Origin of the sequence: Methanosphaera sp. WGK6, assembly GCF_001729965.1 — an archaeon.
Lineage (GTDB): Archaea > Methanobacteriota > Methanobacteria > Methanobacteriales > Methanobacteriaceae > Methanosphaera.
In genome coordinates this window covers 1-50234 of sequence record NZ_JRWK01000012.1, presented here as the reverse complement: position 1 = coordinate 50234, position 50234 = coordinate 1, and the positions used below count along the sequence as shown (strand labels likewise).

Annotated in this window: 54 protein-coding genes and 1 tRNA gene; 45 read left to right on the top strand and 10 right to left on the bottom strand. The window is 27.5% G+C overall.

Annotated features, from left to right (window positions below; genetic code table 11):
* The first annotated feature begins 496 nt into the window (after window positions 1–496).
* Window positions 497–3766 (top strand): Ig-like domain repeat protein, encoded by a 3270-nt coding sequence (locus NL43_RS06765; RefSeq protein ID WP_069593294.1) that lies wholly within the window; start codon window positions 497–499, stop codon window positions 3764–3766.
* 372 nt (window positions 3767–4138) lie between these two features.
* Here NL43_RS06765 and NL43_RS06760 read toward each other — a convergent pair whose 3' ends face one another.
* Together NL43_RS06760 and NL43_RS06755 are read right to left on the bottom strand one after the other, a co-directional pair.
* Window positions 4139–4468, bottom strand: coding sequence for a branched-chain amino acid transporter permease (locus NL43_RS06760; RefSeq protein WP_069593293.1), 330 nt, complete (start codon window positions 4466–4468; stop codon window positions 4139–4141).
* A gap of 9 nt (window positions 4469–4477) precedes the next feature.
* Entirely contained in the window at window positions 4478–5200 is a 723-nt protein-coding gene (locus NL43_RS06755; protein ID WP_198923194.1) for an AzlC family ABC transporter permease, read from the bottom strand.
* 136 nt (window positions 5201–5336) lie between these two features.
* Here NL43_RS06755 and NL43_RS06750 point away from each other — a divergent pair, with 136 nt between their 5' ends.
* The 17 genes from NL43_RS06750 to rpsB all read left to right on the top strand — a co-directional run bounded on the left by NL43_RS06750 (window position 5337) and on the right by rpsB (window position 15195).
* Window positions 5337–5675 carry a TIGR04076 family protein gene (locus NL43_RS06750; RefSeq protein ID WP_069593296.1) on the top strand — a complete coding sequence of 113 codons (339 nt, stop codon included), beginning with the start codon at window positions 5337–5339 and terminating at the stop codon, window positions 5673–5675.
* A 310-nt stretch (window positions 5676–5985) separates the two neighbouring features.
* Window positions 5986–6183 (top strand): histone family protein, encoded by a 198-nt coding sequence (locus tag NL43_RS06745; protein ID WP_069593292.1) that lies wholly within the window; start codon window positions 5986–5988, stop codon window positions 6181–6183.
* Between the two features lie 118 nt (window positions 6184–6301).
* Window positions 6302–7108, top strand: a complete 807-nt coding sequence (gene nudC / locus NL43_RS06740; protein ID WP_069593291.1) for an NAD(+) diphosphatase — start codon at window positions 6302–6304, stop codon at window positions 7106–7108.
* A 96-nt stretch (window positions 7109–7204) separates the two neighbouring features.
* Window positions 7205–8170 carry an RNA-guided pseudouridylation complex pseudouridine synthase subunit Cbf5 gene (locus tag NL43_RS06735; protein WP_069593290.1) on the top strand — a complete coding sequence of 322 codons (966 nt, stop codon included), beginning with the start codon at window positions 7205–7207 and terminating at the stop codon, window positions 8168–8170.
* A gap of 358 nt (window positions 8171–8528) precedes the next feature.
* Window positions 8529–8612: transfer RNA gene (locus tag NL43_RS06730), tRNA-Ser, on the top strand.
* A 289-nt stretch (window positions 8613–8901) separates the two neighbouring features.
* Window positions 8902–9360 carry a 30S ribosomal protein S13 gene (locus tag NL43_RS06725; RefSeq protein WP_069593289.1) on the top strand — a complete coding sequence of 153 codons (459 nt, stop codon included), beginning with the start codon at window positions 8902–8904 and terminating at the stop codon, window positions 9358–9360.
* Window positions 9361–9405: 45 nt separating this feature from the next.
* Window positions 9406–9957, top strand: a complete 552-nt coding sequence (locus NL43_RS06720) for a 30S ribosomal protein S4 (RefSeq protein WP_069593288.1) — start codon at window positions 9406–9408, stop codon at window positions 9955–9957.
* 46 nt (window positions 9958–10003) lie between these two features.
* Window positions 10004–10396, top strand: coding sequence for a 30S ribosomal protein S11 (locus tag NL43_RS06715; protein ID WP_011406457.1), 393 nt, complete (start codon window positions 10004–10006; stop codon window positions 10394–10396).
* 23 nt (window positions 10397–10419) lie between these two features.
* Entirely contained in the window at window positions 10420–11217 is a 798-nt protein-coding gene (locus NL43_RS06710) for a DNA-directed RNA polymerase subunit D (protein ID WP_069593287.1), read from the top strand.
* Window positions 11218–11222: 5 nt separating this feature from the next.
* A complete protein-coding gene (locus tag NL43_RS06705; protein ID WP_069593286.1) occupies window positions 11223–11582 on the top strand; it encodes a 50S ribosomal protein L18e in 360 nt (119 codons plus the stop codon).
* Window positions 11583–11597: 15 nt separating this feature from the next.
* Complete coding sequence (locus NL43_RS06700; protein WP_084790450.1) at window positions 11598–12020, top strand: 50S ribosomal protein L13; 423 nt, start codon at window positions 11598–11600, stop codon at window positions 12018–12020.
* Between the two features lie 23 nt (window positions 12021–12043).
* Window positions 12044–12448, top strand: a complete 405-nt coding sequence (locus tag NL43_RS06695) for a 30S ribosomal protein S9 (protein ID WP_069593284.1) — start codon at window positions 12044–12046, stop codon at window positions 12446–12448.
* A gap of 6 nt (window positions 12449–12454) precedes the next feature.
* Entirely contained in the window at window positions 12455–12622 is a 168-nt protein-coding gene (locus tag NL43_RS06690; protein WP_069593283.1) for a DNA-directed RNA polymerase subunit N, read from the top strand.
* Window positions 12623–12773: 151 nt separating this feature from the next.
* The gene (locus NL43_RS06685; RefSeq protein ID WP_069593282.1) at window positions 12774–12965 is read left to right on the top strand and encodes a DNA-directed RNA polymerase subunit K; all 192 of its coding nucleotides are present in this window, start codon (window positions 12774–12776) and stop codon (window positions 12963–12965) included.
* A gap of 124 nt (window positions 12966–13089) precedes the next feature.
* Complete coding sequence (gene eno / locus NL43_RS06680) at window positions 13090–14334, top strand: phosphopyruvate hydratase (RefSeq protein ID WP_069593281.1); 1245 nt, start codon at window positions 13090–13092, stop codon at window positions 14332–14334.
* A gap of 12 nt (window positions 14335–14346) precedes the next feature.
* The gene (locus tag NL43_RS06675; protein ID WP_069593280.1) at window positions 14347–14532 is read left to right on the top strand and encodes a 4Fe-4S binding protein; all 186 of its coding nucleotides are present in this window, start codon (window positions 14347–14349) and stop codon (window positions 14530–14532) included.
* Window positions 14533–14598: 66 nt separating this feature from the next.
* Window positions 14599–15195, top strand: a complete 597-nt coding sequence (gene rpsB, locus NL43_RS06670) for a 30S ribosomal protein S2 (protein WP_069593279.1) — start codon at window positions 14599–14601, stop codon at window positions 15193–15195.
* Between the two features lie 96 nt (window positions 15196–15291).
* Here rpsB and NL43_RS06665 read toward each other — a convergent pair whose 3' ends face one another.
* Window positions 15292–16143: an MEMO1 family protein gene (locus tag NL43_RS06665; protein WP_069593278.1), complete on the bottom strand. Its 852-nt coding sequence runs from the start codon at window positions 16141–16143 to the stop codon at window positions 15292–15294.
* Window positions 16144–16635: 492 nt separating this feature from the next.
* Between NL43_RS06665 and mvk the strand changes: the two genes are divergently transcribed.
* From mvk to NL43_RS06540, 26 genes are all read left to right on the top strand, one after another.
* Window positions 16636–17604 (top strand): mevalonate kinase, encoded by a 969-nt coding sequence (gene mvk, locus NL43_RS06660; protein WP_069593277.1) that lies wholly within the window; start codon window positions 16636–16638, stop codon window positions 17602–17604.
* Between the two features lie 22 nt (window positions 17605–17626).
* The gene (locus NL43_RS06655; RefSeq protein ID WP_069593276.1) at window positions 17627–18415 is read left to right on the top strand and encodes an isopentenyl phosphate kinase; all 789 of its coding nucleotides are present in this window, start codon (window positions 17627–17629) and stop codon (window positions 18413–18415) included.
* A gap of 43 nt (window positions 18416–18458) precedes the next feature.
* Window positions 18459–19508, top strand: coding sequence for a type 2 isopentenyl-diphosphate Delta-isomerase (gene fni / locus NL43_RS06650; RefSeq protein WP_069593275.1), 1050 nt, complete (start codon window positions 18459–18461; stop codon window positions 19506–19508).
* A gap of 1 nt (window position 19509) precedes the next feature.
* A complete protein-coding gene (locus NL43_RS06645; protein ID WP_069593274.1) occupies window positions 19510–20853 on the top strand; it encodes an RNase J family beta-CASP ribonuclease in 1344 nt (447 codons plus the stop codon).
* Window positions 20854–20858: 5 nt separating this feature from the next.
* The gene (gene idsA, locus NL43_RS06640; RefSeq protein WP_069593273.1) at window positions 20859–21842 is read left to right on the top strand and encodes a short chain isoprenyl diphosphate synthase IdsA; all 984 of its coding nucleotides are present in this window, start codon (window positions 20859–20861) and stop codon (window positions 21840–21842) included.
* Window positions 21843–22106: 264 nt separating this feature from the next.
* Window positions 22107–25700 carry an Ig-like domain-containing protein gene (locus NL43_RS06635; protein ID WP_158005562.1) on the top strand — a complete coding sequence of 1198 codons (3594 nt, stop codon included), beginning with the start codon at window positions 22107–22109 and terminating at the stop codon, window positions 25698–25700.
* A 137-nt stretch (window positions 25701–25837) separates the two neighbouring features.
* Window positions 25838–26617 (top strand): carboxymuconolactone decarboxylase family protein, encoded by a 780-nt coding sequence (locus NL43_RS06630; RefSeq protein ID WP_069593271.1) that lies wholly within the window; start codon window positions 25838–25840, stop codon window positions 26615–26617.
* Window positions 26602–27111: a flavodoxin gene (locus tag NL43_RS06625; RefSeq protein WP_069593270.1), complete on the top strand. Its 510-nt coding sequence runs from the start codon at window positions 26602–26604 to the stop codon at window positions 27109–27111. Before NL43_RS06630 ends, NL43_RS06625 begins: the two co-directional genes overlap by 16 nt.
* 108 nt (window positions 27112–27219) lie before the next feature.
* Window positions 27220–27984, top strand: a complete 765-nt coding sequence (locus NL43_RS06620; protein ID WP_069593269.1) for a S9 family peptidase — start codon at window positions 27220–27222, stop codon at window positions 27982–27984.
* Window positions 27956–28690 (top strand): S9 family peptidase, encoded by a 735-nt coding sequence (locus NL43_RS06615; RefSeq protein WP_069593268.1) that lies wholly within the window; start codon window positions 27956–27958, stop codon window positions 28688–28690. The genes NL43_RS06620 and NL43_RS06615 overlap by 29 nt, the downstream gene beginning before the upstream one ends.
* A gap of 156 nt (window positions 28691–28846) precedes the next feature.
* Complete coding sequence (locus tag NL43_RS06610; protein WP_069593267.1) at window positions 28847–29668, top strand: GNAT family N-acetyltransferase; 822 nt, start codon at window positions 28847–28849, stop codon at window positions 29666–29668.
* Window positions 29669–29950: 282 nt separating this feature from the next.
* The gene (locus tag NL43_RS08450) at window positions 29951–30073 is read left to right on the top strand and encodes a 4Fe-4S binding protein (protein ID WP_371325645.1); all 123 of its coding nucleotides are present in this window, start codon (window positions 29951–29953) and stop codon (window positions 30071–30073) included.
* Window positions 30074–30345: 272 nt separating this feature from the next.
* Window positions 30346–31143: a protein-ADP-ribose hydrolase gene (locus NL43_RS06600; protein WP_069593266.1), complete on the top strand. Its 798-nt coding sequence runs from the start codon at window positions 30346–30348 to the stop codon at window positions 31141–31143.
* Complete coding sequence (locus tag NL43_RS06595) at window positions 31127–32032, top strand: Sir2 family NAD-dependent protein deacetylase (protein ID WP_069593265.1); 906 nt, start codon at window positions 31127–31129, stop codon at window positions 32030–32032. Before NL43_RS06600 ends, NL43_RS06595 begins: the two co-directional genes overlap by 17 nt.
* A gap of 103 nt (window positions 32033–32135) precedes the next feature.
* Window positions 32136–32963, top strand: coding sequence for a cation diffusion facilitator family transporter (locus NL43_RS06590; RefSeq protein WP_198923193.1), 828 nt, complete (start codon window positions 32136–32138; stop codon window positions 32961–32963).
* 104 nt (window positions 32964–33067) lie between these two features.
* Window positions 33068–33235 (top strand): hypothetical protein, encoded by a 168-nt coding sequence (locus NL43_RS08365; protein ID WP_198923192.1) that lies wholly within the window; start codon window positions 33068–33070, stop codon window positions 33233–33235.
* A 119-nt stretch (window positions 33236–33354) separates the two neighbouring features.
* The gene (locus tag NL43_RS06585; protein WP_069593264.1) at window positions 33355–33765 is read left to right on the top strand and encodes a flavodoxin family protein; all 411 of its coding nucleotides are present in this window, start codon (window positions 33355–33357) and stop codon (window positions 33763–33765) included.
* Window positions 33766–33795: 30 nt separating this feature from the next.
* Window positions 33796–34341: a glutathione peroxidase gene (locus NL43_RS06580; RefSeq protein ID WP_069593263.1), complete on the top strand. Its 546-nt coding sequence runs from the start codon at window positions 33796–33798 to the stop codon at window positions 34339–34341.
* The gene (locus NL43_RS06575; RefSeq protein WP_241776232.1) at window positions 34338–34748 is read left to right on the top strand and encodes a flavodoxin; all 411 of its coding nucleotides are present in this window, start codon (window positions 34338–34340) and stop codon (window positions 34746–34748) included. Before NL43_RS06580 ends, NL43_RS06575 begins: the two co-directional genes overlap by 4 nt.
* 302 nt (window positions 34749–35050) lie before the next feature.
* Complete coding sequence (locus tag NL43_RS06570) at window positions 35051–35890, top strand: class II glutamine amidotransferase (RefSeq protein WP_069593261.1); 840 nt, start codon at window positions 35051–35053, stop codon at window positions 35888–35890.
* Window positions 35859–37274 (top strand): glutamylcysteine synthetase, encoded by a 1416-nt coding sequence (locus tag NL43_RS06565; protein WP_143741335.1) that lies wholly within the window; start codon window positions 35859–35861, stop codon window positions 37272–37274. Before NL43_RS06570 ends, NL43_RS06565 begins: the two co-directional genes overlap by 32 nt.
* A 97-nt stretch (window positions 37275–37371) precedes the next feature.
* The gene (locus tag NL43_RS06560) at window positions 37372–37902 is read left to right on the top strand and encodes a flavodoxin family protein (protein ID WP_069593260.1); all 531 of its coding nucleotides are present in this window, start codon (window positions 37372–37374) and stop codon (window positions 37900–37902) included.
* Window positions 37903–37988: 86 nt separating this feature from the next.
* Entirely contained in the window at window positions 37989–38819 is an 831-nt protein-coding gene (locus NL43_RS06555; RefSeq protein ID WP_069593259.1) for a potassium channel family protein, read from the top strand.
* 81 nt (window positions 38820–38900) lie between these two features.
* Window positions 38901–39809, top strand: a complete 909-nt coding sequence (locus tag NL43_RS06550) for a potassium channel family protein (RefSeq protein ID WP_069593258.1) — start codon at window positions 38901–38903, stop codon at window positions 39807–39809.
* A complete protein-coding gene (locus NL43_RS06545) occupies window positions 39763–40275 on the top strand; it encodes a hypothetical protein (RefSeq protein WP_143741334.1) in 513 nt (170 codons plus the stop codon). The genes NL43_RS06550 and NL43_RS06545 overlap by 47 nt, the downstream gene beginning before the upstream one ends.
* 11 nt (window positions 40276–40286) lie before the next feature.
* Window positions 40287–40685 (top strand): TM1802 family CRISPR-associated protein, encoded by a 399-nt coding sequence (locus NL43_RS06540; protein WP_069593256.1) that lies wholly within the window; start codon window positions 40287–40289, stop codon window positions 40683–40685.
* 59 nt (window positions 40686–40744) lie between these two features.
* On the opposite strand, the gene NL43_RS06535 is transcribed toward NL43_RS06540, so the two are convergent.
* The 6 genes from NL43_RS06535 to NL43_RS06510 all read right to left on the bottom strand — a co-directional run bounded on the left by NL43_RS06535 (window position 40745) and on the right by NL43_RS06510 (window position 46760).
* Window positions 40745–42220, bottom strand: a complete 1476-nt coding sequence (locus NL43_RS06535; protein WP_069593255.1) for a TrkH family potassium uptake protein — start codon at window positions 42218–42220, stop codon at window positions 40745–40747.
* A gap of 108 nt (window positions 42221–42328) precedes the next feature.
* Window positions 42329–42754 carry a DUF5518 domain-containing protein gene (locus NL43_RS06530; protein ID WP_069593254.1) on the bottom strand — a complete coding sequence of 142 codons (426 nt, stop codon included), beginning with the start codon at window positions 42752–42754 and terminating at the stop codon, window positions 42329–42331.
* 66 nt (window positions 42755–42820) lie between these two features.
* Complete coding sequence (locus tag NL43_RS06525; protein WP_069593253.1) at window positions 42821–43261, bottom strand: hypothetical protein; 441 nt, start codon at window positions 43259–43261, stop codon at window positions 42821–42823.
* Between the two features lie 561 nt (window positions 43262–43822).
* On the bottom strand, window positions 43823–44092 hold the full coding sequence (locus tag NL43_RS06520) for a hypothetical protein (RefSeq protein ID WP_069593252.1): 270 nt from the start codon (window positions 44090–44092) through the stop codon (window positions 43823–43825).
* Between the two features lie 147 nt (window positions 44093–44239).
* Complete coding sequence (locus tag NL43_RS06515; protein WP_069593251.1) at window positions 44240–46360, bottom strand: heavy metal translocating P-type ATPase; 2121 nt, start codon at window positions 46358–46360, stop codon at window positions 44240–44242.
* A gap of 85 nt (window positions 46361–46445) precedes the next feature.
* On the bottom strand, window positions 46446–46760 hold the full coding sequence (locus NL43_RS06510; RefSeq protein ID WP_069593250.1) for a DUF6110 family protein: 315 nt from the start codon (window positions 46758–46760) through the stop codon (window positions 46446–46448).
* Between the two features lie 959 nt (window positions 46761–47719).
* On the opposite strand from NL43_RS06510, the gene NL43_RS06505 reads away from it, so the two are divergent.
* Complete coding sequence (locus NL43_RS06505) at window positions 47720–48103, top strand: hypothetical protein (protein ID WP_069593249.1); 384 nt, start codon at window positions 47720–47722, stop codon at window positions 48101–48103.
* A 431-nt stretch (window positions 48104–48534) separates the two neighbouring features.
* Here the strand turns inward: NL43_RS06505 and NL43_RS06500 are convergent, their stop codons facing one another.
* Window positions 48535–49458, bottom strand: a complete 924-nt coding sequence (locus tag NL43_RS06500; RefSeq protein WP_069593248.1) for a hypothetical protein — start codon at window positions 49456–49458, stop codon at window positions 48535–48537.
* Between the last annotated feature and the right edge of the window lie 776 nt (window positions 49459–50234).

The window sequence follows — 50234 nt, the reverse complement described above, 5'->3', positions numbered from 1 at the left end:
CACAATACATACAATTGGCTCAAAAACTCATAAATTCACATGATAAAAAATAAGAAAAATTCTTAGGAGAATATTTCCGAAGAAAAATAATCTTTCACCATCACCATTTTTTTTATAGATGTAACTTATGATTAAAAAACTAGTTTTCTCTGAAGTTATATAGTAATATATTTTCAACAAAATAATATTATCATTGGTTATTTTAAATATTATTTTATAAATTAAAATTTTAAATACAAAAAAATCAGTACTTTGTTCAATGATTTAGAGATTTTTTGGCTTAAATTCTACTTTTATTTTATAAATTACTCCTTAATTCAAATTTCATCTTCTAAAATTAGTGATATATATATATATATATGTTTTTCATAAATAAGTATGACTAAAAATTTTACATTTTAGTCAGTTATAATAATAGGGGGTGTATTTTATCAAAATTCACTCAAAAACTATCTATTTCATAATATTATTATTTATAATGATTCTAGGAATTTCAATGGTATCTGCAGAAGATATTTCAAGTAATGATACTAGTGATATAACAACAGATACAATAAATATAGATAGTTCTGTTACTTCTAATGATGTAACAGTTTCAACAAATGAAGAAAATGATAAAATCAATGTTTTAAGTAAAAGTTTAAAAACGGATGAAGATGCTGGTGAAGTAACATACTATGTATCAACCAATGGATTAGCAACAAACGATGGTTTAACTCCAGAAACAGCATATGACTATAAGAGTGTATTCAATAATTTTGAACAAAAAATGAGTAAGTTTAATAACACACGAATTATTGTTCAAGAAGGAACATATAATGTAACAAGCTTTATATATTCATACTATGAATACTGTCCAAATTTCAAAGTAAATATAATGGGAAATGGAACTGTTATATTTAATGGACAAACTAACTCATCAATATTTTTTGCTGTTGGTGGTCCAGGTTATGGTTCAAACACCCATAATATAACAATACAAAACATAGTATTTACTAATGGAACAGGTTATTATACATCTAGGTTATTCTTTGGATCATACTGTTATGGTGGAGCAGTATATAATAGAAATGGAAACATGACTCTTATAAACTGTACATTCATAAATAATAATGCTAAAACAGCTAATTATGTACTTGGTGGAGCAGTATGTGTAAATGGTGGAAATTTAACTATCATAAATTCTTCCTTCATAAACAATACAGTTACAGGTAGAGCAAGTTATGGTGGAGCAGTTGCAACATACGGTAGTTCCTCTACAACTAGAATTTTTAACAGTTCTTTTTCTGGTAACAAAGCTAATGCTACCGGTAAAACAGATGATCCTTACAGTAATGTTCAGTTAGAATCCGCTTTTGGTGGTGCTGTCGGTACATATTCTGGTGGTTTATCTATTGTGGATAACTCCTATTTTGCTAATAACACTGCTGGAAGTGGAGGTGCTATTGGTAACGTAGATTCTAATACGATAGTTACTAACACTACCTTTATTAACAACAATGCTACTAATGGTGGAGCAGTTGGAGGTACTAAAATAAGTTCATGGTATACTACAACAACCAATGTAACTGATAATACCATGATTAACAACACTGCATATAATGGTGCTGGTGTTGCAATTATGGCTGGTTCTGGTAACATCATAAACAACACCATGACTTGTAATAATGCTACTAATGGTGGTGCTATTGCTAATGAAAATGGTGTAACCGTAATTGAGGGTAATCAACTAGTAAACAACACTGGTATTTATGGTGGTGCTATTGCTAGTCAATTCGGAAGTACTAACATAACTGGTAACAATATAACATGTAATAATGCAACACGTGGTGGAGCAGTTGCAAATGATAACAGTACTGTTATAATAACTAACAATAGTGTATCAGGTAACACTGCAGATGCTGGTGCTGCAATATACACCTTAACTGGTAACACTACAATTAATGCAAACAACATAACATCATCTAATGGAATTACATCAGTAATATACAACAATGGATCAACAATACTTGACAACAACTACCTATTTAACAACACAGTAAGCGATGAAAACAGTTACGTAGTATACAGTGAAACAAGTACAAATATAAATGTAACTGGAAACAGCTTCTATAATAACACTGACTTTAAACGAGACATGTTATTTAATGACTTCTCATCACAAAACACTACAAATAACATCTACATAAGTAACTACCTTGAAACAAGCAGTCCTGATGATGTGACAATCACATTAAATGATAACATATACACATTAAACTACACAATAAACATAAGAAACGTATACAATGACACAGTAAGAACCGGGTATGTGAAAGTAAACATAAACGGTGAATACTACACAGAACAATTCCCAGTAAACAATGGAAACGTAACCGTAACCATACCAAAAAGTAGCTTAACATTCGAAAACAACATAATACTCGAATATATCTCAGAAGATAAAAGCTACCAGCCAATAAACAAAACAGCATACATAGAAATAGTAAAAGACACAACAATAACTGTGATAACAAACAACACCGTGAAAATAGGTTCAAACGTTGAAATACAAGGAGAATTACGTGACGAAGATAATGACATCGTACCAAATGCTGAAATAACCATTTCAGTAAACGATGATGAAACAATAAAAGTAATAACAGATGCAAATGGAAAATACAGTGTAAACTACACTACAAAAGTTCTAGGAACAAACAATGTAACTGTAAATTACAATGGAAACAAATCATACAATCCAAGCACAAATAAAACCACATTCAACGTAGAAAAAAGAGCTACAATTATCATAATAAATCCAGTTAAAAGTGTTATTGGTGAACAATTCACCCTAACTGCATATGTAACAGATATTTATGGTGATAAAGTAAATGGTGGTAACCTAGTATTTAAATTAAATGGTAAAACACTAAGAAATGATGGATCATTTAACAGTACAGAAGCACCACTTAAATTCAAAGTAGTAGATGGAGTAGTAACCTACACATTAACAGCAGACTTATACTTAAGAAATGCTAAAAACTTATCTGCATCATACAGTGGATCCTACAATTATGAAGCAAACATATCTGATGTTACAACCGCAGAAATCGCAAAAAGAACCGCACAAATCACAGTAACAACAATAAACACAACAAAACAAGATGTAGACATAGAATTCACCGTACACCTCAAAGACATAACACCACATGGAACAAACATGACAGCAATAAATGAAGACGGATATGTAATCTTCAAACTAAATGGAGTAACACTTAAAGATGCAAGTGGAAAAGTAGTTAAAGTAAAAGTAGAAAATAACACAGCAAAATACACCTACCATGTACCAATAGGCATGGCAAGTGACGATGGAAAAAACAATACCAGAAACTATACAGTAGAAGCAGTCTACCAAAATGATATCTTCTACCCAGATACAAGAAACACCACAGTATTCCATGTAGAAAAATCACCAATAAACATACAATTTACAAAAGTAATCATAGACAACACAACAAAAACCATGAACATAACAGGAAACATAACCGATTACAAAGGAAACCTACTAGTAGGAGTAAATAAAGTTTGTGTAAAAGTAAATAATGCAACAATAAGAGATGCAGAAAATAACACAATCTTCTACACAGTAAGAAATGGAATCATAGACATCAAAGATGTAAATGTAACAAAAGTAAAAACATTTAAAGATGTAATGGTAGTATCAGGAGATAGACAAGCATACCTAGAAGGTAGAAATACCACAACAGAACTAACAATAAAAAACTAGGAAAGAAGTTAGTTAGATTAGGGGAGTTTTCATATAGGAAAACTTCTTTTCTAATTTCTTTTAATATGATTTTCTATTTTTTTCTAAAAGAAATTTTTCAGTTATTTTTTGTCTAATTTTTCTAAGTTATTATAAAAATTCATATTTTTTCCTGATTTTCATTTGAAAATAGTTTGAATTAGTATTTTTTTTTTGGGTGGAGAATTTGAATTTTCTTGTTTTTTTTGAATTTAGTTTTAAATTATTATATTATACTTTTTTTTATTGGATTTTTAGGGTAGTTTTATGTAGGGAATTTAATAAATAATTTGTATTTATTTTATATTTTATTTAAATAGAAATTTTAATGAAGTATAATTTTTGTTAATTAAATTATACGAAAATGAATTGGATTAATATCATGTAACTGATAGTTCCACCTACTATGGGTATAATCATGTCATGTTTCCAGTAGTATAGTATTATTGTGATGATAATTCCTATTGCTTCGGGAATTCCATGACTTCCTGTTAGGATAGTGGTATTTCGTAGGGCATATATTACAATTAATCCAAATACTGATGAGGGTAAAACATTTCCCATATATTTAATATATGCTGGTGTTTTATCATCACTTCTAAAGAAGATAAATGGTAGAAATCTTGTGATGAGTGTTGCTAGTGATGCTACTAATATTATTATAATTTCTTGATATAGTTGCATATTTTATTTTTAACTCCTGTTTTTTGTATCGTATTTTTTTCTGAAAATTGTGAAGAATATGATAAAGGAAATCATTGAGGGTATTATGAAGTTTTCATTACCAAATATGATTATTGAAATTATGGGAAATAATAGTCCTATATATGATCCTGTATGATTATCTTCTTTATTGTATTGGTTCATAAATATAACAACAAATAATGCGGTAAGTACAAAATCTACTCCTTTAAGATTAAATGTTATGTATGGACCAATAAGTCCTCCGAGGGTTGCACCACTAACCCAGTAGATTTGGTTAAGTAGGGTTGTCCAAAAGTAAAACCATCCTTTATCTATGTTTGATGGTATTTGTACTGTGTGATTTATGGCAAATGTTTCATCACATAATCCATATATTAGATAAATACTTTTCCAGTTATATCCTCGGTACTTGTCAAGCATGGTTATTGAGTAAAATATGTGTCTTGCATTTATGATGAATGTTACTATGAATGTGAGAAGTGGGTTAAATGTACCTGTGAGGAATGTAATTACCATGAATTCTGCAGACCCTGCAAATATGGTTAAACTTAGTATTAATGGATATATGAATGTAAATCCTTGTGTATTTGAATATAATCCATATGATAATCCTAGAAATAGAAATCCTGTTAGTATGGGTATTGTTTGTGGAAATGCACTTTTTAAGGCAGTTATTTGTTTGTTGTATTTTTTTATAATTTTGTGTTTCAATGTTATTATATTTCCTGTTTTGTTGGTATTGTATGTTTTATATTTCTCTAAATCATTATATAACTATTGTTATTTTTTATTATTTATAATATAATATTAATAAATACTACTATTAGTAGGTGATAATATGAACATGATGAAAAAAGTTAAAATAACAGTACTAAAAACAACATTAGATGAAGATTTAGCTAATGAATATGGTGTGGAAGGATTAAGTACATGTCCATTTCATGAAGAAGGTCAGGTGTACTATGCAGACTATGCAAAACCTGAAGGATTTTGTGATGAAGCATGGAAGGCAATATATCAATACGTATTTGCATTAGCACATGGTGCTGAAAATGTAGTATTCTATAACCATGATTGGACAGATAAACCTGGATGTGCAATAGTATGTTGTAATGATGGATTAAGACCAGTGATATTTAAATTAGAAGCAACGGATATAATATCATCAAAGGTAGATAATGAATAATATTGTTTAAATGATATAATTTATTTTTCAACTTTTTTTTTAATAAATTTTATCAACATATAATTTTATACTTCATTAGCTAACTACATTTTATTGAAATACTATAATGTTTATGGTTTAAACTATGAATAATAAAGTTTATTATAATATCAATTTATTTTCTATTTACATTATCAAAATTATATGTATTGGATATTAAATTAAAATTTATTCGAGGTTATAACTATAATTTATCCTTAAGTTTTCAATTAACTATAAATAGAATGACAGTTAGAATATTAATTAATAAAAAATTTAGGAGGAAAAAAATATGGCAGAATTACCATTAGCACCAATTGCAAGAATTATTAAAAACGCAGGTGCAGCTAGAGTAAGCGACGATGCTAAAGTAGAATTAGCAAAAGTATTAGAAGAATATGGTGACGAAATCAGTAAACAAGCAGTAGCTCTTGCAAAACACGCAGGAAGAAAAACTGTTAAAGCTGAAGATATTGAATTAGCAATATAAGTTTAATTTCTTCACTTTTATTCTTTTTTTAATTTCCAATGATTTATTAACTTTTTCTTTTAGAACAATAATTTTATTGTAGTTACTTTTATTTTATCCGAATATTATATTTAGTATTATGTATGAGGAGTCTATTTATAAGAATTATGAACTTGATTTTAATAAAGATTATGATGTAAATACTGAAGCATATTATATACTAGTAAATAATAAACGTCAAGTATACTTAACAAAAGATAATACTATTCCTCTAGTTATACAAAATAAATTAAATAAATTTACCATTAATTTCAAATTTTACATAGGTAAATATAAAAATAAGCCTTGTTTTACATGTAATGTAGATGAAGATACTAATTTTCATGATTTAACTGAAGTTTATATGATAAATCCAGAAACATATCAAATAAGTACAAGAGCAGTACTAATAAATGAATGGTATATTAATAATAAATACTGTGGAAGATGTGGAACAAAAACAAAATTAAAAGATACACATATGAACTTAAAATGTCCAAATTGTGGTAAATCACACCACGCAACAATAGAACCTGCAGTAATAATAGGAATACAAAAAGATAATAAGTTACTAATGGCAAGACATAGTTATGATACCAAGGTAGAATATGCATTAATAGCAGGATTTGTAGAACCTGGAGAATCTATAGAAGATGCAGTACACAGAGAAGTTAAAGAAGAAGTAGGAATAAATATCAAAAACCTAAAATATATTGGAAGTCAATCATGGCCATTTCCAAACTCATTAATGTGTGCATATAAAGCAGAATATGATAGTGGTGAAATAAAAGTAGATGGCAATGAAATACTTAAAGCAAAATTGTTTAAAAAAGAAGAAATTGAAAAAACAGAAAGTAGTATTAGTATATATTCTAAGATAATAGACGACTTCTGTAATTCTAACTAAACTTTTAATTAAACTCATAATTTTAATCTAAAAAACTATAAGCTATTAAAACTATAAATATAAAACAATACTAATAAAATAGGATTTTGATTTACCATGACAGAATATGAATATAAATGTGAAGCAGAAACAGATTATAACTATGGTTGTTCTCCAAGTGAAAGAAGTATAGAAGAACATATTAATAAAGGAATAATAAATCTAGATAAACCATCAGGACCAACTTCACATGAAATAGATATATGGGTAAGAGATATAATGAATATATCTAAAACAGGTCATGGTGGAACATTAGATCCAAAAGTAACAGGAGTACTACCTGTAGCATTAAATACTGCAACAAAATCACTACAATTACTATTATTATCACCAAAAGAATATGTATGTCTAATGAGATTACATAAACCAGTACCTGAAGAAGATATAATTAATATACTTGATGAATTTACAGGTAAAATATACCAACTTCCTCCAATTAAATCAGCAGTAAAAAGAGATTTAAGAGTACGTACAATATATGAATTAAAACTACTTGAAATACAAGATAATCAAGATGTACTATTTAGAGTTAAATGTGAAGCAGGAACATATATAAGAAAATATTGTCATGATATAGGAGAAGCATTAGGTTGTGGAGCACACATGGCAGAACTAAGACGAACAATGGCTGGATCATTTAAAGAAGATGAAACATTAACAACACTACAAGATATAACTGATGCATACTATTTCTACAAACAAGAGGAGGATGAAAGATTACTTAGACAATTAATTCAACCAATGGAACATACAACAAAATATGTGAAAAAAATATATGTAAAAGATTCTGCTGTAGATGCAATATGTCATGGAGCAGACCTTGCAAATAGTGGTATTGTTAAAATAAACAGTCAAATACATGAAAATAATGTTATAGCAGTCATGACATTAAAGGATGAGTTATTAGCTGTTGGTAGAAGCCTTTATTCTGTTGATGAAATATTGACTTCAAAAACAAAAACAGTAGTTAATATCCAAAAAGTATTTATACAACCTCAAACATATCCTATGATGTGGAAGTAATAACATAGGAAAAAAATAATAAAAAATATTATTTTTAATATGATTATTCTTCAAATAGAAATTATAAACAATTTTTTTATTAACTGTAGAACCTTTAATATACGTATTAAGGGCGAGGTCAATATTTAAATATTATTCAAAGAATAATATTATAAGATTTTTTACATAGAATAGCTTTGGCTATGTAAGAATAAAAACATAATGAAATATAAGAGAGTATACTCTCTCATTGGTAAATATTAATCTTTAATCTATAGTAGTAAAAAATTAGTACTATTTGAGAAGATTTATATTGAGAATGTAGATATTTTTATTTTAAAGATGAAAAAATCTTGTAAAATAATTATAATATAGAGATGCCGAGATAGTCTAGCTTGGTAAGGCGCAAGACTGGAAATCTTGTGGAGTGATCTCCTCCTGGGTTCAAATCCCAGTCTCGGCGTTTATAATTATTTTAGAACAAAAAATGATATCTGGAAGTTTCATTAAAAAAAATGACTTTTTTTAAACTATTTATTTATTATTTATAATCAATAACAAAAAACAGAAAAAACCCTGTTTTAACTAGATTAATTCTGAAAAAGATTACAACAATAAATAAATATTCTAGATATTTCTTCTTTTAATAATTATAATTAATCCAAAGCTTATTTTTTCTTATATAATAGAAATTACTTCAAACACACATTAGATTAATCTAGTATTTTTATAAAAATTCAAGGAGAATTATAATGGCTGAACAAGAATTTAGACATATGGTCCGTATTACACGTAAAGACGTAGACGGAAACAAAACAACAGTTTCAGCTTTAACCGAAATTACAGGAATCGGAAAAGCATTTGCTGTTGCAATATGTAAAGTAGCAGACTTAGACCAAGATAAACAAATAGGTTATCTTGAAGATGAATCTGTTAAAAAAATAGAAGACGTTCTTGAAAATCCTCAAGAATTTGGAATTCCAGAATGGTTCTTAAATAGAAGAAATGATTATGAAACTGGAGAAACCAAACACTTAATCGAATCTGACTTAGACATGACAATACGTGATGACTTAAACAGAATGAAAATGATTAGAAGTTACAAAGGTAAAAGACACGAAGTTGGACTTCCAGTACGTGGTCAAAGAACAAAATCAACATTTAGACATGGATCTTCTGTTGGTGTAAGTAGAACAAGACCAGGTAAATAAATGGAAATGAAAATTTTTAATTAAAATCATGAAGGAGATTTGATTATGGGACATCCAAAAAAACCACGAAAACAATATGACACTCCATCACATCCATGGAATGCAGATCGTATAAAAGAAGAAAACAGATTAGCAACTAAATACGGATTAAAAAACAAAAAAGAAATCTGGAAAGCTGAATCTAGAGTAAAAAGATACCGAAGAGATGCTCGTATTATCTTAGGTATGGATGTAGATGAAAGAGCAAAACAAGAAAAAGAATTATTAGATCATCTTGTAAGAGCAGGTTTCATATCACCTAATGCTAAACTTGAAGAAGTATTAGATCTTAATGTAGAAGATGTATTAAGAAGAAGATTACAAAGTTTAGTATACAAAAGAGGTTTAAGTCACACTGCTAAAGAAGCAAGACTCTTTGTTGTACATGGTCACATTACCTTAAATGGTAGAAAAATCAATGCACCAGGACACTTAGTAGAAAAAGCTGATGAAGAAAATATAGACTTCTATCCAGGTTCCACAGTTGCAAAACAATTCGATAATCAAGAAAAAACCGAAGAAGTAGCAGCAGTAGAAGAAGAACCTAATGATGACTAATAAAAAGGGAAATATAATTAAAAATAATTAAAATTTAGGTGATATAATGGCAGAAAAAGATAAATGGGGTGTAGCTCACGTTTACTCATCTTTCAACAACACTATTATAACTGTTACTGACATAACCGGTGCTGAAACTATAACCCAATGGTCTGGTGGAAAAGTAGTAAGATCAGACAGACAAGAATCATCACCATTTGCAGCTATGGAAGCAGCTAACCGTGTTGCAGATGATATTAAAGAAAAAGGAATTGCTGGACTTCATATTAAAGTACGAGCTTCTGGAGGAAACGGACCAAGAACACCAGGACCTGGTGCTCAAGCAACAATAAGAGCATTAGCAAGAGCTGGTATTAAAATTGGTAAAATCGAAGATGTAACTCCTATACCTCACGATGGTACTGGTAGACCTGGCGGTAAAAGAGGTAGAAGAGTATAATTACTTTTTAGAAGGGTCAAAATATGAATATAGAAATTAGAGAACAGGATGATGAAAGAGCTGTATTTGTAGTTGAAGGTGTAGATGACACATTTATAAATACAATCCGAAGGATATGCCTTGTAGAAATTCCTACACTTGCAATTGAAGATGTAAACATTTATAAAAATGATGCAAAAATGTTTGATGAAGTATTAGCTCATAGATTAGGATTAATTCCAATAGTAACAGACTTAGAATCATATATAATGCCATCAGATTGTGACTGTGAATCTCATTGCTCAAACTGTAGTGTTTCATTTCTTTTAAAAGAAAAAGGTCCTAAAATAGTATATTCAAAAGATCTAAAATCAGACGACCCAGCTATAAAACCAGTTTATGATACAATACCAATAGTAAGACTTCAAGAAGGCGAAGAAGTAGAATTAGAAGCTATCGCAGAACTAGGATTAGGATCAGAACATGCAAAATGGCAGGCAACAACCACTTGTGGATATAAATATTATCCAAAAATATCAATAGATAATGAAAAAATCACTGATATTGAAGAATATGTTGAAGAATGTCCAAGAAATGTATTACAAATGGAAAATGATTCATTAGTAGTAGATAATGTAGAAAAATGTTCAACATGTAGAACTTGCCAAAGATTATCTGAAAAAGATGATAATGCAATAGTAGTTGATTTTGAAACAGGAAAATACATATTCAAAATTGAAACAGACGGATCATTAAAACCACTAGAAGTACTTACAATGGCTTGTGATATACTATCAGAAAAAGCAGATAATATCATAAATTTTGTGAATGAGGAGGAATAGTAAAAATGAAATTATCAAAAACTAACCCAAACACTGTAAATTTAATAAAATCCCTCACCAAACAATCATCTGCAGAAAATGCTCCTATATGGAAAGCTGTTGCTAACGATATTTCAAGAGCTAATAGAAAAAACAAAGAAGTAAATGTTTACCATATAGACAAATATGCTAATGATGATGAAACTATACTTGTACCAGGAAAAGTTTTAGGTGAAGGTAGTATAACAACAAAAGTAACTGTAGCTGCATTTAAATTTTCACAAGAAGCAGAACGTAAAATTACAGCTGCAGGCGGAAAATGCCTAAAAATTGATGAACTTATGGCTGAAAATCCAAAAGGATCTAATGTTAAAATCATAAAGTAGGTGAATGGAATGGCAATAATTATCGATGGAGAAGGACTAGTACTAGGAAGACTTGCAAGTACAGTCAGTAAAAAACTCTTAAACGGGGAAGAAATCACTATCATCAATGCAGAAAAAATAATTATTTCTGGTAACAAAGATTACCTCTATGCTAGATACAAACAAAGAGTAGATAGAGCAAGTATCTCAAACCCAAGAGATTTAGGTCCAAAATACCCACGTAGACCAGATGATATATTTAGAAGAACTGTTAGAGGAATGATTCCTTACAGAAAAGCTCATGGAAGAACCGCTTACAAAAACTTAAAAGTTAATGTAGGAGTTCCTAAAGAATTAGTGGGACAAGAAGTAGTTGAAATAGAAGAAGCACAACCTAAAAACATAACAAAAAGTATGGAATTAGGAACAATATCAAAATTATTAGGTGCTAAATTTTAAATAAATTCAAGGTAGTGTAAAATATGAGTAAAACAGTACATACCAGTGGTAAAAGGAAAACCGCTATTGCTAGAGGTACCGTTAAAGAAGGTACTGGAAGAATAAGAGTAAACCGTAAACCAGTTGAATTATACGAACCTGAATTAGCAAGATTAAAATTATACGAACCATTAGAATTAGCTGGTGATGATTTAGTAAATTCCGTAGACATCGATGTAAGAGTAGTTGGTGGAGGAATAATGGGTCAAGCAGAAGCAGCACGTATGGTAATTGCTAAAGGATTAGTAGAATATACTGGAGATGTATCACTCAAAGATAAATATGTACAATATGACAGAACCATGTTAGTTGGAGATCCACGTCGTTCTGAATCCAAAAAATTCGGTGGACCAGGTGCAAGAGCTAGAAAACAAAAAAGTTACAGGTAAATTTTTATGTTACTCGTAAGATGTTTTACGTGTGGAAAAGTTATTTCAGCAAGTTTTGATGAATTCAAGGAAAGAACAGAAAATGGTGAAAATCCAAGTGATGTTCTCGATGATTTAGGAATTACAAAATATTGTTGTAGAAGAATGTTCATATCACACGTTGATGTATGGTAATGAATATTTTATTAAACTAAATAAGGGAGCTAATTTGGAGTATTAACTCCATTAAATAAGGACTCCTCTCCTTTTTACTTTAGAGTAATAGAGGAATACTTTAGTTAAGTTGTTGAATAGGATATATACTGTTAAAGGAGCATTTAAGTATATGCAATCTAGAAGTAATACAAGATTTGAACGAGCTAGATTAATTGGAGCTAGAGCTTTACAAATCTCAATGGGTGCAAAACCAATGGTTGAATTTACACCAGATCAAGATCCAATTAAAATAGCGATAAATGAATATGAGGAAGGTGTACTTCCATTAGATGCAGTAGTTAAAGATGAATATGTAGATTAAATTCTTTTATTTATTTTTAATCCATGAGTATAGAAAAAAACTTTCTTATTTATACACTTATAAGAAATAAAAACATAGCCCTTTAATTAAGCAACTATTTCTACATTTAAAAGAGGTGTTTTTTATGGATAGTGTAATAGAAGACGTACGATTAAGAAAAATTATAGATAGTAGAGGAAATCCAACTGTTGAAGCTGATGTTTTAACATGGAATGGATTTGGAAGAGCAGCAGCACCTAGTGGAGCTAGTACTGGAATCAACGAAGTAGCATCATTTCCTGATGGTGGAGTAGATCAAGTAATTGAAGATGTAGAAGATTTAATATCATCTGAAATTATAGGAATGGAAGCAGAAGATTTAAGAGAAATTGACAATGTATTACACGAAATCGATGGAACTGATAATTTCTCACTAATTGGTGGAAATACAGCAGTAGCTGTTTCTATGGCAACAGCTAAAGCAGCAGCATCAAGTTACAATCTCCCATTATATAAATTCCTAGGTGGAATTATGCCAACATCAATTCCTTTCCCATTAGGAAACATGATTAATGGTGGAGCACATGCTGGTACAAATGCACCAGATATTCAAGAATTTTTAGTAATTCCAGTAGGAGCTTCTAATATAACTGAAGCAATTACAACTAACATTAATGTTCACAGAAGAATCAAAGCTAAAATCCAAGAAAAAGATAAAACTTTCACTGGTGGAAAAGGAGATGAAGGTGGATGGGCTCCTAACTTAACAAATGAAGAAGCTCTTGAAATTCAAACATCTTCATGTGAAGAAATCACTGATGAAACTGGTGTTTTAGTAAGACCAGGATTAGATGTAGCATCAAGTGAATTCTGGAATGAAGAAGAACAAAAATATGTATATGAACGTGAAGGTACATCAAGAACTGTTGAAGAACAAATTGATTACATCGCAGACTTAATTGATACATATAAATTCTTCTATGTAGAAGATCCAATCCAAGAAAATGATTTCGAAGCATTTGCTGAATTAACAAGTAAATCTGGAAAAGATTGTTTAATTTGTGGAGATGACCTATTTGTAACCAATGCTGATATATTAGCTAAAGGTATTGAAGCTCATGCAGGAAATTCCTTAATCATTAAACCAAACCAAATAGGTACTTTAACAGATACATACAACACTATTAAATTAGCAAAAGCTAATAAATATGTACCAGTTGTATCACACAGATCTGGAGAAACAACCGATGAAACAATTGCACACTTAGCTGTAGCATTCAATGCACCTGTTATAAAAACAGGAGCAGCTGGTGGAGAAAGAATTGCTAAACTTAATGAATTAGTCAGAATTGAAGAAGAATTAGTAAATCCTAAAATGGCTGATTTATAATCGGAGTTATGTATGAATATTAATATTGATTACATGAAATGTAATGGAATTGATTGTTTAGATTGTCTGGATTTATGTCCAATGCAAGTATTTGATGTAGAAGACAATGTATTAATTATTAGACAATTAGACAATTGTTGTAGATGTAATGCATGTATGGATGTATGTCCAACAAATGCAATTTCATTATATTATTAATATTCATCTTAACTAAATGAGGAAATTTAAAAATTAATATAATTAAACTAAATGAGGAAATTAAAAATGTCAGAATTATTAATACCATTAGATAAGTACCTTGCAGCAGGTTTACACATAGGTACTCAACAAAAAACCAAAGATATGGAAAAATATATATACAGAGTAAGAGCAGATGGGCTTCATGTATTAGATGTTAAAAGCAGTAATGATAAAATAATGGTAGCTGCAAAATTATTATCAAAATACAACCCTGATGAAATTCTCGTAGTATCCACAAGACAATATGGTCAAGCACCAGTTAAAAAATTCGGTGAAGTAACAGGTACAAAAACTATTCCAGGTAGATTTATACCAGGTACATTAACAAACCCACAATACTCAAAATTCATCGAACCAAAAATCTTAGTTGTTACAGATCCAAGATCAGATTCTCAAGCTGTAATTGAAGCAAAACAAAATGGTATTCCTGTAGTAGCTTTATGTGATACAGAAAACTTATTATGTAATGTTGATGTAGTAATTCCTGTAAACAACAAAGGTAGAAAAGCAATTGCTCTTGTTTACTGGTTATTAGCTAGACAAATATTAAGAGAAAGAGGAATCTTATCTTCTGATGAAGAATTTGATTTAGAACCTACTGACTTTGAATTAAAAATATAATGTAGGTGGGATTAATAGAAGATTTATTTCTTCTATTGAATACTTTTTTTTATTAGATTATTTTAGTAATTTTTAACTTATTTTTATATTTTAATATTATTTTTCAATTATTGCTGAAGCATAGCCTACTACTTCTTCATAGTCACCATATGCATCGCCACTATTACTATAGTTGAGAATTCTACTTTTATTAGCATTTCTTAATTGGGAATATTTAATTGCAGTTATTGTTGGACCATATCCACACATTGTTATATCATACTCTTTTATCTCATTTATGAGTGAATTGATATCCATGTCTTCTATTGTTTTTAGTACTTTTTCATCTTTTATTTTTGCAGTTTCATTATCTTCATAATGTGTAAGATCAGTACTTGCTATAACTATACATTGTCGGTTTAATTTTTCACTCACTACTTTAATACTTTTTGCAAGTTTAGTACATATTTCTTTTTCTTGTCTTGTTATAATTATTGGCACAATTTTAAATGTCTTATTCTGTTTGTTTGCTATGTATTGTAGAAAGGGTATTTCTACTTCAATACTATGTTCTTTTATATGTGCTAATTCATTGATATTTGCATTATGATCTTCTTTTACTAGTTCTTCAATAAATTCAGTGTCTACTTCCACATTTCCAAGAGGTGTTTTCCAAAGTAGTGAATCACTAAGATCTACATTACTACCATATCCTGTGTGATTAGGTCCTATTATAATAATTGTTTCAGGTATTCCATCTTCTGCTATTTTTTGTGCTGTGTAACTTGCTGTTTTTCCTGAAAATACATAACCTGCATGAGGCATTATACCTGCTGTAATATTATATTTTTCCATTGATTTTGTTGGTATTTTATTTTCTGTTGTTTTAAATATTTCATCTAGTGTATTTTTAAGTATTTCATAATTTCCAGCATAGAATAGTCCTGATACACATGGTTTTCTAATCATTAATTATCACCTATTTTTATTTATTAAAAGTATATTATCTAATTTAAAAATTATTAGATTTATTGTTTTTTATTTTTTATTTTTCTTAGAATTTATTTTTTTTTATAGTAAGATATATTAATAAATTTTTAGATATATATAATTAACAGATTCTCATAAGAATAATTTAGAAGATAATTTAATGTTATCTGAGTAGTATAATGGTTTTTATACTTGAGAATCATATTAAGGGGATTTATCTTATTTTTATAAGATAAAAGTATTATAAAACAAGTTAAATAATTTAAGAACATGTATTTAGTAAAATATTTGAAGATATTTTATTATTTTTCTTAAACTTAATTTGTAATGTCATAATTTAAAATTCTAAATGTAGATAATAGGTTTATTAGTAATCAGAGTAACTAATGATATTCTGTTATAATTACTTTTTTTATTTAAATAAATATTTATAATACTTTTTTTCCTTTTGATTATATTGGAGAATAATTTATGAAAATCAAGGCATTTGCACCAGGAAAAATAATTTTATTTGGAGAACATTCAGTTGTACATAAAAAACCTGCAATTGCTGTTGCAATTAACAGGGGAGTGCATGTAGAACTAACATCAAGAAATGATAATATTGTTCAAGTGACAGTACCTATTATAGATTATTCTGCAGAACTTGAATTAGTTGATAAAAAACTTAACTTCAAGTTAGATAGTCAAAAAAAGATAATTACTGATTATATATATGAAGTTATTAACTTATTTGAATTTGATAAAGGTTTTAACTTAACTGTAAATATTGAAATGTATTTAGGTGCAGGTTTAGGTTCATCAGCAGCTGTATCAGTAGCAACATTGAAGGCCGTGTCAATATATGCAGGATTTGATTTAGATAAAAAAACAATAGCACACAAGGCTCGTGAAATTGAAATTAAAATCCAAGGAGCTGCAAGTCCCATTGACACATCTATGAGTACATATGGTGGAATAATATTTATTGATGAAAACTTTGAACTTAGCCGAATTAATTTTGATATGCAGTTACCACTTATTGTTTCAAACTGTGAAATCAGTGGTAATACAGGAAAATTAGTTGAATCCGTGAGAATAAAATATGAAAAATATCCTAAGATAATTGGAAATATTTTCACAGCAATGGAACAAATAGCAACCGATGCAAAAAAAGCTCTTGAAAAGGGTGATTCTAAAAAGATTGGACATCTTATGAATATAAATCAAGGATTACTTGATGCAATAGGAGTAAATACTGTTGAATTATCAGACATGGTTTATGAAGCACGAAAATACGGATCTCTAGGATCAAAACTAACAGGTAGTGGTGGAGGAGGCTGTATTATAGCATATTGTCCAGAAAATAGTGATGAAGTCTATGAACAACTAAGTAAGAAATATGCAACATTTAAATGTGAACAGTCTGATTATGGTGTTCAAGCAAAACTTATTGACTAAAAAAAATTAAAAGGGTATTTATATGATTATATTAAAGATTGGGGGCAGTGCTTTAACAATAAAAGATGCTGATAAGCCCACTATAGATGAAGTTAACTTAGATAGAATAGCTCAAGAAGTATCTGCATATAATGAAGATATGGTGATAGTGCACGGAGCAGGTTCATATGGACATATTTATGCAAAAAAATTTGGAATAGGTGATGTTATAGGTAATGTAAATGATCATCTATACAAGTTAGAAGGTCTCTGTAGAACACAAGCTTCAGTACAACTACTAAATTATATAGTAGTAGAAAAATTACATGAAAAAGGAGTTCCAGCAATAGGAATAAAACCTTCCTCATTCATTGTAACAGATAATAAAAGAATTGCAGTATGTGATACAAAAATCATAAAACAATACATAGATAATGGATTTGTACCAGTACTCTATGGTGATGCAGTACTAGATTATAATGATTATATTAAATTTGCAATAATATCTGGAGACCAATTAATAACATATCTTGCAAAAGAATTAAAAGCTGACCGTGTAATATTATCATCTGATGTAGATGGAATATACACAGATAATCCAAAAATAAATCCTGAAGCTAAGTTAATAGATATAGTAACAAAAGACACTAAATTAACCTTAACTGAAAATGAAGATCAAGCTGATGTAACTGGTGGAATGGGTGGAAAAATAAAAGAATTACTTCAACTAGCAGAAGAAGGAATAGAATCTCAAATAATAAATGCTGAAACACCAGGAAACATAAAACTAGCAGTATCCGGACAAGAAGTTAAAGGTACAATTATAAAATAATTATTTTCATCTATAATAAAAACTAATAGGAGGTTGATGAATAGTGATATCGGATAGAAAACTACAACATCTTGAAATATGTAAAAACTATGATGTAGAACATCATATAACAACAGGATTTGAAGATATAAATCTAGTTCATAGATCACTACCCGAAGTAGATTTTGAAGAAATTGACACATCCATAGAATTACTAGGTAAAAAACTAGATTCACCACTAATCATATCAGCAATAACCGGTGGACACACAGAAAGTAAAAGAATAAATGAAAACCTAGCAATAGCTACAGAAAATACAAATATAGCAATGGGTGTGGGAAGTCAAAGAGCAGGAATATCTAATCCTGAACTTAAAGATACATTTACAATAGTACGAGAAAGTGCACCACATGCAGTAATTATAGGAAATATAGGAGCACCTCAAGTAGAATATGCACCAAAAGCAATAGAAATGCTAGAAACAGATATGTTAGCAATTCATCTTAACCCACTACAGGAAATCATACAACCTGAAGGAGATATAAATGCAAAAGGATATGTTGAACATATCAAAGAAATATGTGATTCAACAAATATTCCAATAATAGCAAAAGAAACAGGTGCTGGAATAAGTATGGATGATGCTAGAATACTTGAAAAAATAGGTGTAGATGCCATTGATATTCAAGGAGTAGGTGGAACCAGTTGGGCTGCAGTAGAAACATACCGTGCAGATAATCCACATCTAGGAAATCTCTTCTGGGATTGGGGAATTACAACAGCTGTAAGTACAATAGAAGTTCTTGAATCAACAAATCTACCAGTAATTTCTTCAGGTGGAATAAGAAATGGTCTTGAAGCAGCAAAAGCAATAGCACTTGGAGCTGACTGTGTAGGTATGGCACTACCATTCTTAAAACATGCATACATGGGACATACATACATTGAAGAAAAAATAAATCAATTTACAAGAGAACTTAAAACAGCAATGTTTCTTGTTGGAGCATCTAACATAGATGAACTTAAAGAGAAAAAATTAATAATTACAGGAAAAACAAGAGAAATACTAAATGAACTTGAAATAGATACAAAAAAATATACAAGGAGGATATAATTTGACAATAGAAGTTATCGCAGTTGGAGGATATGAAGAAATTGGAAAAAACATGACTGCAGTAAAAGTAAATGATGATGTAGTTATATTTGATATGGGAATACACCTTGATAGATTACATATCCATGAAGATACGGATATTGCAAGAATGCATAGTTTAGATCTCATTGAAAGAGGAGTAATACCTGATGATACATTAATGAGAGAAGTAGATGGGAAAGTAAGGGCAATAGTATGTACTCATGGTCACCTTGACCATATAGGAGCTATAGCAAAGCTGGCACATAGATATGAAGCACCAATTATTGCATCACCATATACACTAGCATTAATAGAAAAAACAATAAAAAGTGAACGTAAATTCAAAGTAAATAATCCATTAAAGACTTTAAATCCTGGAGAAAAACTACAAATCTCACCAAACTTAACTCTTGAATTTGTAAGAACAACTCATAGTATACCACAAACAATCACAGCAGCATTACACACTCCTGAAGGAGTAATTGTATATGCAAACGACTTTAAATTTGATAATCATCAAATGGTATCACCACCACCTGATTACAGACGTTTCAGAGAATTAGGTAAAAAAGGTGTTAAAGCAACAATTCTTGATACAACAAACATCAAAGAAAAAAATCAAGGAAAAACACACTCTGAAAAAATAGCAAGAGACTTATTAAAAGATGTTCTAAAAGGACCTTTAGAAGAAAGAAAAGGACTTATTGTAACAACTTTTTCAAGTCATATTGAAAGAATACAAGCAATAACAAAAATTGCAGAAAGAAGTAGAAGAAAAATAATGATTCTTGGACGTTCAATGGAAAGATACTGTTCACTAGCAGAATCAATGGGAATACTTAACTTACCTCGTAATGTAAGTTTATATGGTAATTCCAAAGCAATTAACAAAGCATTATCTCGTGCTAATGATAATAGATCAAAATACATGTTACTAGTAACAGGACATCAAGGAGAACCAGATGCATTACTTCCAAGAATAGCAAATAATAAAACAAATTATGAAATAAGACCGGGAGATAATGTGATATTCTCTGCTACAACAATTCCTAATCCGATAAATATTGCAAATCGTGATTTATTAGATAGAAGACTTAGAGAAAGAGGAGCAAGAGTTTATAATAATATACATGTTTCCGGACATGCAGGACCAGAAGATTTAAGAGACTTTGTAAGAATGTTAAACCCACAACATTTAATACCAGCACACGGGGACTTAAGTAACCTTGCAGCATTTGTAGAATTAGCTGAACAAGAAGGATATAAATTAGGAAATGATGTTCACATACTAAGAAATGGACAAGCACAAGTATTTAATAGGTGATTAAAATGGATGTAACTGATATATTAAAAGCATACTCTGAAGATGTAGATAAAGAAATAAGAGAAGCATTAAGCACATTAGAACCTGAAAGTTTACATGATTCTTCAGCACACTTAATTAAAGCTGGAGGAAAAAAATTCAGGCCAGCACTAACAGTTTTAAGTTGTCAAGCAGTAGGTGGAGATACTGATAAAGCATTAAAAACTGCTGCTTCTCTTGAATTAATTCATACTTTCAGTCTTATTCATGATGATTTAATGGATAATGATGATACTCGAAGAGGAATGCCTGCTGTACATAAAAAATGGGGTGATGCATTAGCAATTCTTGCTGGAGACACATTATTTGCAAAAGCATATGAAACTATTATTAAAACAGCAGATGAAAACATACCTTATGAACGTGTAATTGATGCATTAAGAGTTTTAGTAGATTCTTGTATTAAAATATGTGAAGGACAAGCTCTTGACATGGCATTTGAAGATACTTTTGAAGTAACTAAAGATGAATATATGAACATGATTTATAAGAAAACTGGTGCATTAATAACAGGAGCAACAACTGCTGGAGCTATTATTGGTGGAGCAAACTCTCTTCAAATTGAAGCATTAAGAATTTATGGTAGAAAAGTAGGTCTTGCTTTCCAAATACAAGATGATTATATAGATCTCACTGGTGATGAATCAATTGGTAAACCTGTAGGTAGTGACCTTGTAGAAGGTAAAAAAACACTCATGGTTATATATGCATTAGAAAAAGCAAATTCTGATGATCGTGCACGCTTAGTTGAATTACTTGAAGCAAATGATGAAAGTATTATACCAGAAGCTATGGACTTATTAAATAAATATGGTGCAATTACATATGCAAGAAATGTAGCATATGATTGTGTAATTGAGGCTAAATCAGCACTTGCTGTACTTCCAGATAGTGATGCTAAGGAAGCATTATTTAAATTAGCTGACTTTGTATTTAGTAGAAAAGCTTAATTATAAATAATATACTCCCCTTCTTTTTTTTATTTTTAATTTCATTATACTTGATTTAGTATTCTAATAACCTATCTTTCCTATTTATCACAACATGTTCCATTTTTTATAAAACTTTATAAAGTTTAATTTAAATAAATATATACTAGAATAATTTGTTTTTATTCATTATTTTAATAATATCTATTATGAATAATGTATTTATTTATAAAAATGGAGGAAAAGATTATTTTTAATAAAAAACATCTTATTTTAACTTCATTATTGATATTATTTATATTAACTTCAGTAGGAGCAATCTCAGCAACAAATTCTTCTAGTGATGATATGAATGATGTTCAAGACAGTTCAGTAAGTGTTCAAACACAAAGTACTGTTAATGAAGTTCAAAATATGAAATCAATAACTAATGAAAATATAACAAATATCAAATCATCAAATAATCAAAAAACATTATCCAAAGATACAAGTGACATAATATATGTAACCAGTAATGGTACAGGTGATGGTAAAACAATAAATAATGCAACAACACTTGAACAAGCATTATCACATATAACAAACAATGGAACAATACAATTAGTAACAAACAATAATGCAAATAGTGATACATACAAGTTTAATAATCAACTAACAATTGACAATACCACAGTAAAAAGTGGAGCAACAATATTTTCAATAATTGGAATATATGGAAAAACAATAACCTTTGATGGACAAAACAAGACAAGAATACTACTTATAACTAATAAATATAACATAACAATAAAAAACATAGTATTTACAAATGCAAATTCAACAACAGGAGCAGCATTATACAACAAAGGAACAATAATACTTAAAAACAATACATTTATCAATAATAATGCAAACTTTGGTGCAGCATTATATTCAATGGGAAATTCAACAATAACAGATAATAATTACTTTATAGCAAACCATGTAACTAAAAATGGTGGAGCAATATATAACTATGGAGTAATGTATCTTAGAAACAATAACTTCACACAAAACACTGCAACTCAATGGAGTGGAGCAGTACATAATGCAAGAAACATAACAATAATGAACAATAGAATGGCATTAAACACAGCAGGACAACTTGGAGGAGCAATTACTAATAATGGTAATGCAACAATCACTGGAAACACTCTTAAACAAAATAGAGGTAAATATGGTGGAGCAATACATAATGGAGAATATGCACTCATTGAGAAAAATATAATCCGAGAAAATAATGCTTCCCAAACTGGTGGTGCAATTGCAAACAAAGGAATAGTAGTTGTAAAAGCAAATAATGCAACAACAAACAAAGCACAATATGGTGGATTCTTATATTCTAATAATACTACAAACATAACAGATAACAATATACTAACATATAACAGTGCAAGTAAGAATGGTGGAGCAATATATAATATTGGAACATTATATCTTAGAAATAATAATCTTACAGGAAATTCTGCAAGTAAAAATGGTGGAGCAGTAGATAATGAAAAAACTGCAATTATCATATATAATTCCATGATTAAAAATAGTGCAACATCTCTAGGTGGAGCAATATATAATAATGGTTTATGTGAAATGCCTGGAAATACATTTAGAAATAACACGGCTACATATGGTGGAGCAATATATAATAAAAACACCTCTGCATTATCAAGTTCTAAATTCAATGAAAATAGTGCAAAACAAGGTGGAGCAATATATAATGCTAATCTTTTAACAATGGCTAGTTGTACTGGAATAAATGCAACTAATATTTATAACAGTGCTAATGCTACATTAAATACTACAATGAAATATATTTCAACAAAAATATCTGTAAAATCAATCAATACAACAACAGGTAATGTTGTAATATTTAATGCTACAGTATTAGATGTGGTAGGTAATAAATTAAATATAGGTCGAGTACAATTCTATGTAAATGGAACAAGTATGGGATTTGCAAAGGTTTCAAATGGAATAGCTTCACTCAGCAATAGATTATCAGTTCTTAATGCAGGAACTTATACTATAACTGCTGTGTATACTGCAGATAACATATATAACTCAGTTAATGGTACTGCAAAATTAGTGTTAAATAAGATTATAACTAAAACCACTTCTTCAAAAATAAATATTACTATAGGTCAAACTGGTACATCAACAGTTAATGTAACTGATAATAATGGAAAAGCTGTTGGTACAGGAAGTGTAACTGTAAGTGTAAATAATGCAGTAATTGGTACATATAATTTAACAAATGGTTCTGTAAAATTCACATATAAACCAGCAAATACATTTGCTAATAGTAATATTACACTAAAAGTAGTATATAATGGAAATGGTGCATATAACAGATCCACATATACGGGAAGTATAACTGTAAAAGGATTAAATGAAGTTTACGTAAGTAAAAATGGTAATAATTCAAATATTGGTAGTAAATCAAGTCCATATAAAACAATTGGATATGCATTAAGTCATGTAGCTATTAATGGTACAGTATATGTAACTGCTGGAACATATTATGAAAATAATCTAACCACTACACGTTCTGTTAATATAACTGGTTTAAGTAATCCTAACTCAGTAATATTATCAGGTAGTAATAAAAAAGGGTACTTATTTGCAAATAATGGTAATGAATCCACAGTAAATATTAGAAATATAACATTTACAAATTCCACTACTGCTTCCTCATTAACAGGTACAGTTTCATCTATTGGTGTAATATATGTGGATAATTGTGTATTTGATAATCTTAAAGCAAATGAAAGTTTATCCGCATCTGCTATATATGCAACAGGATATCTTGTAATGTATAATACAACAATTAGAAATAATAAAATGTATAAAACAAGTGATTCTACTATAATTAATACTGGAAATAATATTGTATTAGTGGATATAAAATTCATTAACAATGCAGCATCAGGAAATAATGCTGGTGGAACTGCATTATACTTGATAAATTCAAATACAACAGTTTATAACTGTACATTTATAAATAATACAGCAACGGGAGTAAATGCAACAGGTGGAGCAATTAAGAAAGTATCTGGTAATTTATCATTAAATAATAATACATTTATAAATAATACTGTATCTGGAACAGGATATGTATTTGGTGGAGCAGTAGCTAACTTTAATGGTCAGTTATATGTATTAAATACTACATTTAATAGTAATTCTGCTAAATCAACTAACTCTGTAGCTGGTGCTGGAGCATTATATAATCAAAATACAATATTATTAGTATATAACTCTACTTTCCGTTCAAACACAGCAACTGGAAAAAATACCTATGGTGGAGCAACATATAATTATATAACTTATGCATCCTATGTAAACAGTGTATTTACAGCTAATAAGGCAACTTCAACAGGTATGTCTATTGGTGGAGCAGTGTACTTCTATAGTGGTACATTAACTTCTAGTTACACAAGATTTACAAATAACTTAGCTAAAGGTAAAACAGTATATGGTGGAGCATTCTACTTTGAAGGTTCATCATTAAATATAACTAAAGCAGTATTCACAAGCAATGTTGCAAACAGTACTAATTCATCTGCTGGTGGAGCTATGATGATAGATGCTAATGCTACAATTACAAATAGTAATTTCACATCAAACCATGCTATAGGTACATATAATGGTGGAGGAGCTATTGTAACTGTAGGTAATTTAACAGCAAATAAAAATAATTTCATAAGTAATGTTGCAAGTGCTGCTGGAAGTGCAATATCTAATGGTGGAACTATTAAGTCTATTAATGGTAACTATTGGGGATCTACTTCTCCAAGTTGGACTAGTTTATTATATAATATGAATAAACCTTCAAGTTACTCTAAGACTAAATTATCAAATTAGGGAGATAATTTTCTTCTTAATTTCTCATTTTTTTTATTCTTTTTTTCATGACTTCTTTAATATCTTTGAATCTATTTTTTCAACACAATGTATATATAACTCATAATAATATATAGTATATATATAGAGGTAATATTATGCAATTAACAAGTAAAGCAAAAGAAAACTATGAAAAATTTTTACAAAATTACAATTCAACACTAGAAGAAACAGACCCAGAATTAGCAGAAATACTAAGAAACTTCATATATGATGAAGTAGAAGAAAACAGCCTACTACCCGACCGAAGTAAAATGCTAATAATACTAGCAACGCTAATAACAAACCAATCCACAAAATTATATGAAATCATGCTACAATCAGCAGTAAATATAGGTATTAAAGCAATAGAAATAAAAGAAGTATTATACCAAACAATACCATATGCAGGACTATCCAAAGTATATGATTTTATAGATATAACAAACCAAGTATTTGACGAAATAGGAATAGATATACCACTACCAGGACAATCAACAACAAATCATGAAAACAGGAAACAAAAAGGACATAACATACAAGTAGACTACTTTGGAGAAGAAAATATCAACACAATGAATGAAAATACACCAAATGGACAAAAACACTTTAATGACTACTTAGAAGGCTTCTGTTTTGGAGATTTTTATACTAGAACAGGACTCACAGATCAAGATAGAGAACTAATAACATTCACAATACTATTATCTCTTAGAGGATGTGAAAATCAACTAAGAGGACATACTGCAGCAAATCTAACTGTAGGAAATGATAAACAAACACTTATATATGCGATAACAACTTTAATGCCATATATTGGTTTTCCAAGAACACTCAATGCATTAGCAATTGTAAATGAAATATGTAACGGGGAGGATAAATTATGTCAAAACCATTAATAATATACTATTCACGTAATGGAGAAAACTACTCAAATGGAGAAATAATTAATTTACCTATTGGAAATGCAGAAAGAATAACAAATTACATTCAAGAAAAAACAGGTGCAGATACATTCAAAGTAGAAACAATACAAGAATATCCAAAAGATTATATGAAAACCACAGAAATTGCAGAAGAAGAACTAAAAAACAATGCAAGACCTGAACTTAAAAAATACTTGGATAATATAAATGAGTATGATGAAATTTACATATGCTCACCAAATTGGTGGGAAACACTACCTATGGCAATGTTTTCTCAACTAGAAAAACTTGACTTTGAACAAAAAACAGTAAAAACAGTCATAACACATGAAGGATCAGAAATAGGTCGTGTAATGAGAGATATTCATAAATTATGTGAAGGTGCAGATATTAAAAAAGCAATTGCAATACATGGAAGCAATATTGATTCTGAAATAACTAAAGTTGATTGTTTAATTAATGAATAAATCATAAACCCCCACTCTTTTTTTTATAAATCTCATAAACTATTAACACTATTATTAACATAATTATATACAACAATTTATTAATCTAATTTTTAAAATAAGGATAATATGATAAAACAAGTAAGTTGCACATGTACTGGTGAAAAAATATATGGACTTGCATATATCCCATATGAAAACAAGAAATATCCAACAGTTATATTTGCACATGGGTTTTATGTTAATCATACATACTTCACAGATTATGCAGAAAAGTTATTAGAACATGGAATTGCTAGTTATATTTTTGATTTTCGTGGAGGAAAAGTAGAAAATAAAAGTGATGGTAATCTACTAACCACTTCAGTACTAACAGAAATAGATGATTTAACAGAAGTGGTACATAGAATCAAAAATGAAGAATTCGTAGATGAAAATAACCTATATCTTCTAGGACATAGTCAAGGAGGATATGTATCATCAGTAGTAGCCTCACGAAATCCTACATTATTCAAAACATTATTTCTATTAGCTCCTGGCTTTCTAATACCTGATGTAATGAAGAAAATGACATTACCTGATGATGGTGAACTTACAGCTAATATTGCAGGTTATGTTTCACAAAAATACATATTAGATGGACGTAAATTAGATATTTATAATGAAATCACAAATTATAAAGGACCTGTCCATATATTTCATGGCTCTAAGGATAGTGCAGTAGCACTTAACTATTCACAAAAAGCAGTTAACTTATATAAAAATGCAGATTTAACAATAATCGATGGTGAACATCATAACTTCAGAGAAAAAGGAAAAACAATAGTCTTTAATAAAATACTAGAAGTAATCAAGGGGAATAAACATGATAAAAGAGGCAAATTGTACAATTAATAATGAAAATATATATGGCTTATTATATCTTCCAGATAATATTGATGATAAAATACCATTAGTTGTATTATCTCATGGATTATCCTTAAATCATACATTTATGAAGGCATATGCTGAAAAATTATTAAAAAAGGGTATTGCAAGTTATATCTTTGACTTTAGAGGTGGTGGTTATGGGTGTATGAGTGATGGTAAAATAAGTGATATGTCATTATTAACAGAAATTGATGATTTAAATACAGTCATGGATTATATTAAATCACTAGATTATGTGGATGAGAATAAAATATATCTAGCAGGTCATAGTCAAGGTGGATTAATTAGTAGTCTAGTAGCACCACGAAGAAGTGATGTAAGAGCAATGTTTTTATTTGCACCAGCATATGTTATTGTAGATGATGTTTTAAATATGGAAGATATGCGTGAAAAAAGTGTTATGACACTCATGCCTGAACATACAGGAAAAACATATATTGAAGGGGCAAAATCAATTAACTTATATGATGATATTAAAGACTATTCAGGACGTGTATATCTGTTTCATGGAGGCAAAGATACAAGAGTACCACTTAATTATGTAGTTGAAGCTGATAAAATATATAGTAATTCTACATTGTTTGTGTTTGATGATGAAGAACATAGATTTACTGATTCAGTTAAAGATTTAGTAATAGAAACAATTAGTCAAGTAATATCACGTGATTAAAAAAAACCACTTCTCTTTGACTATACATTTTATATAATTAAATTAAAGTAAAGTCATAGCTATTTTTTTATGTAATTATAAAGAAATATAATAAATAGAATATTTGATTCTTTAATAAGAGTATAATTATTACAAATAATATGGAGATTATTTATAATGGCTAATCCAAATAAAAAAGTAAAAAGACCTGATGGCTTAGGAAAATTATTCAGATACAAAACAGATGAAGATAAAATACTAACATTACCAATTGAACAATTACTAATAGATAATTACATATACCTACACAGAGCAGTGAAAAAAGAAAACTTCTATATAATGCCTGAAGACTCATGCTACTTTTTCAAAGAAATAGTATATGATAATGAAGTAGTAGGATTTGCAACATATCGTGCAAGTAGAGTAAATGAAGATTCTCTTGTAATGCAATACATGTACATACTACCTGATTACAGAAATAAAGGATTACTAGTAGAAGAAATAGATGATGCATCACTACTATTTGAATCAAACATAATAATAGAATATCCAACAAAACAAGTAGTAGAAGAATTACTAAAACATAAACTAGCAAGAAGATTCAATGATAGATATGTAGTATCAAGAGTACCATTTATAGTACCAATGGTATCAATAGAAGATGCAACAAGTGGAGTAGTACGTGAGGAATTTAATTTAAAAGAAACTAAGGGATACAGTAAATTATCACTAGTATATGATTTAGAATTATGTGCAGTAGTAGGATTAGCATCAGAACATGCAGAAAACATGTTTGTAGAAGAAGAAATTTCTGATGATGCAGATATAAATGATTATAATACAATGAGTCTTCCACTAAGAAGTGATGATAAAGAATTTGACTGTATAAACAAGAGAAGAAATGATTCTCAAATAAATGATGGAACATACTTTAAAGCAGTTAGAAAAATTATGGATGATCAAAATGACATAATTCAAAACTGGCTAACTATACTATAATTAACCTCAACTCCTCCTTTTTTTTAAAAAAAATAATTCTATTTTTACATGGAGAAATATCTAAACAAAAAAAGGTTTCACAGTAACTTCAAAACATAGTATTAGAACAGTAGACACATGGACTGTTAGATTTGATTTAATGGATAAAGTAGAAGTTGATAAAAAAATATTAAAAATCGATGAACAATTTAGATGAAATAATACATATAATAAAAGATAAAGAATCCGAAATATATGTAAACGTAAACTTCCAAAATTCTTATCAAATCAATTCCATAAACTATAACTAAAGCTAGAAAAACAGAACACTTACATATAACAGGTGATTGTACTGGATGTAAACTATGTGAAAAACAATGTCCAATAAAAGCAATAGAAATACAAGATAAAAACCATTATGGATAAAGTCTGAATGTTTAATGTGTTTAAGATGTTTACATAATTGTCATACATTTGCAATACAATATGATGATAAAACACAAAAACATGGACAATATATAAATCCACATATAAAAGTTAGACTAAATTAATTAACTAATAACCATCACTTCTTTTTTTAATAGTATTTGTAACTTCTAAGTAACTTAAACTTTATAAGTAAATTTATCATATATCTTAAAAATAAGAACGTTAGGATAAAAAAAAATAAAAATTAACAATTACTTGGAGAACAAGAAATGGAAAATATTGATTATTTAATAGAATACCTACTAAGAGAAAATCCACAAATAAAAATTAACAATAATCTAAATACATTCAAGGATAAACTCCAAATATATCGTAGTCTAGTAAATATAAGACAGGCAAAACCAATAAGTGACAAATACCTTGAAAAAGAACAAGAATTACTAAGTTATATACGGAAAAGTAAATCTACAATAAAACAGGAAGATATAATTAAACTAAATGAAAGTAATCCTACTAATCATGAAAACAATGATAATATAATCTCATTATGGAAGGGCGATATAACTACGCTTTCTGTTGAAGCAATAGTAAATGCAGCAAATTCGCAAGGATTAGGATGTTTTACACCATGCCATAACTGTATAGATAACCAGATAAATACATATGCAGGAGTAAGTCTAAGACTTGAATGTAATGAAATAATGAAAAATTACAACTATAACATACCCACTGGAGAAGCATTTATTACAAAAGCATATAATCTACCATCAAAACATGTAATTCACACAGTAGGACCAATAATAGAAGATCATGTAACAAAAAAACATGAAAGACTATTAGCAAACTGTTATACTAATTCACTGGAACTAGCAAGAGAAAATAATATAAGAAGTATTGCATTTCCTTGTATATCAACAGGAGTATTCAGATTTCCAATAGAACTTGCATCAAAAATAGCAGTAAAAACAGTAGATAATTATTTAGATAAATATTATGAATCATTTGATAATGTAATATTTAACTTATACACTAAAGGAGATGTTGAAATATATGAAAGAACTATCTGAAAGAATAGAAAAATTAACAAAACTAATTAATGAAGCAGAATATATAATAATAGGTGCTGGGGCAGGACTATCTACAGCAGCAGGAATAGATTATGGTGGAGAAAGATTTAAAAAAAATTTCTCGGATTATATAGAAAAATATGACTTTACAGACATGTATTCATCAGGTTTTTATCCTTTTGAAACAGAAGAAGAAAAATGGGCCTACTGGGCAAGACATATTTATCTAAATAGTACTGGAATGGAAGCTACAGAATTATATAAAAAATTACTAAAACTAGTTAAAGATGAAAAATACTTCATAATAACTACTAATGTAGATAATCAATTCATAAAAGCAGGATTTAATAGGAATAATATATTTGCAACACAGGGAAGTTATAATTTAATTCAATGTAAAAATGCATGTCATAATAAACTATATGATGCAACAGACTTAGTAGAAAAACTACGAGAAAACACATCTGTTGATTTAAAAGTTCCAACAGAACTAGTACCAAAATGTCCTATATGTGGTGGAGAAATGGATGTAAATCTACGTAAAGACCATTTATTTGTAGAAGATGACACATGGCATAAACAAAATAAAGCATACACTGATTTCATAAATAATGCAAAAAATTCAAAGACAGTCTTACTAGAGTTTGGTATAGGTTTTAACACTCCTGGAATTATAAGATTTCCTTTTGAATCAATGACTACAAAGATAAAAGAATGGAATTTAGCACGTTTTAACAAGGATTATCTAGAAATAGTTGTGGATTATCATGGTACTGGTAAATTAGTAAGTTGTGATTCACTTGATTCTATGAAATTACAAAATGATTTTCAAAATAGATATATTCCATTCTCGGAGGATATTGAATTGATATTAAATCAATTAATATAAGATATATTTTTCTTTAATTTTTTTAGAACCGTTTTTATTTTTTTTCTAAAAGTATCATTTAATTTATAAATAATTATCAATAAATAATAATTAAGATGATATTATGGATAGAGATAAAAAAATAATTAATACTAGTATTATAGGAATAATTGTTAACTTAATTCTAGTAGCATTTAAAGCAACAATAGGTATTCTTGTTAATTCTATAGCAATTACTTTAGATGCAGTAAATAACTTAACTGATGCTCTATCATCTATTATAACTATCATAGGTACCAAACTTGCAGGACGAGCTCCGGATAAAGATCATCCATATGGTTATGGTAGAATCGAATATTTTTCATCAGTAATTATTGCAGTAATTATATTATGGGCTGGTTTAACAGCATTACAAGAATCATTTCCAAAGATATTTGCGCCCGATGTAACAGGATATACAACAGTATCACTTATTATAATAGCTGTAGCAGTTGTTGTTAAATTTGTTCTTGGAAGGTATGTTAAAGGTATTGGGGAGGATATTAATTCGCAAGCACTTGTAGCTTCAGGTAGTGATGCATTTTTTGATTCAATTTTATCATTATCAACACTTGTTGCTGCTATTATAAGTTTAATCTGGAATATAAGTTTAGAAGGTATTCTTGGAGTAATAATTGCTATTGTTATTATAAAAGCAAGTATTGAAATGCTTCAAGAAACTGTAAATAGTATGATTGGTTCACGTATAGATTCTGAATTATCTTTGAAAATTAAAGATAAAATTAATTCATTTGATAAAGTTCATGGAAGCTATGATTTAGTTCTTCATAATTATGGGCCTGAGCAAAGTATTGGTTCTGTGCATATTGAAGTTGATGATACATTAACAGCTAAACAAATTCATGTTCTTAGTAATATGATTTCTGGAACAATTTATGATGATTTGGTGTAACATTAACTATTGGTGTTTATGCATCAAATGATAGTGATGAACTAGTATCTACAATTAAATCTGATTTAAAGGATATTTCAAGTAAATATCCTGAGGTTCTTGAAATGCATGGATTTTATATTTATGAAGAAGAAAATATCGTCTCTTTTGATTTAATTGTTGACTTTGAAGCAGATCGTGAACAAGTGAAATTAGAAATAATTAACCAACTTAAAGAAAAACATCCTGATTATCAGTATATGATAGTTGATGATTATGATATTAGTGATTAGATATAATCACTTCTCTTTTTTATCTTTTTTTTAAGAAATATTTAAATAATATTTATAATATACTTTGTATAAGTTTATAAAGAAAATTTAAATAATATTTTTTGAGGAGCTTATTACTTATGAGGATTGCAATAAGATATTATACTAAAAGTGGAAACACTGAAAAATTAGCTAATGCAATATCTGAGGTTATTGGTGTGGAAGCTAAGAGAGTCTCTGAACCTTTAACTGATGATGTTGACATATTATTTTTAGGTAGTAGTGTTTATGCTGCTGGTGTATCCTCTGATGTGAAGAAATTTATTAAAGAGATTAATGTTAATGTAGGTCAAGTAGTAAACTTTAGTTCAGCTGCTTTAATTGAATCAACATATAGTCAAGTTAAAAAATTAGTTGAAGCAAAGAAATTAGTAATGTCTAGTGAAGAATTCCATTGTCGTGGTTCTTTTCACATGTTACATAGAAATAAACCAGATGAATCTGATTTAGAAAATATTAAATTATTTGCTAAAAAAATAATTAATGAATGATTATTTTAGAATTAAATTGAGGGGATAATTATGTCAGTATATGATTTTGAAGTTAGAGATGATCAAGGAAATTTAGTTTCCTTAAAAGACTATGAAGGAAAAGTATTATTAATTGTTAATTCTGCTACTGAATGTGGTTTTACTCCACAATACACAGAATTAACTGAAATTTATAATGAATTTAAAGATGAAGGATTTGTTATTCTTGATTTCCCATGTAATCAATTTGGTGGTCAAGCACCAGGTACAATATCTGAAATTAAGGAAACATGTAGACTTAAATTCCTTGTTGAATATCCTATTTTTGATAAAATAGATGTTAATGGTGATAATGCTAGTGAGTTATATGAATATCTTAAGAATGAAAAAGGATTTGAAGGATTTGATGAAGATCATGAATTAACTCCTATTCTTGATGATATTATCAGTAAAATTGATGCTGATTATAAAAATAATAATGATATTAAATGGAATTTCACTAAGTTTTTAATTGACCGTGAAGGTAATGTTGTAGCTAGATTTGAACCTACAAAGGATTTAAGTATAGTTAAAAATGAAATTAAAGAGTTATTATGATGAAAATAGACATAAGATATTATACTAAATCGGGACATACTGAAAAATTAGCTAATGCTATTTCAGAAGTTATAAATGTTCCAGCTAAACCTATCAGTGAGAAATTAGATGAAGATATTGATATTCTTTTTTTAGGTAGTAGTATTTATGGTAATTCTATTGATCCAACATTACCTAAATTTTTTAATGATATTGATGTTAATATTGGTTCTATTGTAAGTTTTAGTACTGCAGGTGTTATGGAATCTACTTATGAACAGATAGTTGAACTTGCTAATTTATATGGTATTTCTGTTGATAAAAGAGAGTTTCATTGTCGTGGTGAGTTTGCTGGTATTAATAAAGGTAGGCCAAATAGTGCTGATGTTGAGAATATTAAACGGTTTGTTAGAGATATTCTTGACTAAACTTATTTTTTTTATAAATATTTATATAGTATAAATTATAGAGTATTGTTATAGTTATAAAATTAACAATGTTAATTTTTATGTTTTCAAATTCAAAAATAAACTTATTAAAAAAATTACTTAAAATGTTTTTCTAAAAGAAAACATTTAACTATTATTATAAATAACTTAATCTACAAAAAATAGTATAGAATAGGTGATACAAGTACTTAAAGTTATTATAGTAATATTCAAGTAAAATAAAAATAAAAAAATTCAAACCGAATAAATTTATATCATATTCAAAAAAGGGGGGTGGTGATATGTGTGAATTATTTGGTGTAAGTTGTAGTCATTGTGTTCAAATAAATGACTATTTAGAATCATTCTATAAACACTGCGAAAATCATCCACATGGATGGGGATTAGCATTAATGCAAGATAATCAATCAATAATTGATAAACAACCAATGAAAGCATTAGATAGTGAATATTTAAGACAATTACTAGATAGTCCTATATTTGCAGAACATGCATTTGCACATATAAGACTAGCAACAATGGGTTATATAGATTCATTTAATTGTCATCCTTTCTTGAATATTGATAAAACAGGACGAACATGGACATTAATACATAATGGAACAATATTTAAGAGTGAATTATTAGACAAGTACATTTCATCACAAATCGGGGAAACAGACTCGGAAAGAGTCTTAATGTATATTATAGATAAAATAAATGAAATAGAATCAAAAAGATCAGAACCATTGGATGATAAGGAAATGTTTCACTTGCTAGAAACAATAATATCTACACTAGCTGAAGGTAATAAATTAAATTTAATGATATATAATGGTTCAACAATGTATATCCACACAAACTGTGATGGTGGAATACACTACTTAGAAAAAAATGACACTATATACTTTTCCACAACAAAATTAAGTGATGAAAACTGGAAAAAAGTACCTATAAATACAGTATATGCAATAAAAAATGGATCAGTCATATATAAGGGAAAAAAACATGAATATGAATATATACTTTCAGAAGATCAATTTAAGTTCTTACTAGAAATAATGAGTCCTGAAATGAAAGCAGGTTTAATAGAACAATTTGGTGAGTTAAGTGCAGAAAAAATCATCCACCCAAGTAAGTAATGATAATGTAAAAAAAGAATTATATAAGAGGTTTATTGAACCTACGATGCATGGCAGGAAAGATTTTATTGGAATTGAAATAGAAATACCTATATTAAATCTAGAAAAAAAACCAGTAAACTTTCTAATAGTACATGAAATTACACAAGAATTTGAAGATAATTATCCATCATTTTCTCGTCAAAACATAGATCATGATGGACATGTATGTTCACTAATCAATAAAGAAAATGGTGATATAATATCATATGATTGTTCATATAATAATCTTGAATTCTCATTTGGTATAGTAAAAAATCTATTTGAAGTAGATGAAAGATTCAAAGAATACTATACATTCTTCAAAAATGCCTTTGAAAAGCATAATCATACACTAACAGGTATAGGAATAAATCCATATAGGATATATAACCATCATGTTCCAATTCCCAATGAAAGATATAGAATGTTATTTCATCATTTATGTTCTTATTCCAAGTACTCAAAATTACCAAAATACTTTCATGATCACCCCGAATATGGAATGTTTTCAAGTGCATCACAAGTACAGTTAGATGTAGAAAAAGAAAATCTAGTAAAAACAATTAACGTGTTTTCAAAACTAGAACCCATTAAAGCCATACTATTTTCAAACTCAGTACTACTTGGCGAAAATGAAGATTTATTATGTTGTAGAGATATGTTCTGGCAAGATAGTACTCATGGTATAAATCCACATAATATTGGAATGTATGAAAAAGAACTCAAAAACATTGATGAATTAATAGAATATATTCAATCATTAAATATTTACTGTACTATGAGAAATGGATTATACATTAATTTTCCAACAATAAATATTATGAAATACTTTGAAAGTGAACACATAGAAGGAGAATATTGTGATAAAGGAGTTTATGATGCAATTACATTAACACCAGAATTAGGTGACATAGAATATTTACGTTCATTCAAATTCCTTGATTTAACATACCGTGGAACAATAGAATATAGAAGTGCATGTACACAGCCAATAAGTGATGCATTAACAGTTGCAGCTTTTCAATTAGGATTAAAAGATAAACTTGATGAATTAGATGACTTATTTGAAAAAGATACAATAATCTATCATCAAGGTTACACAGCATCTGAGCTACGTAAATTATTTGTTCAAAAAGATTTACCTGTATTTGTAGATGAAGACCAATTATATGAATTAATAATCACAGTTCTTGACATGTGTAAACAAGGTCTTATTGAAAGAGGACTAGGTGAAGAAAAATTCATTGAACCATTATATGAAAGAGCAAGAAATCATACAAATCCTGCTCGTAAAATGCTAGATAATCTAGATAACGGAGTATCCATTGAAGAAATAATTAAAGATTATGGAACTCTTAATTAAACTCCCTTCTTTTTTTTAGAATAATTTATACTGTATAACTAACATAATATAATTATAAAAAAAATAATAGGTAATTTATAATAAGGAGAAATAAATTATGAAAGTATTAGGAATAGTAGGAAGTCCAAGAAAAGATGGAAATTGTGATGTATTAGTAAAAGAATTTTTAGATGCAACAGATGCAGAAACAGAATACATATTTTTAAATCAAAAAAAATTATTTGGATGTAATGCATGTATGGCATGTGAAAATGGTGATTGTGTAATAGATGATGATGGTAATGAAATAATCAAGTCATTATTAGATGCAGATGTACTTGTATTTGCAACACCAATATACTATGGACAAATGACAGCACAAGCAAAAGCATTTGTAGATAGATTCTACCAAATTTCTAGAAATGCTGAAAAATCATTAGAAGGTAAAAAAGTAGTAACAATATTCACACAAGCACAACCTGAAAATGTATTTGGAGACTACATTGAATCATTCAAAACAATGCCATTTGGATACATGGGCATGGAAGTAATAGGAAATGTAACCGCTATGGGAACACAATCTAAAGGAGATAGTGATGAACTAGCTAAATACATTGATGAAGTAAAAGAAATTGCTTCAAATTTATAAACTCCACCTTTTAACCTTTTTTTTATAGAAATTAATTTTAACACAATCAACCTAATATAATTATTATATAACTATTCGGCGAGTATATGACTGATAAAAATCTTACGTATATTGAACGTTATAAACAATTTATTAAAATAAAAGACATGATTTTACTTTCTATAATATTTATAGATCTTGGATTTATGATTATGGGAAATATACTTCCAATAAATACTGAAGCAAAAATATTCATGTCTTACTTTGATTTAATAGTTTGTTTCTGCCTATTTTTAGAACTACTATATAAATACACACATAGTAGAGATAATTTCAAAACATTTCTAAAACAAAATTTTATCAATATACTTGCAATACTACCTTTAAATCTGATTTATCTAAGATTTTTCACATTAATTCGTATATATGAAATATTAAAAATATTTTTCATAACTAACACGTCTAATAAAACAAAAATGAGAAAAAGACAGAAATTTTTAAAGGAAAATATGTTACTTGATGTAATTATTGTTTCTATTGTTTATCTAGTTGTGGTTTCATTTGCATTAAAATCATTTAGTTCAATAACTATAAATAATATTTTTGATGCATTCTGGTTTAATATAGTGACTATGGCTAATGTTGGATATGGTGATATTAATCTCATGTATATGGATAGTAAACTAATAACAATAGTCACGATATTTATAGGTACATATGCAGTAGCTATTCTTACAGCATATTTATCTGCATTATATAATGAGAAAACTGATGAAGAAATAGAAAACATTCTTAAAGAGTATTTGGGGGATGTAGTTCAAAATCTAGAAGATGTTGAATGTAATGTTAAAGAATATAGTGAAGAGATTAATTTAATAAAGAATGACATGGTTAATTTAGAAGATAAAATTAAATTATTTATTGAAAGTAGGAAATAGTAAATATTCATACATTAAAAACTAAAAATATATTTTTTTAGAAATACATATTTAATAATTAATTTAAAGAGTAGTGAAATAATGAACTTGAAATCAATGAATATTAATATGTCGGAGGAAAATAGGAGATTACTTCTTGAATTAAAGGATATTATTTTAATAATATTAACCTTAATTGATTTCATATTTATATTCATAATCACAGTTTATGATATTTCATATAATGAATTAAGATTCATGGCATTATTTGATTTAATAGTATGTGTTGTTTTATTTTTTAATTTAGTATATATTTATAGACATTCAAATGAATCTCCTGGGACTTTTATTAGAACACATATAGTTGATATCTTGTCAATTATCCCATTTAATTTCATATTTTTAAGATATCTGGCAATTTTCAGAGTTATACGTATAATAAAAGTATTACAAGTATTTCAAATATTTAAATTATATAATATTAGACATTATAACTTCGGAGCTTTAAAATACTTTGTTAGAAATCGATTATTAAAAGTACTAGGAATATTGATAGTATTTTATATAATATTATCTTCAGTTATATTATTTAAGATAGATCCATCATTTACATCATTATTTGATTCAGTATGGTATAATATAGTAACTCTGACTGGTGTAGGTTATGGTGATATAACGCCTTTGTCTCAGCCAGGTAAAATTATGGGTATGTTGACTATAATTATGGGTGTATTATTTATTAGTATTTTTACTGCTGCAATGTCTGCATTGTATATGGAAAAACAAGAAGAAGATACAAGACATGCTATTAAATTATATGTGAATGAACTTAAAAATAGGAATAAAAATCTTCAAAAGGAAATAATTAAGTTAGATAAAGATATTAATGTTTTACATGAAAAGTTAGATGATGTAACGCAATTACTTGATGAGGAAATTAAGAAAAATAGTATTGATGGTGTTAATGATGAAACCAGAAGAAGTACGGAAGATGGAAGAGGAAGAAGATGAGGAATTTATTGGATTAAATGTGGAGACAACATTACTTGATGCTGTTCAAAAACTTTTTAAAACAGAACCTGAAGTTGAAGTGTTTTATGATGGATTTCTTGAAAGAGTTCAGAATGATAAAAGACTTCGAAAAAATAAAAATAATAGACGATTAATGAATGAAGCATTTCTTGATGAATTACTTAAATATCATGAACTTGACAAGATAAATAATGCAATAAATAATGTTAGTGTATCTGATGAATCAAATCTTGTTGAAGGTGATGATGAAAAGGATGTTGATAAATTACTTAGAAAAACATTTAAAGATAAAATGGAATTTAGAATGTTCATGACCTATATCAGTCAGTACATGATGGAACTTGGTGACAGTCCTGTTGAAGCATGTGCAAAATCCATGAAACGATTAGGTAAGTCTGATGCAGATATACTAAAAATAACAAGTGTAATTAATAAAATATTCTAGGGGGAAATATTATGGAAAATAATTTAATAATAAAACATAGATATGTGTTAGATGAAATACTAATAACTGATGATAAAAAAGCATCATTTCTACTAGGATTTTTAACACGTAAACTAACACACATGGAATATCATAAACTTAAAAAAACACCATTTTTAAACAAAATCTATGAAATAGACTTAAATCATGATAAAATAAAAGCACTATATCCAGTAATGATTAATGAAATTCGTAAATATGATGCAATATTTAAAGAACTAGAAGAAGAAGCATCAATATCTCTACTAAAATCAGATAAAAACTGGAATATAAATGATGAAGAAACAAGTTTCTATTTTACACTAGGTTATACACTTGGAAGTGCACCTAACTACAAAAGAGATATCAACGATAAAGAAATAACAAGTTAAGATGGATATGATAATATTATATAATAATATCATTATATAAAACTTAAAACTTTTTTTTACTATTTCTTTTTAAGCATATCAAATCCAAAAATTAATAATAATAAAAGTGGCCAAACACCAATTCTACCTACCCAGAAATCAAGAATCATAACTATTTTTATAAGTAATGGCATACTAACTGAAACATAACTAGGACCTATTCCCGTATTTCCTAAAGCTGATGCAGATATTAAAACAGCTGTTTGCAAATCATTACAATATATTAATATTAAAAAGGTACTAACAATAAAAATCAATACATATGCTATTATATAAATATGTATTGTTCTAATAGCATTATTTGAGATTTCTCTATGTTTATTATCATGATAGACCTTTTTAAGGATAACTGCATTTTTTGGTAAAAGCATTGATTGAACTTCCCACCAAATAGATTTAATCAATATTTCAATATTATATATTTTTATTCCACCAGCCGTAGAACATACTGATCCACCTATAAACATGAGTATTATAAGAATATAAATACAAAATGGTGGCCAAAAACATATATTTGTTGTAGAAAATCCTGTTGAACTCATCACAGATACTACTTGGAATAATGCATGTCTGAAAATCACAGTTATATCACTACCATAAAATCCATTAAAATATAATGATAATGTTATAAAAAAGGTAGCAACAATAATTATTCTCACCATAGCTTTTAACTCAACATCTTTCTGCATATTCTTAAAATTACCTTTAATAATTCTATATAAAATTATGAAATTAGTACTACCAATTAACATAATTATAATAGTTATAAATTCTATAATCACAGAATTAAAGTAATTTACACTAGATGGATTAATAGAAAATCCTCCTGTAGCTATTCCACAGAAAGTATAACATATTGCATTAAATAAATCCAAACCTGCAAGTAAATATAATAGTATACCAATTGAAGTTAATATTAAATATAATTTAATGAAGATGGTAATCGTATGTTTAATATTAGGTGTCATTTGTTCAGTTTTACCTTCAGCAAAATATAAACGTTTTAAACTAACAGAGGATGGTACAATAACTAACAATAACACAATAATACCTAATCCACCTAACCATTGTGTTAAAGCAGCCCATAAACCTAAAGAATATGGATAAGTATCAAAGGAAAGCAATGAAAAACCTGTTGTTGTAATACCGGACATTCCTTCAAATATTGAATCAATAAAACTCAGATTTCCTGAAAAATAAAATGGAAGACCACATATACATGCAGTTACACCCCATATACTTAAAACAAAAAGTAATGATCCCTTTAAAGATAATTTTGTAATGTTTTTTCTCTTAAAAACTAAAAATAAGGATAAACCAAAACCTAAAGAAATAGCTGCTGATATAATAAATGCATTTAAATATATTACATTATCATGAAATATTAGTGAACAAAATATTGGGATTAACATAAACAATCCTAATAAAACACAAACATAACCTGTAAAATGGCCAATTGTTTTAATTTCATTATGATTTAGATTATATGAACTCATCAAAGACTATCCTTACCATTTTTTATATACATACTATGTAAATAGTACTATTTAAAATTTATAAAAATAGATAAAAAAAATTAAAAAAGAAATATTAAAGGTAGTACTTTATTGTTTTTTCTCAGTATTTATAACAGAAAACATATCTCTAAATGTACTTCCAATACTTCCACTAATTGAACCAATTAAAAGTCCACCAATAATGGTAAATAATAATATAATACCAATAGATAAACTTATAGATAAATCAGCAGTATTCAATATACTACTAAAACGTGGAATATAATAGATTGTTAAAAAAATACTAAATATAATACAGAGAATCATACTTGCACTAGATCCTCGTAATGCTCTATGTTTAGCTTCTTTTCTACTAGATGGATTATATAAGAATGCAGCAATTAATGCTGAAAATATAATTCCAAGTAATAATCCTGTTATTGGAAGATTAATTAATCTACCTATAAATAATATGAGACTTCCACAAAAAATACCCATAATTACTGATGTTTTATAATCCATATCTAAATTCATATAAATCTAATACATTCTTTATAATTTAAACTATTAAATATTTACTAAAATGATAATTTTATAAAATCAGGGATGTATTTGATAATCTAATAATTTAGTATTTAATCCAGTTCCCTGAAGAATAATTTCTTCATATTCTGTATTAATAATCTGTGTTTTCTTTAAATTATCAGTTATATAAATCATATGGTTATTTAATTTTTTAAGATAAATAGTATGTGAATCAGTATACTTTTTTAAATTATTATCTTCCTGGTTAATAAGTATAAGGTCTATAATTGGTACTTTATTAATAATAGTGGAAGTATATGTATTATCATTATTAACAGTTAACATTTTATATTGATTATCATGAGTTTTAGTAACAATAATTTTATTTTTAAACTCAGTTAAATAATAATGAAAATCGTATAATATTTCCTCATCTAAATAAATGTATTCTATATGTTTCCAGTCAGACAATTTTTTAATGATTGTTAATATTTTAGTAATATATTTTATTTTCATGAAAACAACCTTCTTTGAATCAAATCATTTATTTTTTTTAAAATTATATTTTTGGCTGCTAAAATATTTTCAGGTGTTTTAACTATTATAATTTCAAAATAAATATTACATTGTCTAATTTTTAGTTATTTGTATTTTAAAAAAAAATCCGCTACTTAACAATAAATTATTGTTTATTTTACAATAATCATGGATTTTAATTAATACTTGTACATAGATTGTAGTTTATTTTTAATTATTTTAAACTACAAATAATATTTTTCTTTTGTGTTCTATTTAAATGAGTAATAAATTTGAACTTTAAAAGAATCATGATAATCTTAATATTTTTAAACTAAAACATAATAAATATATTATATATTAATAAGTTTTTTTTAGAATGATATTTTAGTCATACTATACTTAAATTTTAAGAGCTAGTTTAATATAATAGGTAATTAAAAAATTATTTTTCTAAAATAAATCTTAATTCATCTATTTACAATAAATTTAGAACTAATACATGTTTTAATAATAAAATAACAATTAAAGAAATAATAAAAAGGTGGTGAATAATTATGATTACTCTTCATTACTATTTTGAGTAATAGGTTCAGAGTTTGAACTACTATCTTCCTCTTCTTGTGAATATATATTGTTTGTTTGATTATTTGTATTCTGAATATTTTCATGTTGTTGTGTAGTTGTATGATTTACAGTCATATTTGATGTATTATTTGTTGTATTATTATCTTCTCCAAGGTTAAAATTAAAGTTTATTCCCTGACTTAAAATAAGTAATGCAACAAGAATAATACCTACAATAATTACTATAACTTGATTTGTTTTCATAGTTAATATTTTGTTATTTAGAATATAAAATGTTAACAGTAATTATTGTCATGTGTTTTTTAATAAAAATTAGTTAAAATAAAATTAATGAATTAAATAAAATAAAATTTCTAAAAAAGTAAATAAAAAAATAGATGTAGGGAACATCTATTCTTCAATTAATGCTTCATAGTTTTGTACTTGATCAAAGTTCTTTGAAGTCATACTATCTAGGCCAATAAGCATTGTTGAACCATTGTGGAATATAGATGTTAATGAAGGAGTAATAACTCCAGTTAATCCCATACCCATGAATAGTGTGTTAAGTACAAGTATGTATCTGTAGTTTCTATGAATTAAGTCAATCATTTGTTGACTGATTAATCTCATTGTTACTAAATCATTTAAGTTTGGTCTTAGTAATGTTATATCAGCAACTTCTCTTGCAAGATCTGATGAATCTTTCATTGCTACAGATACATTTGCTGCAGATAATGCTGGAGAATCATTAATTCCATCTCCTACCATTATTACATTTTTACCTTCTGCTTTTATACTTTCTACAATACTTGCTTTATCTTCTGGTAATACTTGTGATTTATAATGGTCAATTCCAAGTGCTTCTGCAGTTGTTGCAGCTGCATTTTCAGAGTCACCTGTGAGCATTATAATATCTTGTATACCAAGTTTTCTTAATTCATCAAGTACTGGTTTTGCTTCTTCTCTTGGAGGATCATATATACATATAATTCCTTCAAGTTTTCCATCAATTGCAAAGTAAATTACAGAGTATTTATCTGCATTTTCTTGTATAATTTCTTCTGTTTCAGGAGTTATTTCTACATTTTCATCTTCAATTACAAAGTGTTTACTTCCAAGTACTGTACGTTTACCTTCAAGAGTTGTAGCAATACCATGAGCTACAATGTATTCTACTTCTGAATGTAATTCCTCGGTATGTCTAAGATTTTTAGCATCTGCTTCTTCTACAATAGCTGTTGCTACACTGTGTGGGAAGTGTTCTTCGAGACATGCTGCTTGTCTTAGAAGTTCATCATTAGATAATTTACCTAATGATATACATTTTGCTACTTTTGGACTTGACTCAGTTAATGTTCCAGTTTTATCGAAGATAATTGTATCTGCTTCTGCAAATGCTTCTAGGTATCTTCCACCTTTTACAACTATTTGTCTTTCGGATGCTTCACGCATTGCTGAAATAATTGAAATTGGTGTTGCAAGTTTAATTGCACATGAGTAGTCTACGGTTAATGCTGCAATTGCTTTTATGGTACTTCCAGTTAATAGGTATGTTATACCAGTTACTGCAAAGTTCCATGGTACAATACTATCTGCTAGTTTTTCAGCTTTACTTTGAACTCCTGCTTTAAGTTTATCGGAGTTTTCAATTAAATCAATAATTTGATTTATTCTTGTAGATTCATTAAGTGCTTCTACTTCTACTGTTATACTACCGTTTTCAACTATTGTTCCTGCAAATACTGCACTACCTTCTGTTTTTTCTACTGCTAATGATTCACCAGTCATGGTAGCTTCATTTATTTCTGCTTCACCTGAAACTATTATACCATCAACAGGTATGATTGTACCTGTTCTTACTACTACTTTATCTCCTTCTTTGAGATCAGTAAATGGTATTTGTACTTCTTCACCAGTTTCTGTTTCAATCCATACTTGGTTAATATTTAACATTAGACTGTTTTCTAGTGAATGTTTTGTTTTTTCTATGGTGTAATCTTCAAGTATTTCAGATAATCCTAGTAAGAATGCTATTGAACTTGCTGGTCCAAACATTCCTTGTGACATTGTAACTACTAATGATGTTGCATCAAGTAAGTCTACATCAAGTCTTAAATGTATTAAACTATCTAGTCCTGCAACAACATATGGTATTGAATCATATGCTGTTTTTAATATATTAAGTGGTGCTGGTAAGAACCATTGTACAAAGAATCTTGTACTTATTTTTTTAATTATTTTATTAATATATTTTCTATTTGTTTCTGCAGATAATTCTTCTGTTGTTGGTTCTGCTTCAAATAAATCAGATTTTTTAATACTTGACAAGTATTTGAATACTTTTAGTTTATCACAGGTATATTTTATATAAATACTACCATTAACAGCTGAAACTTTAACAGTTTTGATACCTTTTTTATTAGATAATAATTTTGATAATCCGTATCCTTCTTCATTAGTGAATGCTGATTTTCCTGCACGAACACGAATAGTATCTTTATCGTTATCATAAACTATTTTAAATTTCATGTTCTTTCCTTCAATATTTTTTTTGATTAAATATTAAAAATAAGGGGGTTTATAAGAAAACTATTTTTTAGTATATTGTACTGATTTATTCTTCGTCTTCTTCTTCATCTTCATCTATGTCTTCTGGACCGTAGATTTCTATTTTTTGTTTTTCTTGTGCTTCTGCATGGATATCTTCTGCATCTTCTTTGATGTTTTCAATACCTTCTTCTACTGAATCTTTTAGGTTTAATGCTCCAGCTGTTAAACTTACTGCTGCATTGTGTGCTGCTTTTGTTTGTGCTAATTTACCAAGTGCAATTGCAGCTACTGCTCCGCATGCAAAGTATTTTACTTCTTTTTTACCTAAAAAGTCTTTTGCTCTTTGTGTGTATCCGTTTCCGTTATTTTCATTTACCATAATTTTCACCTTTTGAATATTTTTGTTTTTTTTTAATTTTAAGAATAAGTTTTACTAATTCTCTATTTTAGATATTTAATTAATATATTATATAAGGGTGATTTTTTTTAGTTTTACATAAATATTATTTATGCATGACTAAATTATATCTATTGTTTATTATTTCTCAGTATTTTTATTATTTTTTTAGGTATTCTTGCTTATTTTTATGTATTGTTTATTATATTTTTCGTTTATTTTTTTTATCAGATTTAATTTATTTTTTTTTAAATTTTTCTTTTATTTTTTTTAGAAAGATATATTGGAGTATATACTAACCCTATTTTTTAAATTAATTAGTTGGGTATTATATGATGTTAGTTTATAGATTAAATTATGAAAAAGAGTTACTTTTTATAATCATGTTATTTTTGATAAACATCTCATATTTTTCTAGTAGTATGCCATCTTCATTATAGATATAGTATATGAAAATACATTTACCTAAACATTATAATATACACTGGAAATCTTACCATTGTTTTTATAACAAATGTAACTTTCTCCGAAGGTATGGGGTATGTAAAAAAAGGTCCGTACGGTCGTACGGTCGTAATTCAATAAAAATTGAATAACATCGATTATACCATACCCTAATACTTATAAATGTAATATTAATTTATATTAATATAATAATTATATGAGCATAAGGCACATAATTTTTCATAATATATAAGTCTAACGGTCGTACGACCGTACGGTCGTAATTTGAACCACATATACCTTTTTAGAAAAATACACTAGAAATAAAACATATGGTAAAATTTCAAATGTAATTAACTGTTACATAATTATTTTGAACTATATTTTTTTTATAAGACATATTTTTTAGATTTTTTCTTATTAGTTCATATAATAAAATAAATTAAGTTTATATTATAATATATTATATTAACTAACTACATAGGGGTTATTTTATTTTGACAAAATGGAATTATGAGAAATTAGATAAAATGACTAAAGAAAGAGCAGAATTTTCTAGTATTCACTTAAATTATAGATATATTGCAGATAACTTTGAAGAAATTGCAATTGCTACATATAGTAGAGGGGACGTTATACCCCTTGAATTCAATGATATTAAAACAGCATATGATGGTGATCCATTAGATGATATTATCTTACCTGAAATTTCTGAACAATTACTAGATAAGTTTAATAATCTTGAAAATATTAGACATGTTATGCATATTAAACATTTTGCACGTAGTATCAATCTTGCTACTTGGATTGATTTTATTGATGGGGAAGTTAAGACATTTGTTAAAAATTATCCTCAATTTAGTAAGGTTATTATTGAATAATTAATTAATGTTATGAATTGTTTTTATGGGTAAAAATATAACATTAGTTGCAGTTAGTGGTTTAAGTCCATGAGGTATGTTTAAGGAATGTTGTATTGGATAATTGTTGAATAGATATAATTGTGATTTTTCATGTACTAGTTTGGTGGTAGAAATAAAAAATATAATAATTATACAAGGGGGTAATGTACTTCTTGTAGTAACTGATTTTAATAAAAATTATCCATCTAAATTAATCTAAAATAATCAAGTTCATATATATGAAGTTATTGTAATTCCAAAAGTTTTTGAAGATAATTCAATTTTTCCAAAATTAGGTAAGAATTAATGATGAAGATGAATCATTTAATTAATATAGTTAAAGAAGAAGTTAAAAAAAAGTAATTGATAAATAGGAATAGTATGTTACTTAATCCATTACTCTCTTTTTTTTATATATTATAATATATGTAACTATTAGCTAAATCATCTAATATAGGTAACATATCTCTCTTATTTTTACAGAATAATTCAAATGTTTTATAGATGATTGTATATATTGAATTTAATTTTTCTTGTTCATCAATAGAATCTACTTTAAATGGTAAAGTAGGTGTTTGTGTTGTCATAGGATTAAATGGATTTGACTTTGTTATATAGTGTTCTATGATAAATATTATGTCTTCAATAATAGTATTTCCAAAGTTTAAAGCTGTTTGTATTTTTGTTTCTTCTAAATTAGAATTTTCTTCAAGAAGTGTTATTAGTGATGTATAACCATTAAATTGTTCTGGAAGGAAATATTCTTGTACTTTATGAGATACATATTCATTTGCAATTTGAAGATATTCATTTTGTAGAGTTAGATACCATGCAAATGCTTCAATATATAAATTTTTTTCCATATTTAATAAATGCATTATGGATTGTTTTATTATTTCATTAAATAAATGATGTGCAAATTCATGAATAATGGCTCCACCTATTAGTTGTTGTGGTGTGTTTCTATTGATGAATATTTTATTAAATGAATAGTAACTTAGGAAGTCGGGATGTTTATTTTCTTGATCATATTGTACTCTAGCATAAGGTTTTGTTATTTTCATAAGTATTGGTATTGATGGTGTTTCAGCAGTTATACTAAGATTTTCTTCACCTATTTCTACTATTGAATTTAGTATTGTTGCATATGCACCATCAGTTAGAGGTATTTCTTTTAGTATTTCCAGATTTTTTTCACTAAATAATTCATAATATTTTTTAAAATCTTTTTTATAGTAATCATAGTTTCGAATGTTTTTGTCACAATTTATACATAAGGTGGAATTTATAGGATTTAACTGTCCACAATTAGTGCATGTTATTTTTTCATTCATTGTAATTACCTTGTTTGTTCTTTTTTATTTATTAATATTATTATATTGATATATATTGTTATATTAATTTATATATTTCCTAGTTAACTATATTTATGTTAGAATGATGTTATTATTTATTTTACTCTAAACTTGTAAAAAGTTATCACTATATATACATAGTTTAGAAACTTTTTCACTAATTTAGTAAATGAAAAAATGTTTTAATTGAAAGTAGATTGTTAGAATATAATAATTTTATTTAGTTATAATCACTAGACTATATTCTTTAATGGTTTTGATTTTCAAAATATTAAATTAGTATTAAAAAAGTAGTATGTGTATTTTAATATTATTTTTAGTTATTTGATTTTATATTAAGTATTAATTTTTTTTGTAAATTTAATATTTTATCTTTTTGGTTCATTTATCTAAATGGTATATTTTTTTAAGAATTTAATTAATTTTATTATGCAATATTTTCTATAAAATATTTAGTAATTCTTTATAAATCTAGGTTAATAAAATAATTATTTATAAATATAAAACTATATGAATAATTTAAATATAATATAATTATATATAAATAAAATTAAATTAATTTAAAAAGTAAATATAACTTAGATTAGTTTTATTAGGTTAAATATTCTATATTTTAATAAGATTCATGATGATAAAAATAGAATAAATTAAATTTTACTTTACTAAAATTAAACTATTCGGTACTTAAAAAAGGCTATATATTAAATACCTAAAAGGGCTATAGTAATAACTATGTGGGTATAAATTTAACTAAA

Coding starts and splice junctions, on each gene's coding strand:
- NL43_RS06765 (WP_069593294.1), top strand. CDS start 497: ATGGTATCTGCAGAAGATATTTCAAGTAATGATACTAGTGATATAACA.
- NL43_RS06760 (WP_069593293.1), bottom strand. CDS start 4,468: ATGCAACTATATCAAGAAATTATAATAATATTAGTAGCATCACTAGCA.
- NL43_RS06750 (WP_069593296.1), top strand. CDS start 5,337: ATGAAAAAAGTTAAAATAACAGTACTAAAAACAACATTAGATGAAGAT.
- NL43_RS06745 (WP_069593292.1), top strand. CDS start 5,986: ATGGCAGAATTACCATTAGCACCAATTGCAAGAATTATTAAAAACGCA.
- nudC (WP_069593291.1), top strand. CDS start 6,302: ATGTATGAGGAGTCTATTTATAAGAATTATGAACTTGATTTTAATAAA.
- NL43_RS06735 (WP_069593290.1), top strand. CDS start 7,205: ATGACAGAATATGAATATAAATGTGAAGCAGAAACAGATTATAACTAT.
- NL43_RS06725 (WP_069593289.1), top strand. CDS start 8,902: ATGGCTGAACAAGAATTTAGACATATGGTCCGTATTACACGTAAAGAC.
- NL43_RS06720 (WP_069593288.1), top strand. CDS start 9,406: ATGGGACATCCAAAAAAACCACGAAAACAATATGACACTCCATCACAT.
- NL43_RS06715 (WP_011406457.1), top strand. CDS start 10,004: ATGGCAGAAAAAGATAAATGGGGTGTAGCTCACGTTTACTCATCTTTC.
- NL43_RS06710 (WP_069593287.1), top strand. CDS start 10,420: ATGAATATAGAAATTAGAGAACAGGATGATGAAAGAGCTGTATTTGTA.
- NL43_RS06705 (WP_069593286.1), top strand. CDS start 11,223: ATGAAATTATCAAAAACTAACCCAAACACTGTAAATTTAATAAAATCC.
- NL43_RS06695 (WP_069593284.1), top strand. CDS start 12,044: ATGAGTAAAACAGTACATACCAGTGGTAAAAGGAAAACCGCTATTGCT.
- NL43_RS06690 (WP_069593283.1), top strand. CDS start 12,455: ATGTTACTCGTAAGATGTTTTACGTGTGGAAAAGTTATTTCAGCAAGT.
- NL43_RS06685 (WP_069593282.1), top strand. CDS start 12,774: ATGCAATCTAGAAGTAATACAAGATTTGAACGAGCTAGATTAATTGGA.
- eno (WP_069593281.1), top strand. CDS start 13,090: ATGGATAGTGTAATAGAAGACGTACGATTAAGAAAAATTATAGATAGT.
- NL43_RS06675 (WP_069593280.1), top strand. CDS start 14,347: ATGAATATTAATATTGATTACATGAAATGTAATGGAATTGATTGTTTA.
- rpsB (WP_069593279.1), top strand. CDS start 14,599: ATGTCAGAATTATTAATACCATTAGATAAGTACCTTGCAGCAGGTTTA.
- NL43_RS06665 (WP_069593278.1), bottom strand. CDS start 16,143: ATGATTAGAAAACCATGTGTATCAGGACTATTCTATGCTGGAAATTAT.
- mvk (WP_069593277.1), top strand. CDS start 16,636: ATGAAAATCAAGGCATTTGCACCAGGAAAAATAATTTTATTTGGAGAA.
- NL43_RS06655 (WP_069593276.1), top strand. CDS start 17,627: ATGATTATATTAAAGATTGGGGGCAGTGCTTTAACAATAAAAGATGCT.
- idsA (WP_069593273.1), top strand. CDS start 20,859: ATGGATGTAACTGATATATTAAAAGCATACTCTGAAGATGTAGATAAA.
- NL43_RS06630 (WP_069593271.1), top strand. CDS start 25,838: ATGCAATTAACAAGTAAAGCAAAAGAAAACTATGAAAAATTTTTACAA.
- NL43_RS06625 (WP_069593270.1), top strand. CDS start 26,602: ATGTCAAAACCATTAATAATATACTATTCACGTAATGGAGAAAACTAC.
- NL43_RS06620 (WP_069593269.1), top strand. CDS start 27,220: ATGATAAAACAAGTAAGTTGCACATGTACTGGTGAAAAAATATATGGA.
- NL43_RS06615 (WP_069593268.1), top strand. CDS start 27,956: ATGATAAAAGAGGCAAATTGTACAATTAATAATGAAAATATATATGGC.
- NL43_RS06610 (WP_069593267.1), top strand. CDS start 28,847: ATGGCTAATCCAAATAAAAAAGTAAAAAGACCTGATGGCTTAGGAAAA.
- NL43_RS06600 (WP_069593266.1), top strand. CDS start 30,346: ATGGAAAATATTGATTATTTAATAGAATACCTACTAAGAGAAAATCCA.
- NL43_RS06595 (WP_069593265.1), top strand. CDS start 31,127: ATGAAAGAACTATCTGAAAGAATAGAAAAATTAACAAAACTAATTAAT.
- NL43_RS06590 (WP_198923193.1), top strand. CDS start 32,136: ATGGATAGAGATAAAAAAATAATTAATACTAGTATTATAGGAATAATT.
- NL43_RS08365 (WP_198923192.1), top strand. CDS start 33,068: ATGCATGGATTTTATATTTATGAAGAAGAAAATATCGTCTCTTTTGAT.
- NL43_RS06585 (WP_069593264.1), top strand. CDS start 33,355: ATGAGGATTGCAATAAGATATTATACTAAAAGTGGAAACACTGAAAAA.
- NL43_RS06580 (WP_069593263.1), top strand. CDS start 33,796: ATGTCAGTATATGATTTTGAAGTTAGAGATGATCAAGGAAATTTAGTT.
- NL43_RS06575 (WP_241776232.1), top strand. CDS start 34,338: ATGATGAAAATAGACATAAGATATTATACTAAATCGGGACATACTGAA.
- NL43_RS06570 (WP_069593261.1), top strand. CDS start 35,051: ATGTGTGAATTATTTGGTGTAAGTTGTAGTCATTGTGTTCAAATAAAT.
- NL43_RS06560 (WP_069593260.1), top strand. CDS start 37,372: ATGAAAGTATTAGGAATAGTAGGAAGTCCAAGAAAAGATGGAAATTGT.
- NL43_RS06555 (WP_069593259.1), top strand. CDS start 37,989: ATGACTGATAAAAATCTTACGTATATTGAACGTTATAAACAATTTATT.
- NL43_RS06550 (WP_069593258.1), top strand. CDS start 38,901: ATGAACTTGAAATCAATGAATATTAATATGTCGGAGGAAAATAGGAGA.
- NL43_RS06545 (WP_143741334.1), top strand. CDS start 39,763: ATGATGAAACCAGAAGAAGTACGGAAGATGGAAGAGGAAGAAGATGAG.
- NL43_RS06540 (WP_069593256.1), top strand. CDS start 40,287: ATGGAAAATAATTTAATAATAAAACATAGATATGTGTTAGATGAAATA.
- NL43_RS06535 (WP_069593255.1), bottom strand. CDS start 42,220: ATGAGTTCATATAATCTAAATCATAATGAAATTAAAACAATTGGCCAT.
- NL43_RS06530 (WP_069593254.1), bottom strand. CDS start 42,754: ATGAATTTAGATATGGATTATAAAACATCAGTAATTATGGGTATTTTT.
- NL43_RS06525 (WP_069593253.1), bottom strand. CDS start 43,261: ATGAAAATAAAATATATTACTAAAATATTAACAATCATTAAAAAATTG.
- NL43_RS06520 (WP_069593252.1), bottom strand. CDS start 44,092: ATGAAAACAAATCAAGTTATAGTAATTATTGTAGGTATTATTCTTGTT.
- NL43_RS06515 (WP_069593251.1), bottom strand. CDS start 46,360: ATGAAATTTAAAATAGTTTATGATAACGATAAAGATACTATTCGTGTT.
- NL43_RS06510 (WP_069593250.1), bottom strand. CDS start 46,760: ATGGTAAATGAAAATAACGGAAACGGATACACACAAAGAGCAAAAGAC.
- NL43_RS06500 (WP_069593248.1), bottom strand. CDS start 49,458: ATGAATGAAAAAATAACATGCACTAATTGTGGACAGTTAAATCCTATA.